Origin of the sequence: Pectobacterium sp. HCp5_1 (assembly GCF_032905925.1) — a bacterium.
Classification (GTDB): domain Bacteria; phylum Pseudomonadota; class Gammaproteobacteria; order Enterobacterales; family Enterobacteriaceae; genus Pectobacterium; species Pectobacterium brasiliense_A.
Genome location: NZ_JAUMIO010000027.1, coordinates 1 through 51489 on the forward strand (window position 1 = coordinate 1; position 51489 = coordinate 51489).

Sequence of the window (51489 nt, forward strand, 5' to 3'; positions counted from 1 at the left end):
TATTTCATTGATATAATTAAAGATAGTCATTGTCTTTCACTGAGTGTTAGTGGAGATAAAGCTCAGATCAATAAAATCGAAATAAGTTCTCTATTTCAATAAGTAAAGTGAGATCCCACCCTGCATCGCATAATTTTCTCAGGAGAACGTTTACTATAGGGCTATTATTTATCGTCTGTTATTCCAGCGTGGAATAGTTGCGATACGAAAGGAAAATAATAATAGCGCCAACGATATTGGCGCTGTTGTGCATCAGGTAATTATCGTGTCGTGACTTCCTGCTGCCTGGATTATTTAGTCGTTACTATTATGTTAAAGATGAACCAAAGGAGTCGTTATGTCAGTTTCAGCAAGAAATCAGCTTTCGGGTGTTGTGTCTTCCATTGTTGAGGGTGCGGTAAACAATGAAGTCGCATTGACCCTGGAAAGTGGGGATAAGTTAACGACGGTGATTACACGAGCCAGCTGTCAGTCTATGGACCTTTCCGTTGGCAAGCTGGCCATTGCGTTGGTGAAAGCCCCTTGGGTCATTCTGGCATCCGCCGAATGTGGTTTGAATTTTTCTGCCCGCAATCAGTTTCACGGTAAGGTGAGTTCTGTTACGAAAGGTGCCGTCAACTCGACGGTGCAACTGGTGACTGCGGGTGGGTTGACGCTGACCTCAACCGTGACCAATGAAAGTCTGGAAGAGATGAATATTGATGTGGGCAGCGAATTAATCGCGCTGGTTAAAGCGTCCAGTATTATTCTGGCTACCCGGAAATAATTGCCGATTTCTTTAGCGAATTATACCGCCCCAGCCGATAAACAACCGACCTATAAGGGTTTATCGGCTTATTTTTTATCGAAAATGCTTTTTTTGTCGTAAATGTTTTCTCCCTTCGATGTGTCCCCGCGTAAAACATATCTTATTTTTCAGCTCAAATGACCCACATCAACTATCGCCGGAAATGTGATCTGGATGATTCTTCATTCATCCGAATGACTTATTTAAGTAAGCTCATTGGTATGAAATGAGAGATGCTCTGTCCCTCACCGAAGGCCAGCCGTGGGGTACGCATTATTTGACACGAGAACATTTTACTCCGAGCGCCAATAGGGAGTGAACATGACGGTTTTTCAGAGTGAAAACGCGGAAAAGGAGCCGAACGGTTTAATGATTGTCACTTTTGCGTCATTAGTTGTCACCTTCGGATGAGCGTGCTCATGGCTCTCTGGATAACACTGGGGTTCCATTAAAAGGAGCCCGATCATGTTGAATAACCCTTCATCGAAATACAAAGCGTATCCACCGATTGGTCTAAAAGATCGGCAATGGCCTGACAAGACATTAACTCAGCCCCCACGTTGGCTTTCCACCGATTTACGGGACGGTAATCAGGCGCTTGCTGAGCCGATGAATGAAATGCGTAAACTGAAATTTTGGGATCTGCTGATTGCCTGCGGATTCAGAGAGATTGAGGTCGCTTTTCCGTCTGCTTCCCAAACTGATTTTAATTTTGTTCGCTTATTGATCGAAGAAAAGCGTATTCCGCAGAATGTGACGATTCAGGTGTTAACGCAGGCGCGAGAAGATTTGATTGCGCGTACCTTTGAATCGCTGAGCGGTGTACATCGCGCCACCGTTCATTTATACAACGCGACTGCACCGGTTTTCAGGGAGGTGGTGTTCCGTCAGACACGTGATGAAATTATTCAGCTTGCGGTCAATGCGACGAAGCAGATCCGTCAGCTATGTGCTGAGGCGCAAGAGACTGACTGGACCTTTCAATATTCACCGGAAACGTTCTGCTTTACCGAGCCAGATTTCGCGCTTCAGATTTGCGAGGCTGTCGCCGATGTCTGGGAGCCTGATGCGTGCCGCCCCATGATCATCAACCTTCCCGCGACCGTTGAGGTCAACACGCCCAATGTGTATGCCGATCAGATAGAATATTTTTGCCGACATTTTTCCCGTAGAGATAAGGTCTGTATCAGTGTGCATCCGCATAATGACCGCGGTACAGGCATTGCCTGCGCGGAACTTGCTTTACTGGCTGGCGCTGAAAGAGTTGAGGGCTGCCTGTTTGGTAATGGAGAGCGTACCGGTAATGTCGACTTAGTGACGCTGGCGCTTAATCTTTACACGCAGGGAGTCTCCCCTGAACTCGATTTCAGCCACATGAAGAAGGTGGTGGAAGTGGTTGAGGAGTGTAATCAACTCCCCGTCGCACCACGTCATCCTTATGCCGGAGAACTCGCTTTTACGGCTTTTTCCGGTTCGCATCAAGATGCGATTAAAAAAGGGTTTGCAGCACGACAGCGTTCGGCCTCGCCATTATGGGAAATTCCCTATCTTCCGCTCGATCCGGAAGACATCGGTTGCAATTATGAAGCCGTTATCCGCGTAAACAGCCAGTCAGGAAAAAGCGGTGCTGCCTGGCTGCTTGAGCAAAACCATGGCCTCATCTTGCCTCGTCAACTTCAGAAGGCATTCAGTCTGCTGGTACAGAAAGCGTCTGAATCTGAGGGGAAAGAGATGTCGCAGATGGCTGTCTGGATGCTATTTCGTGAGGCTTATGGTTTAGTCGAATTACCGCTGATTCGGTTAACTAAATATACCTGCGATAATCAGCTTGGGCAGAACACAACGCTGTCAGCTGACATCATTTTCCGTGAGAAAAGACTGAGTTTGAAGGGTGCAGGAAACGGTTTTCTCTCTGCGGGCATGACGGCTCTCTGCCGAGAGGTGAAAGCAGACCTTAATATTGTGAGCTATCAGGAACACACGTTAGGTCAGCGTAGTGACAGCCGTTCTGTGGCTTATGTGTGCTGTCAGAACCATGCGGGTGAATGTGCATGGGGTGTCAGCATTGACAGCGATGTGACCCGAGCCTCTTTGCAAGCGATGTTGAATGCCGCAGGGCGTTTGATTATGGGTTGAAGTAATTGCCGGGTGTCACGCCCATGACTCTGCGAAACATGGCAGTGAAAGCTCCCGGGTTGGCATAGCCTAAATCCAGCGCCACTCGGGTGACTTGTTCGCCCTGTGCCAGACGCGTTAGCGCAATCAGCAAACGTGCACGACGAACCCACTCACTGAATTGCATACCTGTTTGCTGATAAAAATGTCGGCTGAGCGTTCTTACGCTGACATTGGCTTGCCCGGCAGCGTTGGCCACAGTCCAGGCCTCATAGGGGGCCTGACGGACGGCATTGCATAATAATTTCAGGCGCTCAGAAATCGGCTCAGGAAGACAAAAAGGAAGCGTATTCATCAAACGTATTTCATCAAGGATCAGTTCATAAATACGTTCGGTCCGACTTCCTGGCTCATAATTAGCGGGAAGTTTCAGGACATCGACGATGAGTTCTCGTAATAAAGGTGTGATCCCCACGACCTGACAGATAACAGGGAGATCTGCTCTGGCAAGCGGTTCGACAAAAAGTACTCTGGCCTTAACTTCACCCACAATATGTAAGGCATGTGGAATATCTGCGGGTATCCATACCCCACGCGAGGGTGGAACCACCCAGATTCCCTGTTGGGTTTCAACCCGAATAACCCCGCTAAGCGTATGAATCAACTGAGCGCAACTGTGAGTGTGCCAGCTTTCATAATCTCCGTGATTATAGTTGTGTGCGTACGGAATTAATGGTCTGCACGAGAAATCAAAATCGGATTGTCTTGTCACTCTGCAACCACCATCTCATCCTAAAAAAGACGATGTATCCTACCTCGTTTGCTTGTGCTAGTCAGCGCTTGCGAACGGCATGACGACTCGGAGGCATAAATAACAAAGGCCAGCATAAGCTGGCCTTTTGACTCGATTGCGCAGTGTTTACTGCAAGCCGAGTTTCTTCTCCAGATAGTGGATGTTGGTGCCACCTCTCTGGAAGTTTTCGTCGCTCATGATCTTCATCTGAAGTTCGATGTTGGTTTTGATGCCATCGATGATCAGTTCAGCCAGCGCGTTCTTCATACGAGAAATCGCAATTTCGCGCGTTTCGCCGTAGGTGATCAGCTTGCCGATCATGGAATCGTAATACGGCGGTACGGTATAACCGGCGTAAATATGCGATTCCCAACGGACACCAAAGCCGCCCGGCGCGTGGAAACGCGTGATTTTACCCGGGCTTGGCAGGAACGTGTTCGGATCTTCCGCGTTGATACGGCATTCCACCGCATGACCGCGAACCTTGACGTCTTTCTGCTTGATGGACAGTGGCAGACCGGCAGCGATGCGCAACTGCTCTTTGATCAGATCCACGCCGGTAATCATTTCGGTTACCGGATGCTCCACCTGAATACGGGTGTTCATTTCAATGAAGTAGAACTCACCGTTTTCGTACAGGAACTCAAACGTACCCGCACCACGATAGTTGATATCGACACAGGCTTTGGCGCAGCGATCGCCGATATTGCGGCGCAGCTCGTCCGTAATGCCCGGTGCTGGCGCTTCTTCCACCACTTTCTGGTGGCGGCGCTGCATGGAACAGTCACGCTCGGCCAGATAGACGGCGTGGCCCTGACCATCAGCCAGAATCTGAATTTCCACGTGACGTGGGTTTTCCAGATATTTTTCCATGTAAACCATGTCGTTGTTGAAAGCCGCTTTGGCTTCCGCACGGGTCATGTTGATGGATTGTTCCAGCTCTTTGTCGCTGCGCACTACACGCATACCACGACCACCGCCGCCGCCAGAGGCTTTGATGATGACCGGATAGCCGATGCGTTTTGCATGAACACGGTTAGCGTCCATGTCGTCGGTCAGAGGGCCATCAGAACCGGGTACGGTTGGAACACCCGCTTTTTTCATGGCGGTGATGGCTGACACCTTGTCGCCCATCAGACGAATGGTTTCTGCGCGTGGGCCGATGAAGATAAAGCCAGAGCGTTCAACCTGCTCGGCAAAATCCGCATTTTCGGACAGGAAACCGTAGCCAGGGTGAATCGCGACGGCACCCGTGATTTCCGCAGCGGAAATAATCGCTGGGATATTCAGATAGCTTTTTGTCGACGGCGCCGGGCCGATACACACGGTTTCGTCCGCCAGCAATACGTGTTTCAAATCGCGATCCGCACTGGAGTGAACGGCGACGGTTTTGATGCCCAGTTCTTTACAGGCACGCAAAATACGCAGCGCAATCTCTCCGCGGTTAGCGATAACGATTTTATCTAGCATGATAAGCCTCGTTATTCGATGACAACCAGTGGCTCGTCAAATTCAACCGGCTGACCGCTTTCGACCAGGATGGCTTTAACCACGCCTGATTTGTCGGCTTCGATCTGGTTCATCATTTTCATGGCTTCGACGATGCACAGGGTATCGCCAACATTGACGTGCTGACCCACTTCCACGAAGGCTTTAGCATCCGGGCTTGGGGTGCGATAGAAGGTTCCAACCATTGGAGAACGAACGATGTGTCCACTGATGGCAGCCGGTGCTGCTGCAGCTTCCACTGGCGCTGGTGCAACGGCGGCTGCCAGTGCAGGCTGTGGCTGCATCATCGGCGTAGCGTAAGCCTGTTGCATCATCGGGTAGTTAACCGCTGCTGGGGCACGACTGATACGTACTGATTCTTCACCTTCAGAAATTTCCAGTTCGGCGATGCCGGACTCTTCAACCAGTTCGATCAGTTTTTTGATTTTACGAATATCCATGGATGTGGTTCCGTACTCTTTTGTTTAATTGGAAGTTGACAGGCGTTTTACCGCCGTCTGTAAAGCATACTGATAACCATCTGCCCCCAGGCCACATATCACGCCTACCGCAACATCAGAAAGGTAGGAATGATGACGAAAAGGCTCACGTGCGTGCACGTTGGACAGATGAATTTCGATAAACGGAATCGCGACAGCCAGCAAGGCATCACGCAGCGCAACGCTGGTGTGGGTAAATGCCGCCGGGTTAATCAGAATGAAGTCGGTGTTTCCTCTGGCCTGATGGATGGTATCGATCAGGACATGTTCCGCATTGGATTGCAGATGGGAAAACTCCACGTTCAATGCCTGCGCCTGTGTTTCCAGTTCGCTGACAATGTCTGCTAACGTCGTCTTACCGTATTTGTCGGGCTCTCGGGTTCCTAGCAGATTCAGGTTTGGACCGTTCAAGAGCAAAATGTGAAACTTTTCTGCCATTGTGCTGCTATCTCCCGCGATTGACTTGGTGTCGCACAAAATAGCGCGAAGCTATTCGTTTGTCACCTTTCGTGACGCAAATTGTCCGGCCCGAGAAATTAAAGTCGTGCATTATAACCATATCGTGGCAATTCGCAGCTAAATACTGGTCTTATCTGCGGAGATATTCCTGCGCCAGACCGTGAGAAGGCGTGAATCTCACTGCGGTCCGTCACCGGCTTTTCCCGTGTCGCTGCGGCGTTTAGCGCCACCATTGGCGAAATTTCTTATAACGAAACAGCAGCAATATCAGCGCCGCGAGCGCATACAAAATAGGCTGCGGTGAGAGCGTTTTAACTGACCAAAGATAGTGGATAGGCGCAAGGATGGCGACTAAATAGACGAAATTATGCAGTTTTTGCCATTGCGATCCCAACTTGCGCATCATTATCTGTGGTGACGTCACCGCCAGCGCCAGCAAAATCAACCAGCTTATGATTCCCAACGTTAAATACGGTCGGGATATCAGCTCTTTGCCCAGCAGCGCCAAATGATCCAGACCCAGTTCCAGTAGCGCATAGCTCACCAGATGTAACGTCGCCCAGAAAAAGCACCACAGCCCGAGGAGGCGTCGGCAGCGAATAAGCAGCGGCTGTTTGCCGTAGCGCGCTAGTGGTGTAACCAGTAGCGTCGCCAGCAGCAATTTCAGCGCCATTCTTCCGGTAAAGTGCTGGATATCTTTGGCCGGGTCGGCACTGAACCACCCTTGGTCAACGGACAATATCAGCCACAGCAGCGGCAGAAAACCAGCCAGATGGAGTAGCACTTTTAACCGGGTAATGTGTTGTAACGTCAGTCTCATGCTGATGTGGATTCCTATCCTGACAAGGTGTTATTGGCGAGACGTTTTGTGTTGTTAACTAAAAATTATCGCGCAGATTCAGACCGCGATACAGCGAGGCGACCTCATCGGCATAACCGTTGAACAACAGCGTGGGTTGACGCTCAACGTTAAGGAGCCCGCCGGAACCGATGACGCGTTCTGTCGCTTGCGACCAGCGCGGGTGATCCACATGCGGGTTAACGTTGGCATAGAAGCCATATTCATCCGGTGCCGCCAGATTCCATGTGCACGGGGGCTGCTCGCGAGTCAACCGGATATGTACGATAGATTTGATGTTCTTGAAGCCATATTTCCACGGTGTGACTAACCGGATGGGCGCACCATTCTGTGGCGGTAACGTTTTGCCGTAAACGCCGACGGCCAGCAGCGCCAACGGGTTCATGGCTTCATCCAGCCGCAGCCCTTCTACATAGGGGTAATCCAGCCCGCCGCCCATGAAGCGATCTTTTTGTCCCGGCATCTGTTCCGGGTCGTAAAGCGTCTGAAACGCTACGTAGCGGGCATTGCTGGTGGGTTCGGCGTATTTAATCAGCTTGGCTAACTCAAACCCGACCCACGGAATCACCATTGACCACGCTTCGACGCAGCGGAAACGGTAGATCCGTTCTTCCAGCGGAAAGCGTTTGAGCAAATCGTCGATATCCAGCGTGAGGGGTTTGGTGACATCGCCGTCTATTTTGACGGTCCAGCCTTCGGTTTTTAGCCCGCCCGCATTGGCTGCCGGATCGGCTTTATCCAACCCGAACTCATAGAAGTTGTTATAACCTGTGACCTTATCTTCCGGCGTGAGCGGCAGATCGAGTTTCCAGTCGGCAGGCTGGCTAAATGTGAGCGGTTTACCCGGCGGCGCTTTCGGTTTATCACCGCCTTTAAACCAGGCCAACAGGTCAGCCTGTGCAGAAAACGGCAGTGAGAGCGCCGCAGCGGAAATACCCAGCGCTTTTAAGACGCGCCGACGCTGATAGAAGAGGGATTCCGGGGTAACGTCGGCTTCCGTGAACTTGCGATGTTTTTGCATGTGAACTCCCGCCGGTCATTATTATTGTTGACGAAAAATGGCGTTGTTAATGCTTACCGTTCAATTAGTTACATACTCTAAATAATTCGAGTTGCAGGAAGGCGGCAAGCGAGGGAATCCCGATGAGCTTACTTAAGTAAGTGATTCGGGTGAGTGAACGCAGCCAACGCATATGCAGCTTGAAGTATGACGAGTATAGATGAATTGCGGTAGAAACCGCGGTAGGAGAGATGAAATACTTTTTTGCAGGGTGTAACAGCGCTCGAGATTACTGATAATGCGTTGAGCGATGATAATGGATAGATCGTAAAGACGCTGTAAATACATCCATGTACGCTCGAGCCGCGCAGATATGAATCTCATCCCTGAGATTCACCCTTTCAGGGCCGTCGCAAGCGACGCTCAAAGGCGTTCCTGACACCTTTGTCCCTGTCGCGGACGCTTTACTCTTCTATTCCATTATCATCGTTTTCGTTCCGTAAATTGGTGCATCAACGAAATACGTTAGCTGATTTTCACCAGCGTGCGGCCAGTGACTTTGTTTTCCAGCAGTGCGGCAGCGACAGCAGGGACCTCTTCCAACCCGATTTCCTGCGTCACCTGCTGATAGAACGACTCAGGCAGAATGGTAGCCAGACGCTCCCATGCTTGCTGACGACGATCCAGCGGTGCCATCACGGAATCCACGCCTTGCAGGCGAACATTGCGTAAAATAAATGGCATCACGGTAGTCGGCAGCGCAACACCGCCAGCCAGACCGCACGCGGCGACCGTTGCGTTGTAATCCATCTGCGCTAGCAGCGTCGCCAGTACGTTATCGCCGACAGTATCCACCGCGCCAGCCCAACGTTGTTTCTCCAGCGGACGAGGGCTTCCGCTGAATTCGCTGCGATCCAACACCTGTTTGGCGCCCAGTTTCTTCAGGTAATCGGTGTTGTCAGCACGGCCGCTGACGGCAGTGACCTGATAACCTAGCTCTGCAAGCAGGGCAACTGCTGTGCTGCCGACGCCGCCGCTGGCACCCGTCACAATAATGTCGCCGCTTTCCGGCGTGATGCCACCGTCTTCCAGCGCCATCACGCACAGCATCGCGGTAAAGCCTGCTGTGCCAAGAATCATGGCCTTACGCGCATCCAGCGATGCGGGCAGTGGCACCAGCCAATCGCTCTTCACGCGTGCCTGTTGCGCCAATCCGCCCCAGTGGTTTTCACCCACGCCCCAACCAGTCAGGATAACAGGCTGGCCGACGCTAAACCGATCGCTGTCGCTGTGGCGTACGGTTCCGGCGAAGTCGATTCCAGGAACCATTGGGAAGTTACGGATAATTTTACCTTTGCCGGTAATGGCAAGCGCATCTTTATAGTTAATGCCGGACCAGTTGATATCGACAGTTACATCCCCGGTGGGAAGCTGCTCGGCGTCAATCTCGCGAATCTGAGCGTGGGTCAGTCCGTCTGACTGTTCAAGAACTAAAGCCTGCATGGGCTATCTCCTGTGGCAGGATTAAAATGGGGAAGTCATTAACGACTATATACCCGTCATTCTTCAAGCCGCATGTGCGTTGGCGTCGCTTAGTTACCCGAATCACTTACTTGAGTAAGCTCATCGGGATGCCCTCGCTCGCCGCCTTCCTGCAACTCGAATTATTTAGGGTATAGTTATTACAGGTACTCTTTGTTAATAAGGTACTGTTTGTTAAAAAAGGTACTATGTTGCTGGCCTATGCGAACTGATAAAAAACAACAAACTCGCAGAAATAACAATTATTTGGAATAGGACGCAGGGATGGGATTTACGACCAGGTTCTCGATACTCATAGTATTGCTGACGGTTCTCGCCATTTTTCTTATGCTTTTCAGTAGCATATTTAGCCTCTGTTATTATAGCCAGTTGCGAACCGAGCAGCAGCTACGCGAGGTCACGGCCAGTATCGATCAGGCGCTATTAGTGCAATCGCCCGAAAATATTCAATATTGGCTGCCGGGAATGATGAAAACGGCAGGCATTGTGGCGTTGGATATTCAGGATAACGATTCGACCCTCTATTCAATACAGCTGCCCGAGGCCGGCTGGGAACGCACGCATCTCTATCATGAGGTCGAGTTTCCGCTGATGCATCATTTGAACATGACGATCGCCTTAAAATATGTCGACCCGCTGATTGGTTTACCGCGTTTCGTGGTGTCGACGCTATCGGTGTTGCTGGCCGCAGGCCTGATGCTCCTCATGCTGTACTTTTCCATTCGCTGGCTGCGTCGGCAGGCTGCCGGACAGGAAGAGTTGGAAAAACGCGCACAGCGTATTCTCAAGGGCGAGCGAGAATCGGTTATGCAGGGCTCGGTACGTGAATGGCCAGTTAAGACCAGCGGGGCGCTCGATCAACTGCTGTCTGATTTAGTGGAAGCGCGTGAGGAACGCGGGCGGGTTGATACGTTAATTCGTGCTTTCGCCGCGCAGGATGCTGAAACCGGGCTGAGTAATCGTCTTTTTTTTGATAATCAATTGACCACACAGCTGGAAGATGGCGAAGAAGTGGGGACGCACGGCGTCGTCATGATGATTCGCGTGCCTGATTTTGAAACTTTGCAAGAAACGCATGGCTATACCAGCGCGCTTCAGGATTACCGGTTCACGCTGGTCAACCTGCTATCGACGTTTGTCATGCGCTATCCCTCTGCGCTGCTGGCGCGTTATTTCAGCAGCGATTTCACCGTATTGCTCCCCCACAGCACGCTAAAGGAAGCCACTGCGATTGCCACGCAACTGGTGAAGTCTATCGATATTCTCCCCGCCTGTCCGTTGATCGATCGCGAGGACGTTCTCCACATTGGTATTTGTGCCTATCGCGGCGGGCAAAGCGCCGAGCAGGTGATGGAAAGTGTGGAAGACGCGACGCGCAATGCGGTGTTGCAGGGCGGTAATAGTTGGTGCGTGTTTGACAGGCAGGTGCCTGACAAAGGGCGCGGCAGTGTGAAATGGCGGACCTTGCTGGAACAGACGCTAGCGCGCGGTGGCCCACGGCTGTATCAGAAACCTGCGGTGACAAAAGAGGGCGTGGTACATCATCGCGAAATGATGAGTCGGATTTATGACGGGGAACAGGAACTGCTCGCGGCGGAGTATATGCCGCTGGTTCAACAACTGGGACTGGCAGCCAGCTATGATCGTCAGCTGGTAGCACGAATTATTGATCTGTCAGCGAGCTGGCCGGGAGAAACACTGGCTTTACCGGTAAGTGTGGACTCACTTTTGCAAAAGCCTTTCCTGCGCTGGCTAAAAGAAATGTTGCTGCAATGTCCGAAAACGCAGCGTCAGCGCATTTTATTTGAACTTGCAGAGGCAGATGTCTGTCAATATATCGGCCGCCTGCGCCCGGTTCTCAATTTGATCCTGGGATTAGGCTGTCGCCTGGCGGTGACGCAAGCGGGGTTGACGCTGGTGAGTACGACGTATATCAAGTCACTCCCCGTGGAGATCATCAAGCTTCATCCTGGTTTGGTCCGCAGTCTTGAGCGCCGTCCGGAAAATCAGCTGTTTGTACAAAGCCTGACCGAGGCCTGTAAAGGGACGCAAACGCGGGTGTTTGCCGCTGGCGTGCGAACCAAAGAGGAGTGGCGGATGCTGTTGGGCAAGGGAGTTTATGGTGGGCAAGGCGATTTTTTTGCCGCATCAGTCCCTGTAACGGATGAGCTGAAAAAATATTCACCGCGGCATCGTGTTTAATATAAACGTCCCGTTCAAATTGACGTAGAATGAGGCGGTTGTTAAATCGGTTAGTGTGTGCTTACGTTAGCGGCAATCCGATTAAATGTTAGATTTTATGTCCTGTGTTAGCGCAATTCTGTCGGGTGGACAGTGGTAAGATGCCTTGCCGCCTGAGGAGAAAGCATGTTGTGCCTTCTCCCTGACGCCGACGTGCGCAACTCAGACTTATTTTTCACCGAAGCAGAGCCTTTTCGTGCCTTGTCGCTGCTTCGTGTGGTTGGTAAAGTAGGCGGATTTATTTTTCGCCCCCAGCTTGCAGGATTATCCTTTAGTTATGTTTAAGAAATTTCGTGGCATGTTTTCCAACGACTTGTCCATCGACCTGGGTACCGCCAATACCCTGATTTATGTTAAAGGGCAGGGCATCATACTGAATGAACCCTCTGTGGTTGCGATTCGTCAGGATCGTGCCGGTTCTCAAAAGAGCGTGGCGGCAGTCGGCCATGACGCTAAGCAGATGCTGGGCAGAACGCCTGGGAATATCGTGGCGATTCGCCCGATGAAAGACGGTGTGATTGCCGATTTCCAGGTCACAGAAAAAATGTTGCAGCACTTCATCAAGCAAGTGCATAGCGACAGCTTTATGCGTCCGAGCCCGCGTGTGCTGGTATGTGTACCAGTAGGCGCAACGCAGGTTGAGCGTCGTGCCATTCGCGAATCCGCGCTGGGTGCCGGTGCCCGTGAAGTGTTCCTGATCGAAGAGCCGATGGCGGCTGCGATTGGTGCTGGCATGCCAGTATCCGAAGCGACCGGTTCCATGGTGGTGGACATCGGTGGTGGTACCACGGAAGTCGCGGTGATCTCGCTGAACGGCGTGGTGTACTCCTCTTCTGTACGTATTGGTGGTGACCGCTTTGATGAAGCGATCATCAACTACGTTCGTCGTAACTACGGTTCACTGATTGGTGAAGCAACGGCAGAACGTATCAAGCATGAAATCGGCTCCGCTTATCCGGGCGATGAAGTGCTTGAGATTGAAGTGCGCGGCCGTAACCTTGCTGAAGGTGTACCGCGTGGGTTCACGCTGAACTCCAACGAAATTCTGGAAGCGCTGCAAGAGCCGTTGACGGGTATCGTCAGCGCGGTCATGGCGGCGTTGGAACAGTGTCCACCGGAACTGGCCTCCGACATTTCCGAGCGCGGTATGGTGTTAACCGGCGGCGGTGCGCTGCTGCGTAACCTGGATCGTTTGCTGATGGAAGAAACCGGTATTCCGGTTGTGGTGGCTGAAGATCCGCTGACCTGTGTCGCCCGTGGCGGTGGCAAGGCGCTGGAAATGATCGACATGCACGGTGGCGATTTGTTCAGCGAGGAGTAATCCTGTTTGGAAAAGGGGGGACCGGATGGATGAACGCCTGCGTTTTTCATCTTTCGTGGTTACCCCTTTTTTATTTGCCTGAGCAATGAAATTCGCCCTACGGGGCACCGCTTTGTGACGTTAAAAATCGCCAGGTGCGATTTGAGGTTGCTGTCGAGGAATACGCAAATTTTATGAAGCCGCTTTTTAGCAGGGGGCCTTCCCTGCAATTACGACTTTTTCTTGCTGTCGTTACCGCGATTGTCGTGATCGTTGCGGACAGTCGGCTCGGTTCGTTCGTCAAAATCAGAACGTACATGGACACCACCGTCAGTCCATTCTATTTTCTGGCGAATGGGCCCCGTCAGGTTCTGGACAATATGTCTGCCTCACTGGCAACTCGTGAGCAATTAAGCCTTGAAAATACCGCGCTGCGTCAGGAACTGTTGATGAAAAACAGTGACCTGTTGCTGCTAGGCCAGTTCAAGCAGGAAAATGCGCGCTTACGTGAACTGCTTGGCTCGCCACTGCGCCAGGATGAGCAGAAAATGGTAACGCAGGTGATGTCCGCTGGAACCGACCCTTATAGCGATCAGGTAGTGATTGATAAAGGTCAGGCGAACGGCGTGTATGAAGGGCAACCGGTCATCAGTGATAAAGGCGTGGTGGGTCAGGTTGTGGCGGTTGGTCAGTTTACCAGCCGGGTTTTGTTGATTTGTGATGTTTCCCACGCGTTGCCGATTCAGGTGCTACGCAATGATATCCGCGTGATTGCCGCCGGCAATGGCTGCGCCGACGATCTGCAACTCGAACACTTGCCTAACAATACCGATATCCGAGTGGGTGACGTGCTGGTCACATCGGGTCTGGGCGGTCGTTTCCCCGAAGGGTATCCCGTTGGCGTTGTGTCATCGGTCAAGGCCGATACACAGCGAGCCTATACGATTATTCAGGCACGTCCGACTGCGGGGCTACAGCGTCTGCGCTATCTGCTCTTACTGTGGGGCGTGGAAAACAACTCCAATACGGCGCTGCCGCCAGCGGAAGTCCATCGGGTTGCCAATGAGCGTCTGATGCAGATGATGCCGCAGGTTTTACCGTCGCCTGACGACATGGGACCGCCGCTCCCTCCTGATACCGCGGCGCCCACCGCCGAGCCGCAAAGAGGCCGCCAATGAATCGTTATCGCAGGCATGGCAACTGGATTATCTGGCTTTCTTTTCTGATCGCTATGGTTTTGCAGATAATGCCGTGGCCGGATGAAATCTACATGTTTCGCCCCTCCTGGCTGACGCTGTTTCTCATTTACTGGGTGATGGCATTGCCACATCGGGTGAATGTCGGCACAGGATTTATATTAGGTCTGATTATGGACCTGATTCTTGGGTCTACACTGGGAGTACGGGCGCTGGCGCTGAGCATTATTGCTTATCTGGTCGCCTTTAAATTCCAGTTATTCCGAAATATGGCGCTATGGCAGCAGGCGTTAATCGTCATGTTGTTGTCGCTGCTGATGGACCTCACGGTATTCTGGGCAGAATTTTTAGTTATTAATGTCTCTTTCCGACCGGAAACATTCTGGAATAGCGTCGTTGATGGCGTACTCTGGCCGTGGCTGTTCCTGCTGATGCGTAAAATTCGTCGTCAGTTTACTGTGCAATAAGGTGATTCATGACTCAGCTTTATCTGGCCTCCGCTTCTCCTCGTCGTCGCGAACTGCTCACGCAGCTCGATATTCCTTTTTCTGTACTGAATGTCGCGGTGGAAGAACAGCGGTTACCGGAGGAGGCGGCGGACGCTTATGTCCGGCGTCTGGCGCATGAGAAAGCGGCTGCGGGTGTCGTAGCGGCACCGTCTGATTTGCCGGTTCTGGGTGCCGACACCATTGTGGTACTGAACGGTCAGGTATTGGAAAAACCACAGGATGAAGCCCATGCGGCAGAGATGCTGAGTCAGCTGTCTGGGAAACCACATCAGGTGATGACAGCCGTCGCGCTGGCAGATAAAGACGATGTATTGAGCTGTCTGGTGGTAACCGATGTCGTTTTCCGTTCGCTCTCGCAGCAGGATATCGAACGGTATATCGCCAGCGGCGAACCGATGGATAAAGCCGGGGCTTACGGTATTCAGGGCAAAGGTGGATGCTTTGTCCGGTCGCTTAACGGGAGCTATTACGCGGTGGTTGGGCTGCCGCTGGTAGAAACCCATGAGTTATTCAGTAATTTTGCTGCATTGCGGAGTGCAAGAGGAAAAAATGACTGCTGAGTTACTGGTAAACGTTACACCGTCAGAAACGCGCGTTGCCTATATCGACGGCGGCATTCTGCAAGAAATTCATATTGAGCGTGATGCGAAGCGCGGCATTGTTGGCAACATTTATAAAGGCCGCGTGAGTCGCGTCCTGCCGGGTATGCAGGCGGCGTTTGTGGATATCGGTCTGGATAAAGCGGCATTCCTGCACGCGTCCGATATCATGCCGCACACCGAATGCGTTGCCGGTGATGAACAGAAGAATTTTCACGTCCGTGATATCGCTGAACTGGTGCGCCAGGGGCAGGATCTCATGGTGCAGGTGGTCAAAGACCCGCTAGGAACCAAAGGCGCACGTCTGACGACGGATATCACGCTGCCGTCACGCTATCTGGTGTTTATGCCCGGTGCATCGCACGTCGGCGTGTCACAGCGGATTGAGAGCGAAGCGGAACGCGAGCGCTTAAAGAAAACGGTCGCCGAGTATTGTGATGATGACGGTGGTTTCATCATTCGTACCGCTGCGGAAGGCGTCGGTGAAGAAGAGCTCTCGCAGGATGCGGCGTTCCTGAAGCGTCTGTGGGGCAAGGTGATGGAGCGCAAAAAGCGCAACCAGACCAAATGTAAGCTCTATGGTGAAGTGGCTCTCGCCCAGCGAATTTTGCGTGATTTTGCGGGTGCCGCGTTGGATCGCATTCGGATTGACTCCCGACTGACGTATGAAGCGCTGCTGGAATTTACCGCCGAATACATCCCGGAGATGACCCGCAAACTTGAACACTATGCGGGTAAACAGCCGATTTTTGACCTGTTTGATGTGGAAAATGAGATTCAGCGTTCGCTGGACAGAAAGGTTGAACTGAAATCCGGTGGCTATTTGATTATCGATCAGACCGAAGCGATGACGACCGTCGACATCAACACGGGGGCATTCGTCGGCCACCGCAATCTGGATGAAACCATTTTCAATACCAACACGGAAGCGACGCAGGCGATTGCACGACAGCTGCGTCTGCGTAACCTCGGCGGCATCATCATTATCGACTTCATCGATATGAATAATGAGGATCACCGTCGGCGGGTGCTGCATTCCCTGGAGCAGGCGCTGAGTAAAGATCGGGTCAAAACCAGTATTAGCGGCTTCTCTCAACTAGGATTAGTGGAGATGACGCGCAAACGCACGCGTGAGAGTATCGAACACGTGCTGTGTCATGAATGCCCGACGTGTCATGGTCGTGGCACCGTGAAGACGGTAGAAAGCGTCTGCTATGAAATCATGCGTGAAATCGTGCGTGTCCACCACGCTTATGACACCGATCGTTTCCTGGTCTATGCTTCACCGGCAGTCGGGGAAGCGCTGAGAAGTGAAGAGTCGCACGCGTTAGCTGAGGTTGAGATTTTCGTCGGCAAACAGGTCAAAGTACAAATCGAACCCCTGTATAGCCAGGAGCAGTTTGACGTCGTCATGATGTAAATTCGTGCGCTCGTCGTCGGCGACGAAAGAAGGAGAAATTAGTGAGGCGACTGCCCGGAATACTCATCATCACGGGTGCCACTCTTGTCGTGATGGTAGCGCTGTTAGTCAGCGGCTTAAGACTGGTGCTGCCACAGCTCGATCACTTCCGGCCACAGCTGGTGGCCTGGGCGCAGTCTGCTGCCGGTGTTCCGTTAGAAATTGGCTCGATGACGGGGCGCTGGGAGTCCTTTGGCCCCACGCTGGAAATTGAAAAGCTTCGCACGTCCCTGCCGGAATCGGACTGGCAGGTTGACCGCATTACGCTGGCGCTGGATGTGTGGCAGTCGCTGCTGCACGGGCGCTGGCAGTTTCGCGATCTCACGTTTCACCAGTTAAAACTGGATATTAATAGCCAATTTACCGGGCAGCAGCAGGATAGCAAACTGATGGAGTCAGGGAAGGTCAGCGATCTTTTCCTGCGCCAGTTTGATCACTTTGACCTGCGTGATAGCCACATTACCTTTCTTACCCCTTCCGGTTCCCGCGCGGAACTGAGCATCCCGCAACTGACCTGGCTGAATTCCGAGAAGCGCCACCGGGCAGAAGGCTTGATCAGCCTGTCGAGTTTTAATGGTCAGCACGGCGTCGTGCAGATGCGTATGGACTTGCACGACGATCAGGGGCTGCTCAGCAACGGTACGTTCTACCTGCAGGCTGACAATATCGATATGAAGCCCTGGCTCAGCCGCTGGATGAAAAACACGACCGGGCTGGAAAGTGCCGATTTTAGTCTGGCAGCCTGGTTGAACGTCCGTGACGGCGACATCCACAGCGGTGATGTGTTCCTCAATCACGGAACGGCCAACTGGGGTGAAGGCAGCGATGCGCATCGCCTGAATGTGGATGACATGACGCTGCACGTCAGCCGTCAGGAAAATGGCTGGCAGGTCGATGTGCCTGAGTTGAATCTGGCAACGGATGGCGTCGCCTGGCCGAAAGGTCAGCTCTCTGCTCTCTGGCTGCCAAAGAATGAACACATGTTAGGGCCCGATCGGCAGGAAGCGCTGCGCGTTCGAGCCAGCAATCTGGCGCTGGAGCGGGTAAGTACGCTGCTTCCGTTGCTGTCAGGGACGACGCCAGAATTGAAAGCGCGCTGGGATGAACTGCAACCGACGGGCACACTGAATACCGTTGCTGTCGATATCCCTCTGCAACAGCCGGAGCGAACCCGTTTTCAGGCTAACTGGCAGGATGTGAGCTGGAAGCAGTGGAAATTACTGCCGGGGGTCGATCATTTCTCCGGTTCTGCGCGCGGTAGCGCCGAGCGTGGTCAGGTCAGCGTCGCGTTAAATCAGAGTACGCTGCCCTATGTGGATATGTTCCGTGCGCCGCTGGAAATCAAGCAGGCCAGCGGCACGATTGACTGGCGTAATGATGCACAGGGTCTGGCGCTCTGGAGTCATGGACTAGACGTGCAGGCGAAATCGCTATGGGCTAACGGCGATTTCCGCTATGAACAGCCTGCTAAGCAGGAACCGAAGCTGGATATTCTGGCGGGTATTCGGCTGACCGATGCGGCGGATGCCTGGCGCTATTATCCTGAACTGTTTATGGGCACCGAGCTGGTGGACTATCTGAGCGGTGCGCTGAAAGGTGGCCGTGTCGATAACGCCACGCTGATCTTTGCTGGTAATCCGCAGCATTTCCCGTATACGCACAACGAAGGGCAGTTTGAAGTCTGGGTGCCGGTTAAAGATGCCACCTTCGAATTTCAGCCGGGCTGGCCTGCGCTGACGCCGCTGGATATCAATCTGGACTTTGCTAACAATGGCCTGTGGATGTTTGCACCGCAAACCTGGCTGGGCAAGGTGGAAGGCAAAAACATTAGCGCGGTCATTCCCGATTATGAAAAAGAGATGCTGCTCGTCGATGGTGAACTGGATGGTCCGGGGCCGGAAGTAGGGAACTATTTTAATCAGACGCCGCTGAAATCTTCGCTGGGTGCGGCGCTGGATGAGCTGAAAATTGGCGGGCCGGTGAAAGGCACACTGCATCTGGATATTCCGCTTGCTGGTGATGATGTCCGTGCCAGCGGTGATATCGCGCTGAACAATAACAGCCTCTACATCAAGCCGCTGGATACCACGATTAAGAATCTCACCGGTAAGTTCCGCTATGAAAACGGCAACTTACGCAGTGACACGCTTCAGGCGAACTGGATGAATCAGCCGATGGCGGTCAATTTCACGACGGAAGAACAAGCGAAGGCTTTTCTGGTGAATGTTGGCTTGCAGGGCGACTGGCAGCCTGCGCTCTTGCCCGGTTTACCGGCATCGGCAAGCAAAGCCCTGTCCGGCACGGCTGGCTGGAAGAGTACGGTAGCCGTCAACCTGCCGCATTCCGGTAAAACAACGTATGATGTTGATGTACAGGCTGATCTCAATAAAGTAAGTAGTCACTTACCTAACCCGCTAAGTAAACCCGCTGGCGAGAGCCTGCCGCTGGAGGTAAAAGCCAGCGGCGACCTGAATGGTTTCGCGATGCAGGGACGGCTGGGCAAGGATAATCACTTCAATAGCCAATGGCTGCTGAAAGGCGATACCGTGACGCTGGCGCGGGCAAGCTGGCAGAACGGGGCAACGGTGGTGCCTGCATTGCCAGAAGATTCCTCGCTGGTGCTCGATCTTCCGCCGCTGGATGCTGAAAGCTGGCTGGGACTCCTGCCTTCGTTGCGTGCCTCGACATCGGCGGAAGGGAAAAAAGCGCAGAGCGCTTTCCGTTTTCCTGAAGCGGTGACGCTGCGGACGCCTGAGCTACAGCTACTGGGGCAACAGTGGCACGATCTGGAAATCACGCGTAAAAATACGCTTGCTGGCAGTGAAGTGCAGGCCAAAGGGCGCGAAATTGACGGAACGGTTGAGATACCCAATCGTGGCATGTGGCGCAGCGACATCAATTATCTCTACTACAATCCTCAGTGGAAAGGGAATGAAGCGACCAACCCGGTGGCATTAGCAGAGAAAAAATCACCGCTAAACGACCCGAGTATCAGCTTTGAAGACTGGCCGTCGCTGGCGGTTAACTGTCGCCAGTGCTGGATTATCGGGCAGAATATGGGACGTATTCAGGGAACGCTGCTGACAGAAAAGGAAAAATTAACGCTGGCAGACGGTATCATTGATACGGGCAAAGCCCGTCTGACGGTAAACGGCTCCTGGCAGGAAAATGCGGAAGGCGTGCGGACGGCGCTAAAAGGCCGCCTGACGGGGGATAGCCTGGAGCAGAACGCTAACTGGTTTGGCGTTGATTCACCGCTGAAAGCCGGTTCTTTCGATGTGGACTACGATCTGTATTGGCGCGGTACGCCTTGGGCACCGGATATTGCCAGCCTGAGCGGAATATTGCACACGCGCATTGGTAAAGGTGAAATTGCCGAAGTGGGCGCGGGTCAGGCGGGTCAATTGCTGCGTTTATTGAGCTTTGATGCGCTGATGCGTAAGCTGCGGTTCGATTTTAGCGATACGTTTGGTCGCGGATTTTACTTCGACTCGATTCGCAACACGGCATGGATTAAAGACGGCGTGTTGCATACTGATGATATGTTGGTCGACGGGCTGGAGGCTGATATCGCGATAAAAGGCGATCTCGATCTCGCTAAGCGACAGGTCAATATGGAAGCGGTTATCGCCCCGGAAATTTCCGCGACGGTGGGGGTGGCGACCGCATTTGCCGTTAACCCAGTTGTCGGGGCCGCGGTGTTTGCTGCCAGTAAAGTGCTGGCACCGCTATGGAACAAGATTTCGCTGATACGCTACCAGATTTCCGGTAGCCTCGATCAGCCAAAGATTCAGGAAGTGTTGCGTGAGCCGAACAAGAAGAAAGGCGAATAATGCCGTTGGGGCAGCGCAGCGTACTCAGCCGATTATCTGATAAAGAGTGAAAAACTATGAGCCTTTCGTTTGTCAGTGAGCAATTACTCACCGCCAATAAATTGAATCTTGACGATCTTTCTGCTGTGCTGGGGTCGCTTAATGAGCGTCGACTGGACTATGCCGATCTCTATTTCCAGTCCAGCTACCATGAGTCCTGGGTACTGGAAGATCGCATCATTAAAGACGGTTCTTACAATATCGATCAGGGCGTGGGTATCCGTGCGATTGATGGTGAAAAGACCGGGTTTGCTTATGCCGATCAGATCACGCTGAACGCATTACATCAGAGCGCGCAGGCTGCACGCAGCATTGTACGGGAACAAGGTACAGGGACTGCGCACACGTTGGGAGCAGTATCGCATCATGCGCTTTATCCAACGTTGAATCCGTTGGATAGCCTGACGCGTGAGGACAAAATTGCGTTGTTGCAGCGTGCCGACACGGTTGCACGTGCCGCAGATGCGCGCGTACAGGAAGTGTCTGCCAGTCTGACCGGCGTGTATGAGCTGGTGCTGGTGGCAGCGACGGACGGTACGCTGGCGGCGGATGTGCGCCCGCTGGTTCGTCTGTCGATCAGCGTGTTGGTCGAAGCTGAAGGCAAACGCGAACGCGGTTCCAGCGGCGGCGGCATGCGTGGCGGCTATGACTATTTCTGGGAAGTGGCTGACGGCGAAGCGCGCGTCGACGCCTGGGCGAAAGAAGCCGTACGTATGGCGCTGGTTAACCTGTCAGCGGTGGCCGCTCCTGCCGGGCCAATGCCTGTGGTGTTGGGTGCCGGCTGGCCGGGCGTGCTGCTGCATGAAGCGGTGGGTCATGGTCTGGAAGGTGATTTTAACCGTCGCGGTACATCAGTATTCAGCGGGCAGATGGGGAAACTCGTTGCGTCAGAGCTGTGTACGGTGGTGGACGACGGCACGCTGACCGGTCGTCGTGGTTCGCTCTCGATGGACGATGAAGGTGTTCCGGGGCAATACAATGTCCTGATTGAAAACGGTATTCTGAAAGGCTACATGCAGGACAAGCTGAACGCGCGTCTGATGGGTGTTGCGCCGACGGGCAATGGTCGTCGCGAATCTTATGCGCATCTGCCGATGCCGCGTATGACGAACACCTATATGCTGGCCGGGAAATCCACGCCGGAAGAGATTATCTCCAGCGTCGAATACGGCCTGTATGCGCCAAACTTTGGCGGCGGTCAGGTCGATATTACCTCTGGCAAGTTCGTCTTCTCGACATCCGAAGCCTACCTGATCGAAAAAGGTCGCATCACCACGCCAGTCAAAGGTGCCACGCTGATTGGCTCCGGTATTGAAGCGATGCAGCAGATCTCAATGGTCGGCAACGATCTGGCGCTGGATAAAGGCGTCGGCGTATGCGGTAAAGAGGGGCAAAGTCTGCCTGTCGGCGTGGGTCAGCCTACGCTGAAGCTGGAAAGCCTGACCGTCGGCGGCACCGCGTAATTTGCTCTGAGTCCTGAGTTCCCTTTAAGACCGCGCGTTATTAGCGCGGTTTTTTTTCCTCGCTATGCTCCTGCCGATAGCCCTGATAGGTCAGAGCGACGTTTTTGAAGTATTCCGTCATGTAGTTAATGCAGACTTGTACTTTCAGCGGCAGGTTGTCTTTGCGGGTGTAGAGCGCGTAGACCGGGCGCGGGTCGGAGTGGTAGCGGTTAAACAGAATCTCGATTTCACCACGGTTAATTTCATCCACGACCCACATGAGCGGCACGTACGCGATACCCGCACCGGTCTTAAGCCAACGCACCAGCGTTTGTGGGTCGTTAGTGACAAAGCGCCCTTGTGGCGTGACGCGGGTCGAAATGCCTTCCGGGGCGATCAGCTCGAATTCGCTGTCGGGCCGTACGCTGTATTCCAGCCAGGAAAAATTCACCATATCTGCCGGTTTATCCGGCGTGCCGTGCTGGGCCAGATAGCTTTTTGCGGCGCAGACCACCATTGGCATCGAGCCTAAGCGTTTCGAGAACAGGCTGGAATCCTGTAGCGCGCCGACGCGGATAACGATATCCAGCCCGTCGGCAATCAGATCCGGAGCGGGAATTCCGGTGACCAGATTGACGGACAAACCAGGATATTCCTTCAGCATAGCGGCAGTCATGGTGGACAACACATTCTGCGCCATCGTAGAAGAACTGCCGATGCGCAGCGTGCCGATCGGCGTGTTGTTGAAGGCATAAAGCTGCTCATGGACTTCATGCGCCTCATGCAGCATGCGGCGACAGCCGTGGTAGTAAATTTTCCCCGCTTCGGTCAAACCAATGCTGCGCGTACTGCGATTAAGCAGCTTAATCTGTAGCTCATCTTCAAGCTTGGTAACGGTCTGGCTGACGGCGGATACGCTCATCTGTAATTGACGGGCAGCAGCGGTAAAAGAACCAAATTCCACCACGCGGGCAAACACCGACATACTCTTTAGTCTTTCCATTATTCACTCTGGCTTAAAAGTGATTTAGATCACGCTATGTAGATAAGGTGATAATAAGCATCCATAATATAGCCTATCCGGTGGTTCTGGGCAGAACAGAGCCATTCAATGATTGTGTTTATTTACCCAATTAGAGTAATACGCTGATTTCCCATCGTTAGTCAGCCCCTGCTGATATCGCTATTCATCAGTTTAACGCTATCCCATCCGTTGGCTACTCGCCTGCGGGGTGAGGCTCTGTTGTCGGTGCTGAAAGACCGCGCCAGACGACATAATTTACCACCCGGTAGCGCATCTGCTCGTTACCGCTTTCTAATAGAAAAAGGAAAAGAGGATGAGTTCACTCCCGGTTATGGTGCTGTTCGGGCTGTCATTTCCCCCCGTATTTTTTGTCTTGCTGGTATCGCTGACTCTGTTTTTTGTCGTGAATCGCCTGCTGCAACCGACGGGGATCTATGACTTCGTCTGGCATCCTGCGCTGTTTAACAGCGCGCTGTTCTGCTGTCTGTTTTATTTACTGTTCCGTTACGGTCTGTGAGGTGTCTGTGAAAGCGTTCTTTTTACCCTTGTTTAAACAGCAGGCCGTGCTGATCAAAAAACTGAGCCGCGTCGTTATCACGTTGGTGATTGTACTGTGTGCGATCGTGGCCATTTTTCGTGTCTGGGCGTTCTATACCGAATCACCCTGGACGCGCGATGCCAAATTTACGGCGGATGTCGTGGCAATCGCGCCGGACGTCAGCGGGTTACTGAGCGATGTTCGCGTGACGGACAATCAGCTGGTGAACAAAGGTGACGTGCTGTTTGTCATCGATCAGCCGCGCTACCATCAGGCCGTGGCGCAAGCGGAAGCCGATGTTGCCTACTATCAGGCGCTGGTGACGGAAAAACGTCGGGAATCAGGGCGTCGTGCGCGACTGGGCATCAGTGCGATGTCACAGGAAAATATCGATCAGTCCAGTAATGCATTGGAAACCGCCACGCACCAGCTTGCTAAAGCGCAGGCGGTATTGTCACTGGCGCAACTGGAGCTGGAACGCACCGTGGTACGCGCCCCTGCCGACGGCTGGGTGACCAACCTGCATGTGCAGAGCGGTGAGTTCATTGAACGAGGTAACACGGCGGTAGCGCTGGTGAAGAAGGATTCGTTCTATCTGCTGGCGTACATGGAAGAAACCAAGCTTGAAGGCGTGCGTCGTGGCTACCGTGTGGAGATTACGCCGCTGGGTAGCGAAAAGATATTTTATGGCACGGTTGATAGCGTGGCGGCTGGGGTGAATAACAACAGTAACAGCGCGAACAGTAAAGGCCTGGCTAACGTCGACTCCAATCTGGAGTGGGTGCGTCTGGCGCAGCGTGTGCCGGTAAAAATTCGCCTCGATCGTCAAATGGGCGACCTCTACCCAGCTGGCACCACGGCCACCGTGGTGATCACCGGTGAGCAGGTCAACAATGATAAAACACCTTCGCCGCTCATTCGTCTCCTGTATCGTCTGCGTGAGTTCGGCTAAGTGAGGCGATGATGAAAACTCCGTCGCTAACAGGCTCTATGTTCTTTACGACGCCACAGTTTGCACGCTTGCGCTTCGCTTTCAAGCTGAGCTTCGCGATCGTGCTGTCTCTGTTTCTGGGCTTCCATCTCCAGTTGGAAACGCCGCGCTGGTCGGTGCTGACTGCGGCGATTGTCGCCGCTGGCCCGGCGTTTGCTGCGGGCGGTGAGCCATTTTCTGGCGCCATTCGCCATCGTGGCATGCTGCGTGTCGTCGGCACCTTTATCGGCTGTATCGGCGCACTTGTCATCATTATCGCTACCGTTCGCGCACCGGTTGTGATGTTGATGCTGTGCTGTATTTGGGCTGGCCTCTGCACCTGGGTTTCCTCACTGGTTAAAGTCGAAAACGCCTATGTGTTCGGGCTGGCGGGCTATACCGCGCTGATTATTATTGTGTCGACGCAGGGGACACCGCTGCTGACGCCGCAGTTTGCCGTGGAACGCTGTAGCGAAATTGTGTTGGGCATCGTCTGTGCGATTCTGGCGGATTTGCTGTTCTCACCACGCTCGATCAAGCAGGATGTTGACCGCAGTATCAGTGAACTATTGGTGGATCAGTATCGGTTACTGCAACTCTGCATGAGCGGGGCAGAGAAAGATGCGATAGATGCGGCATGGCACGCACTGGTACGCAAAACAACCGCGCTAAACGGCATGCACAGCAGCCTGATGTTGGAGTCCTCGCGCTGGCAGAACAGCAATCGCCGCTTAACGTCGCTGCATACGCAATCGCTCACGATGATTACACAGGCGTGTGAAACCTACCTGATTTTGCAGGACACCCCGACTCCCGTAAAAAGCAGCCTGAAACTGGTGTTGGATCAGCCTGTTGAGTCGTTTCGCGATGTCCATTGCCGTGTGAAAGCGTTGCGCCAACTGATTGCGGCGGACAGTCGTGACGTGCCGCCGATGCTGATCAGTTGGGTCGGAGCGGCGACGCGCTACCTGCTGCTGGCGAAGGGCGTGCAGACCAACGGGCGTATCAATACGATTGAAGCCGATGTGCTGAACAGCGAAGTGGAAATTAAAGTGCCATCAGCTGAAACGCATCACGCCATGATTAATGGTTTACGCACTGGCGTGGCGACGGCGCTGGGTTGTCTGTTCTGGCTGAGCACGGGCTGGACCTCTGGCAGCGTGTGTATGGTGATGATTGCGGTGGTGACGTCGCTTGCCATGCGGTTGCCGAACCCGCAGATGATGGCGAAGGATTTTCTTTTCGGGACGATCTACGCGCTGCCGCTGGGGGCGGTGATGTTCATGTTTATCATGCCGTCAACGCAGCAAAGTATGCTGCTGCTGTGCCTGAGTCTGGGAGCAATGGCCTTCTTCCTCGGCCTTGAAGTGCAAAAACGTCGACTCGGCTCACTGGGTGCATTGGCCAGTACGATCAATATTCTGGTGTTAGATAACCCGATGACGTTCAACGTCAGTCAGTTTCTGGATAGCGCGATCGGCCAGATCATCGGCTGTTTTCTGGCGTTGATGGTGATCCTGTTGATCCGGGATAACACCAAGGCACACACGGGGAGAACGCTGCTGAACCGCTTTGTGTATGGTGCGGTCTCGGCGCTAACGACCAACACGGCGCGTCGCAAAGAAAACCACCTGCCTGCGCTGTATCAGCAGCTGTTCCTGCTGTTGAACCGCTTCCCTGACGATATTGCCAAGTATCGCCTCGCACTGTGGCTGATCATCATGCATCAGCGTCTGAGAACGCTTGATATTCCGCAAAACGCGGTGCTGTCTGCCTTCCATCGCCAGATTCGTGCAACCGCGGAGCAGGTGATTTCGGCCCGACGCGATAGCACGCGTAGTCGCTATTTCACGCAGCTGTTGGATGAACTTGAACGCTATCAGCAGATGCTGACAGAACAGCAGCTTCCCCCGAGCGTGACAGCGCCGGTGGGACGATTGACCGGGATCCTGCGTGATTATCAGCATGCGCTGAGCAACTAATGTTGGGGGGATACGGTATGCTCAGGGTTCTATCTATCTGGCGAGTTTTATTCAATGGGGAATGTTATTTATTGAATTAGAAGCCTTTTGAATAGATGAGTTCTGAAGTCCCTTCTGGTATTGATAAACAGATGAATTAGAACGATGTTGTCGTCAAATTCGTACACGACTCTTGTTTGTCTGACCAGTATGTATTTGACGTTTGTGACGCCAAGTTCTTTCAGTTCGTCAATATAGCTGCCACTTTGAGTGGTTTGCTTAATGCGCTGGATGGCTGCTTTGTATTCTGCATTGATCGTGTTCCATACAGAATCGCCAAATTTTGCTCTGACATACTGCTTAATGTCTTTGAGTTCTTCCTTGGCACTGTCAAGGATGACAATGTTTCTCATCACCATCAGTCGTCCATTTCATCCAAAAAAGATTCCGCATCGGAATATTTACCTTCCGTAAACGCTTTTCTCCCCAACGCTAACAGCTTCAGCAAAGCAAATGTTTCTTGTTGTTTTTCATATTCCGTGATGTCCATAATCACCATTTTAGCTTCACCATTTTGGGTGATAATAATGGGTTCGGGGTTGACAGCGAACTCCTTGACGATCTCCGCTGCACTGGATTTTAGGTAGGTGATAGGTTTGATTTGTTCGGCAAGGGACATGATAATTCCTTGGTTTCTTTTTGTACATAATGTGGCTTTTGGACAGAATACGAACCGAATTCTGTCCTGTCAAGAAATTACCCAATGGTGCAAGAAAGCCAAAATATCTCTCATTGCGAGTATTGATAAAGCACGGGATGAGTCATTCTGCTCATCCCACGATCGCCGTTAGTCTGTGGTTTCAGCCAGTTCGCGCAGATACTGGAAGATCTGGCGGGCGGATTTTGGCGGCTTGTTCGTCGCTTTCTCTTTCTGTGCATTACGCACCAGAGAACGTAACTGCTGACGGTCAGCGTGAGGATACAGCGCCAGAATATCGGGAACCACATCGTCACCTTCTTCAATCAGACGGTCGCGCAGCTGTTCCAGTTTATGGAATAACGCGACCTGCTGATTATGACGGTTGTTCAGTTTATCCAGCGCGGTTTGGATCGGCTCTGGATCGCGGGCGCGGAGCATTTTACCAATCAGCTGTAGCTGACGGCGGCGGCCTTCTTTCTTGATCCGCTGCGCCAGTTCCACCGCCGCACGCAGATCGTCGTCCAACGGGATCTTCTCCAGGGCGTTTTTGCCCAGATCGACCAGTTCCGCGCCGAGATCTTTCAGCGCTTCGGCATCGCGCTTTATTTCACTTTTGCTGACCCAGATAATTTCATCATCTTCGTCGTCTTCTTGGTTATCTGGGACGTCATTCAGCCAGTCTTCGTACTTTTGCTTCATGGTTGGCTCCTAAAAAGTGTCCAGGAGCAATTCGTAACGCTACGCGTAGCGGCTCCGGGATGGTGAACAGCGTGCCCACCAGAAAAAAGAGGCTGATACTAACAGGTTTGGGCTTTGTGCGAAATTGTCCGTAGATCCTGTTAGACTAGAAAGCATTATGCTACACCATTTTATGCTCCTCATACTTCACGTTACCTACGTGTTGGCTGCGTGAAGTATAGAGAGTATACGCCCCTTTTGTGCTCGTTGCGGGGATGATGATGGTGAGCTTTCTTCCACTCATTATGGCAGAACAATGACGATAACTACTCAGGTTGCAGAGCAGCGTAAAGCGCTGGAGCTCGCGGTTGCTCAGGCGCTGGAACTGGCGCGTGCCGGTTCTGATGCGGCAGAAGTCGCGGTGTCAAAAACGACGGGCATTAGCGTCAGTACCCGTTATGGTGATGTTGAAAATGTTGAATTCAACAGCGATGGCGCGTTGGGCATTACGGTTTATCACCAACAGCGTAAAGGCAGCGCATCGTCTACCGATCTCAGCCCAGATGCGATAGCCCGTACCGTACAGGCCGCGCTGGATATTGCTCGCTATACCTCTGTCGATCCGTTTGCTGGCCCGGCGGATCGGGATCTTCTGGCGTTCGACGCGCCGGATCTGGATCTGTTCCATCCAACCGAGCTGGATGCGGATCGCGGCATTGAATTAGCCGCTCGCGCAGAGCAGGCCGCATTACAGGCTGACAAGCGCATCACCAACACCGAAGGCGGCAGTTTTAACAGCCACTACGGCGTTAAGGTGTTCGGCAATAGCCACGGCCTGCTGAAAAGTTACTGCTCTAGCCGTCATTCTATGTCCAGCTGTGTGATTGCCGAAGTGAATGGCGATATGGAGCGCGATTATGCCTACACCGTTGGCCGTGCGCTGGATGACTTGCGCAGCCCGGAATGGGTGGGCGAAGAGTGCGCACGCCGCACGTTATCCCGACTGTCACCGCGTAAGCTGCCTACCATGCAGGCACCGGTGATGTTTTCTGCGGAAGTGGCGACGGGCCTGTTTGGCCATTTGGTTGGCGCTATCAGCGGCGGCAGCGTTTATCGTAAATCCACTTTCCTGCTGGATAAGCTGGGTCAGCAGATTCTGCCGGAGTGGCTGACGATTGAGGAACAGCCGCATCTGCTGAGAGGGCTGGCCTCTACGCCGTTCGACAGCGAAGGCGTGCGGACGCAGGCGCGTGACATTGTGAAGGCGGGCGTGTTGCAGACCTGGCTCATGACAAGCTACTCCGCGCGTAAGTTGGGAATGCAGAGCACCGGCCATGCGGGTGGCATTCATAACTGGCGGATTGCCGGACAGGGGCTGGATTTCAACGGTATGTTGAAACAGATGGGCAAAGGCCTGCTGGTGACCGAACTGATGGGGCAGGGTGTGAGCGGTGTGACGGGGGATTATTCCCGTGGAGCATCCGGCTTCTGGGTCGAAAACGGTGAAATTCAGTATCCGGTCAGCGAGATTACTATCGCGGGTAACCTGAAAGACATGCTGCGCAATATTGTGACGGTGGGGAATGATATCGAAACCCGAAGCAATATCCAGTGTGGTTCCGTGTTGCTGCCAGAGATGAAGATCGCAGGGGAATAAGCCTGCTCTTTGTGAGTAACCGTCGCCGTCGGCAGTGTCCGACGGCTGTTACTCTATGCCTTATTAGCACGCATTTATAGCAGAGTCGCACCTTGCTGGTTTAGCGGTGGTACTCGCCTGCGGCTTCAGGCTGATAGAGTAGTTCTAGTACTTCAATTCGCGTTTCTTCACCGTTTGGCAACTGCCAGGTGATCGAATTTCCCACATGCATTCCCAATAGTGCCGCGCCCAGCGGAGCCATCACCGACAGCGGTTCTTGACTGTCCTTCACCGCGGCCGGATAAACCAGCGTGCGGATGTGCTCTTCGTTGGTATTCAGATCGCGGAAACGCACCCGACTATTCATGGTGACGACATGTGAGGGAATTGATGCCGAAGGCAGAATGTCTGCCCGATCCAGCTCCTCATTCAACGCCTGTGCGATATCGCTGTCCGCAAAGGCGGGCTGCTCCAATAACATATCCAGACGTTCTGCATCCAATTCACTGATTGTCAGGTTAGGTTTCGTCATACTCCTCTCCAGTTGGTATTTTCAGATGATATAAAAATAACCCCCCGCGCCCAAAGGAGCAGGGGGTATAAGAAAATATTATGATTTATAGAGGTAGATAGTAGGAGGTTCGGAAGGGAAAGTGAAGCGCTCCTTGCTACGAAGGCTGGCAGATAGCCTGCTAAGGAAATGCTAGTCCTCGTCGAACCCAGCTTCGAACAGCCCGATGACGGCGGCAAGCGCCTGCTCTTCATCCGGGCCTGTCGCTTCTACCTCGATGAGCCGCCCTTTGGCCGAGTCCAGCATTAGCATGGCAATCACGCTGCTGGCTTCGGCTTCGGTGCCGCTGTCATTACGCAGTATCACTTCAGCATCAAAGCTCTGCACCAGCTCGAACAGCTTCATGGCTGGGCGAGCGTGCATGCCCAGCTTGTTTTTGATTTCAACCGTTTGCCGGACTGTCATAGGTTACCTGGTTGGTCTGGTTTGCCGACTCTTACGAGGGTTTACGTTTTTCCAGCGTACGGTGGCGAGACTGTACGTTCTTACCGCGTGAACGGAAGTAGTCTGCCAGCTGTTCGGCGACGTAGACGGAACGGTGTTTACCGCCGGTACAGCCAATGGCGACAGTCAGGTAGCTGCGGTTATTGGTTTCCAGCATCGGCAGCCACAGTTCCAGATAGCTGCGAGTCTGGTAGATGAAGTTGTGAACTTCGGTGTGCCTGTCGAGGAAGGACGCAACGGGCTTATCCAGACCGGTCATCGGGCGCAGTTTCGGATCCCAATGTGGATTCGGCAGGAAGCGCACGTCAAAGACGTAATCCGCATCGATAGGGATACCGTGCTTGAAGCCGAACGATTCGAACACCATCGTGAGCTCGCGTTCTCGCTTGCCGAGCAATCGGGTACGCAGCATCTCGGCCAGTTCATGTACCGACATCTCTGAGGTGTCGATAATCAAGTCGGCGCGTGAGCGCAGCGGCTCCAGCAGGTCACTTTCTTCATCAATCGCGCTTTCCAGTGACAGATTCTTGCTGGAGAGCGGGTGAAGGCGACGGGTGTCGCTGTAGCGACGGATCAGCGTATTGCGATCGGCATCCAGAAACAGCAGTTGAGGCGAGAAGCTTGGCGGCAGTTGCTCCATGGCATGCTCGAAGATCTCGGGTGATTCCGGCATATTGCGCACGTCAATGCTGACTGCTGCGGAAATGTTACGTGCCGCAAGCGTATTAGCCAGTTCTGGCAGTAGAACCACTGGCAGGTTATCTACGCAGTAGAACCCCATATCTTCCAGTGCGCGCAGGGCGACAGATTTCCCTGAACCTGAGCGACCACTGACAATCATCAGCACCATCTGACGACTCCCCTCTGGCAACGTGATGGCGAATTTACATTGCCACTGTTTTTATAAAGTGATGTATAGCTAAAAAAATGACGGCTTAGCGCAGGGATTGCAAGCATTCTCTGAATCCACGGCGAATCGCCCGTCATCGTGAACATGACAACCATCCGGCTTAACCGGCTTCCGTCATAATCTGGTACAGCTCTTCATCGCTTTGCGCCGCACGCAGGCGTCGGCAAACCGTTTTATCCGCCAGCCGCTTGGCAACAAGCGACAGGGTATGCAAATGGGTTTTACATTGTTCCGCTGGAACCAGCAAGGCAAAAAGCAGATCAACGGCCTGATTATCAATGGCATCGAAAGCGATCGGTTGCTCTAACTGGATGAAAACACCGATGGCACCCAGCGCATTATCGTCTTCCAGCTTACCGTGAGGAATGGCAATTCCGCCGCCGATTCCCGTACTACCCATCCGCTCCCGGGTCAGGATGGCATCAAAGATAATCTGCGAAGGAATGTTAAGCTGCCTGGCGGCCAGCTCACTGATAATTTCCAATGCCCGTTTCTTACTCTGGCAGTGGACGGTGCTTCGGGTGCACTCAGGACGTAATACGGTGCTGAGCTGCAATACGGGATCGTGGTTCATTTTATTTTCACTTAACGACGCTTTCACTTCTGGTGATCCCGACCCACCCGATGGATGGGCCGAGTTTGTCCTTTGCCAAATGGCAAAGAAGAAAATTAGTGCTGCTTGAGTTTATCTTTATGCTTATTGAGCTGTCTCGCCAGCTTATCAATCAATAAATCTATCGCGGCGTACATATCTGCCGCCTCTGAGGTTGCATGCAGCTCGCCGCCATTCACGTGGAGCGTGGCCTCGGCAATTTGCTGAACTTTTTCCACTCTCAATACCACATTGACCTGATTAATCCGGTCAAAATACTGCTCTAATTTGGCAAACTTGCCATTCACAAAATCACGCAGTGGTTCAGTGATATCGATGTGGTGTCCGGTAATGTTGAGCTGCATAGTGTCTTCCTTCTCTGTTGAGATCAAACCAGTTGTTTACGCTGATTCGATGGTGGGATAGATAAAGACTCTCGGTATTTTGCAACGGTTCGACGCGCCACGATGATGCCCTGATCGGAGAGCAGTGCCGTAAGCTTGCTATCGCTCAGTGGCTTCACGGGGTTTTCCGCTGCAATAAGCTTCTTCACCAACGCGCGGATTGCCGTTGACGAGGCTTCTCCGCCGCTATCGGTATTAACGTGGCTGGAGAAGAAATATTTTAGCTCAAAAATGCCGCGCGGGCTGTGCAGGAACTTCTGTGTCGTCACGCGTGAGATGGTCGATTCATGCATATCCACCGCTTGAGCGATGTCTGCCAGTACCATGGGCTTCATGAATTCTTCACCCTGCTCGAAGAAATCCTGCTGCTGTTCGACGATGCAGCGGGTGACCTTCAGCAGCGTGTCATTGCGACTTTCCAGGCTTTTGATGAGCCAACGCGCTTCTTGCAGATTGCTGCGGATAAACTGCCCGTCGCTGTCGTTGCGCGCGCTGTTACCCAGCGCAGCATACTGCTGGTTAATCTGCAGCCGGGGAACGCTGTCGGTGTTCAGTTCGACGGCCCAGATCCCCTGAACTTTACGTACCAGCACATCAGGAATCACGTATTCGGATTCACCGGTGTTGATCGATTGTCCCGGACGGGGATCGAGCGATTGGATTAGCGCCAGCGCTTCTTTCAGCACCTCTTCTTTCAGACGAGTAACGCGGATCAGGCTGCGGAAATCATGGTTGGCTAACAGATCGAGATGATCGCTGACGATCAGACGCGCTTCGTTCAGGCGTGGCGTGTCGTCGGCGAATTGGGAAAGCTGCACCAGCAGACAATCACGCAGATCGCGAGCGGCGACGCCAACGGGATCGAAGCGCTGCACGCGTTTTAGCACGGCTTCAACCTCTTCCAGCGTCACGTCGTCGTCACCGATGCTGTCAAGAATGTCCTGCAACGGTACGGTCAGGTAACCCGTGTTGTCGACTGCATCGACGATAGAGGTTGCGATAGCCGCGTCGGTGTCTGAAAACGGGGTTAGCTCAACCTGCCACATCAGGTAATCCTGAAGCGTTTGCGTGGTTTCGCCTTGATAAATTGGCAGTTCTTCATCGCGATAGTCGGTGCCAGTGCCCGACGGCGTGCCTGCGGAGTAGATTTCATCCCAGGTAGCATCGAGCGGCAATTCTTCCGGCATGTCTCTTTGTTCAAGGGCTTCACCGGTATCCAGTGAATCGCTGTCTGCCTTTTCAAATGACTCGATTTCGTCGTGCTGATCCGTTTGTTCGAGCAACGGATTACTTTCTAACGCCAGTTGAATCTCCTGTTGCAATTCAAGCGTGGACAGTTGCAACAGGCGGATCGCCTGTTGGAGCTGTGGAGTCATGGCCAGTTGCTGGCTAAGCCTGAGTTGCAAACCTTGCTTCATAAATCGCGCTAACGTCCCATAAGTACTGCAAAGAGAAGATATTACCCTATCAGAGTCGGAAGCCTTCGCCCAGATAGACGCGTTTCACCTGTTCATCGGCCAGAATATCAGTCGGTGAACCGTGGGCGATCAGGTTGCCCTGACTCACGATATAGGCTCGTTCACAGACATCAAGCGTTTCGCGGACGTTATGATCGGTAATCAACACGCCAAGCCCGCTGTCACGCAGATGCTCAATGATTTTTTTAATATCCAGTACGGAGATCGGGTCTACGCCCGCAAACGGTTCATCCAGCAGGATGAACTTCGGATTCGCTGCCAGCGCACGCGCAATTTCTACGCGGCGTCTTTCTCCACCGGACAGCGATTGTCCCAGACTATCGCGCAAATGAATAATATGGAATTCTTCCATTAGCTCATTGGCACGATCTTCTTGCTGTTCGGTCGTCAGATCTTTACGGATCTGTAACACCGCCATCAGATTGTCATACACGCTTAAGCGACGGAAGATCGAGGCTTCCTGCGGCAGATAGCCGATGCCGCGCAGCGCGCGTTCGTGCAAAGGAAGCAGGCTGATGTCGTCGTCATCAATGACGATACGTCCTTCATCACGCGGGACGATGCCTACGACCATGTAGAACGTTGTCGTTTTGCCAGCACCGTTCGGCCCGAGCAGGCCGACGATTTCGCCGGAATTCACGGTGAGACTGACGTTTTCCACGACCTTACGGCCTTTGTAAGCCTTGGCGAGATTTTCTGCGGTTAATGTTGCCATAACTTATTCAGTGACCCGTGGTTGCGGTTGCTGAGAACGAGAAGGCTGGCTCTTGTTCTCTTTCTCCTGAAGCTGGGAAGGAACCAACACTGTCGTCACGCGTTTTCCTTTGTCGCTGGTCGCTTCCATCTGCTGCTGTTTCACCAGATAAGTGATGCGATCGCCTTTGACATTGCTGTCCTGCTGTTCCAGATAGGCATTGCCCGTCAGTACCAAAAAGTCTTTGGCCAGCTCGTAGCGGATTTTCTGCGCGTGACCTTTTACCGGTTTGCCGTTGTCCTGCATCTGGTAGAACGTCACGGGGTTGCCGTAACCTTCCACCACTTCACTGCCTTGCGCGCCCTGTGGACGCGTCACGACGACCTTGTCGGCTTTTACTTCAATCGTGCCTTGCTTCACGACAACATTGCCAGTGAACGTCACCGTGTTGCCCTGCATGTCCAGAGATTGCTGTGCTGAATCAATGTGAATAGGTTGATTGCTATCGCCGGTCACGGCAAAGGCGGAAACGCTGACGGCGAACAGCGAGCTGGCGATCAGGGTGTTACGCATCAGATTATTGGTTTTGGATTTCATAAGAGGTTTTTACCTTTTCGATCAACTCGGCCGTTTTGTTACGCAGATTCCCGCGCATTTTCATTCCGCTTGACGTGAAGCTGGCGCCGTACAGGGTGACTTCATCATCTGAAGAGACGTCCTGCGTGACCAGATTCACCTGGGCATTATTCGTTGTGATGCGCTGAAGCTGTGCGTCTTTCGTCAGGCTATTCACCTCAACGTTGCCGTACAGATAGAGCATCTTGTCTTTTGTCAGCTTGGCGCGATCGGCGCGTACTGACCAGGTTGCGGTGCCTTGTTCATTGAACAGCGTGGCGACAGGCTTGGTAAACCAGCTCAACTGCTCGTCGTTGAAATACTCCGCTTTTTCCGAAACCAGTCTGTAGCTCAGCTTACCCGCAGGACTGTATACCTGCGTATTCGTCTTTTCGCTGGTATAAACCGGCACGGCGGGGTCGTTTGCACCCGGTGCTGCTACCGTGTCGTCATCTGCAATATTCCAGCCGATGAGGATAAGCACCAACAGGGCCAGAAAAGCGGTGAGCCAACGCTTGGTTTTACTCATATTGACAACCCTTTGGCATGCTCCAGCTTGTCCTGCGAGAACAGAATCAAATCACACAGCTCACGTACTGCGCCACGGCCTCCCGCAATGCGGGTGACATAATCTGCGCGTGGTAACAGCAGCGGATGGGCGTCTGCCACGGCAACGCTCAGCCCGACCTGCGCCATCACTGGCCAGTCGATCATATCGTCGCCGATATATGCCACCTGATTTGCCGTTACTGACAGTTTATCCAACAGATCGTTGAAGGCCAAAACCTTATCCGATTGCCCCTGATAGAGATGGTTAATGCCCAGCGTCTTACACCGATCTTCCAGCAATTTTGCTGAACGCCCGGTAATGATGGCAACCTCAATATCAGACGTCAGCAAGCAGCGAATGCCATAGCCGTCGCGGACGTTAAAGGCTTTCAGCTCTTCGCCGTGATTACCCATATAAATCAGACCATCGGACATCACGCCGTCAACGTCGCAAATTAACAGGCGAACCTCACGGGCTTTATCCAGTACCTGTTGATCGACAGGCCCATAGCAGGTATCGGTTTGCGCCCTGACTTCACTCATTCACTATTATCCTTTCTTTTTAAACCACGCCAGCCCGCAGCATATCGTGCATGTGGACGATCCCGACCAGACGATCGTTTTCTGCCACTAGCACGGAGGTGATGTGGCGCGACTGCATCAGGTTAAGTGCATCCACCGCCAGCGTTTGCGGTGTGACCCGGATGCCGCCCGCGGTCATCACATCAGCAATGCGCGCGCTGTTCAAGTCAATATTCATGTCGAAGATGCGGCGCAGGTCACCATCGGTAAAGATGCCCTGAATTTTCATATCCGCCTCGCAGATTACCGTCATACCCAGATTTTTGCGCGTAATTTCCACCAGCGCATCACGCAGCGAGGCATCGTGTGGGACATGGGGAATCTCATCACCCGAATGCATGATATCGCTGACGCGCAGTAAAAGTTTGCGGCCAAGTGCGCCACCGGGGTGAGAAAGGGCGAAATCTTCGGCAGTAAAGCCGCGCGCCTGTAACAACGCGACAGCCAGCGCGTCGCCCATGACCAGCGTTGCGGTGGTGCTGGTGGTGGGCGCCAGACCGAGTGGGCAGGCTTCCTGCGGGACGTGAACGCACAGGTGAATATCCGCCGCCTTGCCCATCGTACTTTCTGGTGCGCTGGTCATGCAGATCAGGAACACTTTCTGGCGTTTCAAAACCGGAATCAGCGACAGAATTTCATGGGACTCGCCAGAGTTGGAAATAGCAATCACGATATCGTGCGGCGTCACCATGCCGAGGTCACCGTGGCTGGCTTCGCCCGGATGAACAAAAAAAGCAGGTGTACCGGTGCTGGCGAAGGTCGCGGCAATCTTGCAGCCGATGTGGCCGGATTTGCCCATTCCCATCACCACCACTTTGCCCTGGCAATCGAATATCTTTTTGCAGGCGAGGGTAAAGTTGTCATCAATGTACTGGTCTAATTGCGCAAGCCCATCGCGCTCAATACTCAGTACTTGCTTGCCTGCTTGCTGGAAATCGAAATCTGCTGGTAGTTCATGAGCCTTTTGTAACCTATGGCCGGTTTGTGAGCCATGATCGGATAGTGCACGGTCAGACTGCTGTTTTAGATGAGCATCTTGTTCAAACTGTGACATACCAATAGTCCTGATTATGATGAAAAACAGAGCGTCTTATGAAAAACAGGTTCTTATGAAAAAAAGAACAGGGTCGTCAGATAGGCGATAAAGGCGCAGCATAATAATGCGCCTGCGCCCTGTCCTATACGGCGTTTTTTGCTGAGGCACAGTGCGGTTAACAGCACGCTCGCCGCCAGCATGACCCAATAGTCGCGCTGAAAAGCCTGAGGGTTCAGTGCGCCCGGCGAGAGCAGAGCAGGTACGCCCAGAACAATCGCAATATTAAAAATGTTCGAGCCAATCAGGTTGCCCAGCGCAATATCATCTTCTTTCTTCAGCGTCCCGACGATGGCGGTAGCCAGCTCAGGCAAACTGGTGCCAATCGCCAAGATGGTCAGCCCGATAGTCAACTCACTGATATCGAAGTAGCGTGCAATGACGGTAGCGTTATCCACCACCATACGAGCGGCCATGGGTAAAATAATCATGCCGAGAATCAACCACAGCACGGCGACCATCTGGCTGCTGTCATCCTGCGGGAGTTCCGCCAGTTGTTCGCGCGTCAGGCTATCGCCGCCTTCCCGCTGCGCCTGTTGTGCCATGCGAAGTATCAACACCAGACACAGAATAGCGGCAAAGAGCAGCATGATGCCGTCGGTGCGGCTCAGGTAGCTATCATGCAGTAAAACGCCACACAATAAAGTGACGGACAACATGAGCGGCAATTCTCGGCGCAGGATGGCCGAATGTACCGTTAGCGGGCGAATGAGTGCCGCGCTGCCGAGAATGAGTAAAATATTGGTGATATTGGAACCCAGAACATTACCGACGGCCATGTCGTTCTGATCGTTCAACGCTGCGGTAACCGAAACGATCAGCTCGGGTAGCGAGGTGCCGAAGCCGACAATGGTGATGCCGATAACGAAAGGCGGTAAGCCAAGAGAACGCGCAAGCACGGCGGCACCATAGACAAGACGATCGGCACCGTAAACCAGTAATAGCAAACCAACGAACAAGAGTAGTGTTGCAAAAAGCATGCAGCGTCCTTTAATAGGATATAATCACCGGCCTGTTGTCGAATAAGTCAGTATTTCTGGACGATTTTCGCACAAAAAGCATTTTCTGTGATGAGTGCTAATTCTGACGGTGCTTGGCGAAAAAGTAAAACCTGTCGCGATAAGTAAAACCCAGTAACGGTTTGTGCCGCCATTTTGGACAAGAACTTACGGTAAGTTTTTGTAAAACTCGCACCTTGATGAAAGCCAGCCGTTAGGCTGGAGTAAAAGACCTCTGTATGAGCGTACTGATGGGTAAGGAATGGAAATAATGAACCATGAGGCAACTAATCTGGTCGAGATCCGTGGTCTTAGCTTTCGGCGCGGAGAGCGAGAGATTTTTACGGACATCACGCTGAATGTGCCTAAAGGCAAGGTCACCGCGATTATGGGGCCTTCCGGTATCGGTAAAACCACGCTGTTGCGCCTGATTGGCGGGCAGCTACCGCCGGACAGCGGTGAAATCTGGTTTGATGGTGAGAATATCCCGACGTTGTCGCGCAGTGAGTTGTACAACGCGCGCAAGAAAATGAGCATGTTGTTTCAGTCCGGTGCGTTATTCACCGATTTGAACGTGTTTGATAATGTCGCCTGGCCGCTGCGTGAACATACCAAACTGCCGGAAGAACTGTTGCGTAGCATCGTCATGATGAAGCTGGAGGCGGTGGGGCTACGCGGTGCGGCGAAACTGATGCCAGCGGAGCTTTCCGGCGGCATGGCGCGGCGCGCGGCGTTGGCGAGAGCCATCGCGCTCGACCCGCAACTGATTATGTTTGATGAGCCTTTTGTCGGGCAAGACCCGATTACGCTCGGGACACTGGTGAAGCTCATCGACGAGTTGAATCATGCATTGGGCGTGACCTGCATTGTGGTTTCTCACGATGTGCCGGAGGTGATGAGCATTGCCGATTACGCGTACATCGTGGCCGATAAGCGGGTGATCGGGGAAGGGACAGCGGACCAACTGAGGGCAAACAATGACCCGCAGGTTCGTCAGTTCCTGGATGGTATCGCCGACGGGCCCGTGCCTTTCCGTTTTCCGGCGGGTGACTATAAAACGTCGCTGCTTGGTTCAGGGGGTTAACGCAGTCATGTTATTACGGACGTTGGCGTCGTTGGGGCGTCAGGGAATCTCCACCAGTGCCTCGTTTGGGCGTGCCGGGCTGATGTTGTTTAATGCGCTGGTGGGTAAACCCGAATTCAGAAAACAGTGGCCGCTGTTGGTGAAACAGCTTTACAGCGTGGGCGTGCAATCGCTGCTTATCATCATGGTTTCCGGCCTGTTTATCGGCATGGTGCTGGGGTTACAGGGCTATATCATCCTGACGACTTACAGCGCAGAGGCCAGCCTGGGCATGATGGTGGCACTGTCGCTGCTGCGTGAACTCGGTCCGGTGGTGACGGCATTGCTGTTCGCGGGCCGTGCGGGCTCCGCACTGACGGCAGAAATTGGCCTGATGAAGGCGACAGAGCAGCTCTCCAGCATGGAGATGATGGCGGTCGATCCGCTGCGCCGCGTTGTCGCGCCGCGCTTCTGGGCAGGGTTAATCAGCATGCCGCTGCTGGCGGTGATTTTTGTCGCGGTGGGCATTTGGGGCGGCGCGCTGGTCGGTGTGGACTGGAAAGGCATCGACAGTGGGTTCTTCTGGTCTGCCATGCAGGGCGCGGTTGACTGGCGTCAGGATGTCTTGAACTGCGTGATTAAAAGTATCGTATTTGCGATTACCGTGACCTGGATTGCACTGTTTAACGGCTATGACGCGATCCCGACGTCTGAAGGGATCAGCCGTGCAACGACCCGAACTGTCGTGCACTCGTCGTTAGCGGTACTGGGATTGGATTTTGTGCTGACAGCACTGATGTTTGGGAACTGAGTCGATGCAAACAAAGAAAACTGAAGTCTGGGTTGGTGTGTTTATGTTGATCGCGCTGGCTGCCATCCTCTTTTTATGCCTGAAAGTCGCCGATCTTAAATCGATTGGTAGCGAGCCGACGTATCGTCTGTATGCGACGTTTGACAACATTGGCGGGCTGAAAGCGCGTTCTCCGATCAGAATTGGCGGCGTAGTGGTTGGCCGCGTAGCGGATATTTCGCTGGACGAGAAAACGTACCTGCCACGCGTAGCGATGGATATTCAGCAGCGCTACGATCATATTCCTGATACCAGCTCTCTGGCTATTCGTACCTCCGGCTTGCTGGGAGAACAGTATCTGGCGCTGAACATTGGGTTTGAAGATGAAGAAATGGGCACCGCGATCCTGAAAGACGGAGGTGTGATTCAGGATACCAAGTCAGCGATGGTGCTTGAAGATCTCATCGGTCAATTCCTATATAAGAGCGGCAGCAATAGCGAAGATAATGCCGGTCAATCAGGTACGGAACCGGGTGCCAATCCTGCGGCAACCCCTGAACACAACAACGAACCTGTTCCTTCACATCCATAAGAGGATATCTGCATGTTTAAACGTTTACTGATGGTGGCTTTACTGGTGGTCGCGCCATTAGCCAACGCGGCGGATCAAACGAACCCTTATCGTTTAATGAATGAAGCGGCGGAAAAAACTTTTGATCGTTTAAAGAACGAACAGCCAAAGATCAAACAAAACCCTGATTATTTGCGTACCGTCGTACGTGAAGAGCTGCTGCCGTATGTTCAGGTGAGATACGCCGGTGCGCTGGTTCTGGGTCGTTACTACAAAGATGCGACACCGGCACAGCGTGATGCCTATTTCAAAGCGTTTGAAGCCTATCTGGAGCAGGCTTACGGCCAGGCGCTAGCAATGTATAACGGGCAGACCTATGAGATTGTCCCTGAGAAACCGCTGGGCGATGCCGATATCGTTTCTATTCGCGTCACCATCATTGATAACGGCGGCCGTCCTCCGGTTCGTCTGGATTTCCAATGGCGTAAGAACAGTAAAACCGGTAACTGGCAGGCGTACGACATGATTGCCGAAGGTGTCAGTATGATCACCACCAAGCAGAACGAGTGGGCGGCAATATTGCGTCAGAACGGCGTGGATGGCCTGACTAAACAGCTGGAATCCTCGGCGAAGCAGACCATCACGTTGGATCAGAAAAAGTAATTTGGGTACAAACATGGCGAACGCATTGAACTGGCAGACACAGGAATCAACGCTGGCGTTAACGGGCGATCTGGATCGTGAAACGCTGTTACCGTTCTGGCAGCAGCGTGAATCGTTGCTGGCGGGTAAAACGACGCTGGATGTGTCTGGATTAAACCGCGTTGATTCTGCCGGGTTAGCATTGCTGATGCACGTTTATCAGCAGTCGTCTTCAGGCGGAGAGATAACGATTGTCGGTGCCAGCGATCGGCTAAAAACGCTCATTGCGCTCTATAACCTGAATGAAATCATCCCTGTGTCTTAAACGGTAACGCGGGTTACCGGATACGCCCCTTTAGGCATCGTCTGAAGGGGCGTATTCTTTGTTTAAGATAGCGTCATATTCATCTAAGATACCTCCCTGTAAATCATCTCCCCCTGACATAGAAATCGAGAGCGATGGAAAATAACGAAATTAAAGACGTGCTGATGAACGCATTGGCACTGGAAGAAGCCCATGTTTCTGGTGATGGCAGCCATTTTCAGGTCATCGTAGTGGGCGGACTTTTTGCTGGAATGAGCCGAGTCAAAAAACAGCAGGCCGTTTATGCGCCGCTGATGGAGTACATCGCGGATAACCGTATTCATGCGTTGTCGATCAAGGCTTATACGCCGGAAGAGTGGCAACGCGACCGTAAACTGAACGGCTTCTAAGTATTATTCTCCGTGCGAGTGGGAATAAACGGCCGGTATCAGTGTGACGACATATTGAATTAAGACATTGAGATACAAAGACTATGGATAAATTTCGTGTTCAGGGCCCAACCCGCTTAGCGGGGGAAGTGACCATTTCTGGCGCCAAGAATGCTGCGTTGCCCATCCTGTTCGCTGCGCTACTCGCAGAAGAGCCGGTAGAAATTCAGAACGTACCGAAACTGCGCGATATTGATACCACCATGAAGCTGCTTGGTCAGCTGGGTGCGCGCGTTGAGCGTAACGGTTCCGTCCATGTGGATGCCAGCGATGTAAACGTGTTCTGTGCGCCGTACGATCTGGTGAAAACCATGCGCGCCTCTATTTGGGCTTTAGGGCCGCTGGTGGCGCGTTTTGGTCAAGGTCAGGTCTCGCTGCCCGGCGGCTGTGCGATTGGCGCGCGTCCGGTAGATTTGCACATTTATGGCCTGGAGCAGCTCGGTGCGCAGATCGTACTGGAAGAAGGCTATGTCAAAGCAACGGTTGATGGCCGCCTGAAAGGTGCGCACATCGTGATGGATAAAGTGAGCGTGGGTGCCACGGTCACCATCATGAGTGCGGCGACGCTGGCGGAAGGCACCACGATTATTGAGAACGCCGCGCGTGAGCCAGAGATTGTCGATACGGCGAACTTCCTGAATACGCTGGGTGCGAAAATCAGCGGTGCAGGCACGGATAAAATTACCATTGAAGGTGTTGCGCGTCTGGGCGGCGGTGTTTACCGCGTGGTGCCTGACCGTATTGAGACCGGGACATTCCTGGTCGCGGCTGCGGTATCTCGTGGTCAGATTATGTGTCGCAATACCCGTCCTGATACGCTGGATGCGGTGTTGGCGAAGCTGCGCGAAGCGGGCGCGGAGATCGAAGTTGGCGAAGACTGGATCAGTCTGGATATGCACGGTAAGCGTCCAAAAGCCGTTACCGTTCGCACGTCGCCGCATCCGGGGTTCCCGACCGATATGCAGGCGCAGTTCAGCCTGCTGAATCTGGTTGCGGAAGGGACGGGCGTGATTACCGAAACCATCTTCGAAAACCGCTTCATGCACGTGCCTGAACTTATCCGTATGGGCGCACAGGCGGAAATTGAGAGCAACACGGTAATTTGCCACGGCGTTGATAAGCTGTCTGGTGCGCAGGTGATGGCGACCGACTTACGTGCGTCAGCCAGTCTGGTATTAGCCGGTTGTATCGCGGAAGGTGTGACGATAGTCGATCGTATTTATCACATCGATCGTGGCTATGACCGCATCGAAGATAAGCTGCGTGCGTTAGGTGCGAATATCGAGCGCGTTAAAGAGCACGAGTAAGCGTTTTAGCTGGTTTATCTTCGCAATCAGGTTTGTCAGCCGGGTGGGTTCCCACCCGGTTTCTTGTTTAGCTGCCGATGTGACTTTATCAACGGCCTGACTGCCGTTATTGGGTAGGGAATTCCTGAATCGTCATTTGCAGCGTGATTTGATTTTTATCACGCACAATCGTGACCGGAATGACAGTGCCGGGGCGTATTTCCGAAACCTGTTCCATGGTTTCAATAATCGAGCGTGCAGGCTTATTGTTCACGCTAACAATGACGTCTTCGACGCGAATACCCGCTTTATCCGCTGGTCCACCTGGATCGATAGTCTGAACGAGAATCCCGCTTAATCTATCCTGCGCATCACGATTGCTGGTCGACGTACTGTTCTCAATATTCTCGATCTGTACGCCGTTAACGCCAATATAGCCACGCACCACGCGGCCATCGCGGATGAGTTTTCCCATCACCTTGGTCGCCAGCGCGACGGGAATGGCGAAGCTAATGCCTTCCGGTGTTTCACCGTTGCTACTTTTATCAAACGAGAGGGTGTTAATACCGACCAGTTCACCAAGCGTATTGACCAGCGCACCGCCGGAATTTCCGTGGTTAATTGAGGCATCGGTTTGCAGCAAGTTTTGGCGTCCTACCTGACTTCTTTGCTGACCGTATGTACTAAGACTGACACGGCCAGTGGCGCTGATGACGCCCTGCGTGACGGTTTGCCCCAGATTATAAGGGTTGCCGATCGCCATCACGACATCGCCGACGTGCGGTATGCGGTCTGGATTTATCGGAATAACGGGCAGGTTGACGCCATCAATTTGCAACACAGCCAAGTCCGTCAGGCTATCGGAGCCGATCACGCGGGCTTCGTACAGCCTGCCGTCTGACAGCTCTATCTGGATTTGCTGCACGTTATTGATCACATGCTTGTTGGTTAAAATATACCCTTTTTCATTCATGATGACGCCGGATCCGAGAGGATGAATGGCGACTTCGCTGGGTTTTCCCTCTTTAGCAACCCGGTTATAAACGTTCACCACAGCAGGCGCCGCATGGCTGACGCCCTGATGGTAGCTTATGGGCGAGCCATCACGATTTTTGTCATTGCCTTTCAGAAACGACGTGCCAGACCCGACAAAGGGCAGTACGGCCAGAATAATACCGGCGACGAGGGCACCAAAGAGCGCTGAACGTAATAACTTAGCAAGCATGGCCGTGATTTACTGTGGAAAAAGGGAGATAGGAGGAGGATATCACGAGAAGTTCGGACACCGCATGGCTCGGTGTCCGATTTTTTAACATTAGCGATGTTCTGGCCAGTTAAGCTGCCGAAAAAGACGGCAGGCGATTAACGTAGCAGCAGATAAATCGTTTCTTCGCCCCGGACGATATTCAAGGCCAGAACGGAAGGCTTCGCTTCCAGCAGTTTGCGCAGTTGCGTGATGTTTTCAATACGCTCGCGGTTCACGCCGATGATGACATCGCCTTTTTGCAGACCGACCTGTGCCGCAGGGGTGTCCTTAGCAACGTTATCGATCTGTACGCCTTTGCTGCCGTCTTTCAATTGGCCATTAGTCAGAGAAGCCCCCTGCAATGACGGTGAAAGCGTTTCAGCGCTGGTTGATGCCGATGAGCTGTTATCCAACACAACGGAAACTTCCTGCGGTTTCCCATCACGCAGCAGGCCGATTTTCACGGTCTTGCCCGGCGCGGTGGTGCCAACTTTGGCCCGCAGTTCTGCAAAGCTGCTGATGGGTTTACCATCCAGCGTCGTCAACACGTCGCCCGCCTTGATACCGGCTTTGGCTGCGGCAGATTTCGGTAAGACTTCGCTGACGAAGGCCCCGCGCTGCGCGTCGACGTTGAAGGCTTTCGCCATTTCCGACGTCATCTCGCTGCCTTTAATACCCAGCAGACCGCGTTTCACTTCGCCAAATTCAACCAGCTGTTGCGCCAGATTCTGGGCCATGTTGCTAGGGATCGCGAAGCCGATACCGATGTTTCCGCCGCCTGGCGCCAGGATCGCGGTGTTGATACCGATCAGTTCGCCGTTAAGGTTAACCAGCGCACCGCCGGAGTTACCGCGGTTGATAGACGCATCGGTCTGGATGAAGTTTTCTAACCCTTCAAGATTCAGGCCGCTACGTCCCAGCGCGGAGATAATACCGGACGTCGCAGTCTGGCCAAGGCCGAACGGGTTACCCACGGCAACGGCAAAATCACCGACGCGCAGTTGATCGGAATCGGCCATTTTTACAGAGACCAGATTCTTGGCGTCATTCAGCTGTAGCAGGGCGATATCGGTCTGCTCATCACGCCCAATCAATTTCGCCTCATACTCACGTCCGTCATTAAGCTGGACGCGGATCTTATCGGCGTTATTGATCACGTGATTGTTGGTGAGCACGTAACCTTTTGCAGCATCAATAATGACACCAGAGCCCAGTCCTTCAAACGGGCGAGAATTTTGTTTGTCCGTCGGGAAGTTAGGGCCAAAGAAGAACTTGAATTCTTCCGGTACGCGCTGACGCTGTACCTGTGTACCTTCAACATGCACGCTGACGACGGCTGGCAAGACTTTCTCCAGCATCGGGGCCAGACTTGGCGTTTGTTGGCCTTGAACCACGGCAGGCAGCGCAGCATTTGCAGCGGGAAGCGTGGACAGGGTCAAACCTATACTCATTGCCAGTGCACTAAATAGTAATGATGTTTTTTTCATTGTTATTAACTCTCTCACGGCCTGCGGATGAATAAAACGATGATATATAAACTTAAAGACACGGTGAAGAGTCAGACTGGCGATCAATGTGTAAAGTTCACTGCTGTTTCGTCAGCAGATTGTAACTATCGCGTTTTTAATGCGTGATCGGACGATGGCAGCCTGCGGTACGCGTCTTAAACGTACAAGCGTTTTAAGCGTAGAACAAGAGAGGGGAAAGCGTGAGACAGAAAGCCCCACGCTTAAGGTAATTGAATGAATTACTTGCGAATCGGGCGTTCGCCCCGCAGCAGGCCTGATGCACCGTCGGAATAATCGCGCGGCGGCATGTTCACCGGAGCCTGATCGTTATCCGCTTCTGATTCGGTCAGACGATATTTAAACGGATTATCCTGACCGGGAACGTTAGGTAACAGGTTATTGGAGCTTTTCGCCATGTGTTGATAAAGCTGACGATAATCATCCGCCATGTTATCCAACAGCTCCGCACTGCGGGCGAAGTGACCCACCAATTCCTGACGATAATCTTCCAGTTCGGTTTTGCTTTTCTCCAGCTCATTCTGCAATACCTGCTGTTGCCGCAGCTTACGGTTACCAAAGCGCATGGCTACAGCACCAATAATAATACCGACAACTAAACCTATCAGCGCATACTCCCAAGTCATAATAGCTCCTATTTTGACGTCGTTGTCCCGTAGGGTTTTTCACTTAATAATAGTCACTATAACCGTTAACCTTGCCTGAGTGGAATCCTGATACTCGATGACAGAAAGGAATGTTGACCTACCGCAGACATCAAGGTTGTTAACTGCGACGATTACGGCTTAAATCGACGACAACACACAGCAAAACACGACTAACTTTTTTCTCAGGGATTGCGATGGCTATGGTTATTCCACAGACAACACAACAGCAAACAACACCCTTGGCGCTTTATCAGCAGGCGCTTTCCGCTGGTGAATATCAGCCGGACGAGGTGCAACGGCAAACCGTTGTGCGCCTGGAAGCGATACATCAGGCGTTATGTGAACGCGCTGCTGATGGCGATGCGGGGGCATCCGACCGCGTGGGGAAATGGCGTAGCTGGCTGGGGCGACGTAATAAACGTGAATCTGCGCCGGTTCAAGGGCTGTACATGTGGGGCGGCGTCGGGCGCGGTAAAACCTGGCTGATGGATATGTTTTTCCACAGCTTGCCCGCCGAACGCAAGATGCGCCTGCATTTTCATCGTTTTATGCTGCGTGTGCATGAAGAACTGAACCAGTTTCAGGGGCAGGAAAATCCGCTGGAGAAAGTGGCCGACGGTTTTAAAGCCGAAACGGATGTGCTGTGTTTCGATGAATTTTTCGTCTCTGACATTACCGATGCGATGCTGCTGGCTGAGCTGTTGCGAGCGCTGTTTGCTCGTGGTATTGCGCTGGTGGCGACGTCGAATATTCCGCCAGACGACCTCTACCGTAATGGACTGCAACGCGCGCGTTTTTTGCCTGCGATTGAGCTGATTAAGCAGTATTGCGAAGTGCGTAATGTTGATGCGGGTATCGATTATCGTCTGCGTACGCTGACGCAGGCACACCTTTATCTCTCGCCGCTGAATGAAGAGACGGATGCTGCGATGCAGCAGATGTTTACCCGCCTGACCGGGAAACCTTGGCAGACGCCGGGGCCAGTGCTGGAGATCAATCATCGTCCGTTATCGACACTTGGCGCGAGTGACGGCGTGCTGGCGGTTGATTTCCACACGCTGTGCACCGAAGCGCGTAGCCAGAATGATTACATCGCACTGTCGCGCCTCTATCACACGATGCTGTTGTACAATGTGACGGTGATGGAAACGAAGGAAGAGAACACCGCTCGCCGTTTTCTGGCACTGGTGGACGAGTGCTACGATCGCCGTATCAAATTGATTATTTCTGCGCAGGCATCGATGTTTGAGATCTATCAGGGAGATCACCTGAAATTTGAATACCAGCGCTGTTTATCCCGTTTGCAGGAAATGCAAAGCGAAGAGTACTTACGGCAGCCGCATTTGGCGTAACGCAGGCTGCGGTTTTTTAGTCATTTGCGTGTGAAAAAAGGTCGATCTTTGAGAATGACTTCTCTATAATCTTGCGACCCCACGTTACAACAAAGTTTTTTTCCCAAAAACTTTATAGTGCCGGCAATGGCTATTCGAAGGGGTAGGTTTGCTGGACTTGATGGTCGTGTGAGCCTCAACTGTTTTCGAGCGTTTGGGTGTTCACCAACGTGTAACTAATTATTGGGTAAGCTTTTAATGAAAACTTTTACAGCTAAACCAGAGACCGTAAAACGCGACTGGTACGTTGTTGATGCGAACGGTAAAACTTTAGGCCGTCTCGCTACTGAACTGGCTCGTCGTCTGCGCGGCAAGCATAAAGCGGAATATACTCCGCACGTTGATACGGGTGATTACATCATCGTTCTGAACGCTGACAAAGTTGCTGTAACTGGCAACAAGCGTACTGACAAGATTTATTATCATCACACCGGTCACATCGGTGGTATTAAACAAGCGACCTTTGAAGAGATGATTGCCCGCCGTCCTGAGCGTGTGATTGAAATCGCGGTTAAAGGCATGCTGCCGAAGGGCCCGTTGGGTCGTGCTATGTTCCGTAAACTGAAAGTTTACGCGGGCACCGAGCACAATCACGCGGCACAGCAACCGCAAGTTCTGGACATTTAATCGGGATTATAGGCAATGGCTGAAAATCAATACTACGGCACTGGTCGCCGCAAAAGCTCCGCCGCTCGCGTGTTCATCAAACCGGGCAACGGTAACATCGTTATCAACCAGCGTAGTCTGGAACAGTACTTCGGTCGCGAAACTGCCCGCATGGTAGTTCGTCAGCCGCTTGAACTGGTCGACATGGTTGGTAAATTTGATCTGTACATCACCGTTAAAGGTGGTGGTATCTCTGGTCAGGCTGGTGCGATCCGTCACGGTATCACCCGCGCTCTGATGGAGTATGATGAGTCTCTGCGTAGCGAACTGCGTAAAGCTGGTTTCGTTACTCGTGATGCTCGTCAGGTTGAACGTAAGAAAGTCGGTCTGCGTAAAGCACGTCGTCGTCCTCAGTTCTCCAAGCGTTAATTTCTGGCTGCTTTGCAGCGAAATCAATGCAAAAAACCCGGTGCTGGTCACCGGGTTTTTTTATGTCTAGCGTTTACCTTTACTGCTATTCCGTTGCGTTTTTTACATCATGCAGATCGCGATCTTTGACTTCTGGCATCAAAAGGGCGGATAGCAAGCCAATGCAGGAGTAGCAAATTAGCATCACCGCGATGGGATACCATGACCCTGTTATTTGGCAAAAAATACCCGCTAGCAAAGGACCGAGCCCCGTAGCGAATAACCCACCGATTTCTTTGGAAATTGCCATTTGGGAGAAGCGATTTTTCGAACCGAACATCTCTGCCATCGTGATTCCTTCGATAGCGGCTTGCCCCAGCACCGCGATGTTATGAATCAGGATTAAGCATACTGTTATCGTGGCAACTGCCTGCTCTTTATTCACGATGATTGAAATCATCGGATAAGCGAGAAGAATAGAACCCAGCGTCAGGATAATATAAGGAATGCGGCGCCCGATTCTATCTGATAGCCACCCCATCAATGGGATTGTCAGAAAGCCGATGACTGAACTAATCATGATGGCATCGGTTGGAACGGCCTTGCTAAATAGTAGCGTTTGTACCATGTAGCCAGCCAGGAAAGTCTGGATAATGCCCGAGTTCCCCGCCTGTCCGAAGCGAAGGCCTGTTGCAATCCAAAACGCTTTCCCTTTTAACAAAGACCAAAAAGGCGTGTGCTGGTGGGCGATTTCTTCTGTTTCTTGTACCCCTTCAAATACCGGGCTTTCTTTCAGATTCAGACGTAACCAGATAGCAAACCCCATCACCACGAAACTCGCAAGGAAGGGAAGACGCCAGGCCCAATCAATGATCTCTTCATTGCTAAAGAGGTAAAACATCGCAGCCCAAATGGCCGTCGCGCTCAATGTTCCGCAGTTGGTTCCCATTGCAACCAGTGAGGCAATAATGCCTTTTTTACCCTTAGGTGCATATTCTGCCAGCATGGTACTGGCACCAGAGATCTCTGCACCGGCACCCAGTCCCTGAATAACTCTAAGCACCACTAATAGAATCGGTGCCAGAATGCCAACCTGCTGGTAAGTTGGGAGTGCGCCTATTAATGTGGTACAAACACCCATTAATGCGATGGTAATAAACAGGACCTTCTTCCTGCCTACTCTATCTCCCATTTTCCCGAAGAAGACTGCACCGACAATACGGGCAATGTATCCTGCACCGTAGGTTCCCATCGCGAGGATTAATGCCATCGCAGCCGATTGTTCAGGGAAGAAAATTTCATGGAAGACCAACGCGGCACCAAGAGAATAGAGCTGGAAATCCATGAATTCTAGTGTGGTACCGAGCCAGCCAGAAACGGATGCCCTGGCAAGATCGGAGGTGCTTCTTTTAACCTTAACTGGAGATGAGTTCATAGTGTCACCATATGATTATTAGATTTAATTCAATATGCGGTGAGGTATAAATACCTGGTGGCACACACGAAAAATCATTTCCAGACAATATGTGGAAATAATTAATCGGTAGAATAATAAGAAAAACACCACATCTTGACTTTTGGTCAATAGCGTATTGCCAGCATTCCTTTGCCGTATTACTCCGATTTAAAATTAAAGGTGATATCTTTATTAAAATTTAACGAGTACTTTTGAAGAAATATTTTTATCACTTGCCGCAATTAATGCATTTTCAACATCGTGATAAGAATATTCAGCGGAGATAATGGGCTGTGGATTTATAATGCCTTTCTCCAGCCATTTAACCGCAGTAGCAAATTCATTAATGAATCGGAATGATCCTTTCCACGAGAGTTCTTTTACTGGTCACGTATTCAATATGTAGATCAGGTCATTGCAGATAATGTTCACGTTCGATGAATGTGCCGATTATCTTGTCATGCATTTCCACTGATTTTGAGTACCCGATAGTTTTACGATTCAGT

The 51489-nt window shown here is 52.5% G+C and carries 53 protein-coding genes and 1 pseudogene; 25 read left to right on the forward strand and 29 right to left on the reverse strand.

Features of this window, described 5'->3' with window-relative positions:
* Nucleotides 1–337: 337 nt before the first annotated feature.
* Nucleotides 338–766, forward strand: coding sequence for a molybdopterin-binding protein (locus tag Q3A88_RS16610; protein ID WP_317178314.1), 429 nt, complete (start codon nucleotides 338–340; stop codon nucleotides 764–766).
* A 486-nt stretch (nucleotides 767–1252) separates the two neighbouring features.
* The gene (gene leuA, locus Q3A88_RS16615) at nucleotides 1253–2923 is read left to right on the forward strand and encodes a 2-isopropylmalate synthase (RefSeq protein WP_317178315.1); all 1671 of its coding nucleotides are present in this window, start codon (nucleotides 1253–1255) and stop codon (nucleotides 2921–2923) included.
* Here leuA and Q3A88_RS16620 read toward each other — a convergent pair.
* From Q3A88_RS16620 to Q3A88_RS16650, 7 genes are all read right to left on the reverse strand, one after another.
* The gene (locus Q3A88_RS16620; RefSeq protein WP_039524180.1) at nucleotides 2913–3674 is read right to left on the reverse strand and encodes an AraC family transcriptional regulator; all 762 of its coding nucleotides are present in this window, start codon (nucleotides 3672–3674) and stop codon (nucleotides 2913–2915) included. The genes leuA and Q3A88_RS16620 overlap by 11 nt on opposite strands.
* Nucleotides 3675–3821: 147 nt before the next feature.
* The gene (gene accC / locus Q3A88_RS16625; RefSeq protein ID WP_039557841.1) at nucleotides 3822–5165 is read right to left on the reverse strand and encodes an acetyl-CoA carboxylase biotin carboxylase subunit; all 1344 of its coding nucleotides are present in this window, start codon (nucleotides 5163–5165) and stop codon (nucleotides 3822–3824) included.
* Nucleotides 5166–5176: 11 nt separating this feature from the next.
* Nucleotides 5177–5644 (reverse strand): acetyl-CoA carboxylase biotin carboxyl carrier protein, encoded by a 468-nt coding sequence (accB, locus tag Q3A88_RS16630; RefSeq protein WP_010681551.1) that lies wholly within the window; start codon nucleotides 5642–5644, stop codon nucleotides 5177–5179.
* 24 nt (nucleotides 5645–5668) lie between these two features.
* Nucleotides 5669–6121: a type II 3-dehydroquinate dehydratase gene (gene aroQ / locus Q3A88_RS16635; protein WP_010681552.1), complete on the reverse strand. Its 453-nt coding sequence runs from the start codon at nucleotides 6119–6121 to the stop codon at nucleotides 5669–5671.
* 241 nt (nucleotides 6122–6362) lie between these two features.
* Nucleotides 6363–6962, reverse strand: coding sequence for a protein-methionine-sulfoxide reductase heme-binding subunit MsrQ (gene msrQ, locus Q3A88_RS16640; RefSeq protein ID WP_014913834.1), 600 nt, complete (start codon nucleotides 6960–6962; stop codon nucleotides 6363–6365).
* A 58-nt stretch (nucleotides 6963–7020) separates the two neighbouring features.
* Entirely contained in the window at nucleotides 7021–8022 is a 1002-nt protein-coding gene (gene msrP / locus Q3A88_RS16645; protein WP_317178316.1) for a protein-methionine-sulfoxide reductase catalytic subunit MsrP, read from the reverse strand.
* A 504-nt stretch (nucleotides 8023–8526) separates the two neighbouring features.
* Nucleotides 8527–9504 carry an MDR family oxidoreductase gene (locus Q3A88_RS16650; RefSeq protein WP_317178317.1) on the reverse strand — a complete coding sequence of 326 codons (978 nt, stop codon included), beginning with the start codon at nucleotides 9502–9504 and terminating at the stop codon, nucleotides 8527–8529.
* Nucleotides 9505–9807: 303 nt separating this feature from the next.
* Between Q3A88_RS16650 and csrD the strand changes: the two genes are divergently transcribed.
* From csrD to tldD, 9 genes are all read left to right on the forward strand, one after another.
* On the forward strand, nucleotides 9808–11745 hold the full coding sequence (gene csrD, locus Q3A88_RS16655) for an RNase E specificity factor CsrD (protein ID WP_317178318.1): 1938 nt from the start codon (nucleotides 9808–9810) through the stop codon (nucleotides 11743–11745).
* A gap of 165 nt (nucleotides 11746–11910) precedes the next feature.
* On the forward strand, nucleotides 11911–12069 hold the full coding sequence (locus tag Q3A88_RS16660; RefSeq protein ID WP_155121814.1) for a hypothetical protein: 159 nt from the start codon (nucleotides 11911–11913) through the stop codon (nucleotides 12067–12069).
* Nucleotides 12062–13105: a rod shape-determining protein MreB gene (mreB, locus tag Q3A88_RS16665; protein WP_010300322.1), complete on the forward strand. Its 1044-nt coding sequence runs from the start codon at nucleotides 12062–12064 to the stop codon at nucleotides 13103–13105. The genes Q3A88_RS16660 and mreB overlap by 8 nt, the downstream gene beginning before the upstream one ends.
* A gap of 173 nt (nucleotides 13106–13278) precedes the next feature.
* Complete coding sequence (gene mreC, locus Q3A88_RS16670; protein ID WP_014913839.1) at nucleotides 13279–14262, forward strand: rod shape-determining protein MreC; 984 nt, start codon at nucleotides 13279–13281, stop codon at nucleotides 14260–14262.
* Nucleotides 14259–14747 carry a rod shape-determining protein MreD gene (gene mreD / locus Q3A88_RS16675; RefSeq protein ID WP_012772977.1) on the forward strand — a complete coding sequence of 163 codons (489 nt, stop codon included), beginning with the start codon at nucleotides 14259–14261 and terminating at the stop codon, nucleotides 14745–14747. Before mreC ends, mreD begins: the two co-directional genes overlap by 4 nt.
* Nucleotides 14748–14755: 8 nt before the next feature.
* Nucleotides 14756–15349, forward strand: coding sequence for a Maf family protein (locus Q3A88_RS16680; protein WP_233990857.1), 594 nt, complete (start codon nucleotides 14756–14758; stop codon nucleotides 15347–15349).
* A complete protein-coding gene (gene rng / locus Q3A88_RS16685; protein WP_010300332.1) occupies nucleotides 15339–16808 on the forward strand; it encodes a ribonuclease G in 1470 nt (489 codons plus the stop codon). Before Q3A88_RS16680 ends, rng begins: the two co-directional genes overlap by 11 nt.
* 41 nt (nucleotides 16809–16849) lie before the next feature.
* On the forward strand, nucleotides 16850–20680 hold the full coding sequence (yhdP, locus tag Q3A88_RS16690) for an AsmA2 domain-containing protein YhdP (protein WP_317178319.1): 3831 nt from the start codon (nucleotides 16850–16852) through the stop codon (nucleotides 20678–20680).
* A 56-nt stretch (nucleotides 20681–20736) separates the two neighbouring features.
* The gene (gene tldD, locus Q3A88_RS16695) at nucleotides 20737–22182 is read left to right on the forward strand and encodes a metalloprotease TldD (protein ID WP_014913843.1); all 1446 of its coding nucleotides are present in this window, start codon (nucleotides 20737–20739) and stop codon (nucleotides 22180–22182) included.
* A gap of 40 nt (nucleotides 22183–22222) precedes the next feature.
* Here tldD and aaeR read toward each other — a convergent pair whose 3' ends face one another.
* On the reverse strand, nucleotides 22223–23164 hold the full coding sequence (aaeR, locus tag Q3A88_RS16700) for an HTH-type transcriptional activator AaeR (protein ID WP_110162844.1): 942 nt from the start codon (nucleotides 23162–23164) through the stop codon (nucleotides 22223–22225).
* A gap of 334 nt (nucleotides 23165–23498) precedes the next feature.
* On the opposite strand from aaeR, the gene aaeX reads away from it, so the two are divergent.
* Genes aaeX through aaeB form a run of 3 tightly spaced genes read left to right on the forward strand, consistent with a single transcriptional unit; the run spans nucleotide 23499 to nucleotide 26675 of the window.
* Entirely contained in the window at nucleotides 23499–23702 is a 204-nt protein-coding gene (gene aaeX / locus Q3A88_RS16705; RefSeq protein WP_005975424.1) for a p-hydroxybenzoic acid efflux pump operon protein AaeX, read from the forward strand.
* 7 nt (nucleotides 23703–23709) lie between these two features.
* On the forward strand, nucleotides 23710–24675 hold the full coding sequence (gene aaeA / locus Q3A88_RS16710; protein WP_039504263.1) for a p-hydroxybenzoic acid efflux pump subunit AaeA: 966 nt from the start codon (nucleotides 23710–23712) through the stop codon (nucleotides 24673–24675).
* An 11-nt stretch (nucleotides 24676–24686) separates the two neighbouring features.
* Nucleotides 24687–26675: a p-hydroxybenzoic acid efflux pump subunit AaeB gene (gene aaeB, locus Q3A88_RS16715; RefSeq protein WP_110162843.1), complete on the forward strand. Its 1989-nt coding sequence runs from the start codon at nucleotides 24687–24689 to the stop codon at nucleotides 26673–26675.
* Between the two features lie 68 nt (nucleotides 26676–26743).
* Here aaeB and Q3A88_RS16720 read toward each other — a convergent pair whose 3' ends face one another.
* The 3 genes from Q3A88_RS16720 to yjgA form a co-directional block, all read right to left on the reverse strand.
* On the reverse strand, nucleotides 26744–27067 hold the full coding sequence (locus Q3A88_RS16720; protein ID WP_317178320.1) for a type II toxin-antitoxin system RelE/ParE family toxin: 324 nt from the start codon (nucleotides 27065–27067) through the stop codon (nucleotides 26744–26746).
* Between the two features lie 5 nt (nucleotides 27068–27072).
* A complete protein-coding gene (locus Q3A88_RS16725) occupies nucleotides 27073–27333 on the reverse strand; it encodes a type II toxin-antitoxin system Phd/YefM family antitoxin (RefSeq protein WP_233990859.1) in 261 nt (86 codons plus the stop codon).
* Between the two features lie 168 nt (nucleotides 27334–27501).
* Nucleotides 27502–28053, reverse strand: a complete 552-nt coding sequence (yjgA, locus tag Q3A88_RS16730; RefSeq protein WP_010681569.1) for a ribosome biogenesis factor YjgA — start codon at nucleotides 28051–28053, stop codon at nucleotides 27502–27504.
* A gap of 295 nt (nucleotides 28054–28348) precedes the next feature.
* Here yjgA and pmbA point away from each other — a divergent pair, with 295 nt between their 5' ends.
* On the forward strand, nucleotides 28349–29689 hold the full coding sequence (gene pmbA, locus Q3A88_RS16735; RefSeq protein WP_010681570.1) for a metalloprotease PmbA: 1341 nt from the start codon (nucleotides 28349–28351) through the stop codon (nucleotides 29687–29689).
* Between the two features lie 100 nt (nucleotides 29690–29789).
* On the opposite strand, the gene rnk is transcribed toward pmbA, so the two are convergent.
* From rnk to Q3A88_RS16795, 12 genes are all read right to left on the reverse strand, one after another.
* A complete protein-coding gene (rnk, locus tag Q3A88_RS16740) occupies nucleotides 29790–30200 on the reverse strand; it encodes a nucleoside diphosphate kinase regulator (protein ID WP_014913850.1) in 411 nt (136 codons plus the stop codon).
* Between the two features lie 171 nt (nucleotides 30201–30371).
* The gene (npr, locus tag Q3A88_RS16745; protein WP_010296626.1) at nucleotides 30372–30644 is read right to left on the reverse strand and encodes a PTS phosphocarrier protein NPr; all 273 of its coding nucleotides are present in this window, start codon (nucleotides 30642–30644) and stop codon (nucleotides 30372–30374) included.
* A gap of 31 nt (nucleotides 30645–30675) precedes the next feature.
* Nucleotides 30676–31533, reverse strand: a complete 858-nt coding sequence (rapZ, locus tag Q3A88_RS16750; protein ID WP_010296630.1) for an RNase adapter RapZ — start codon at nucleotides 31531–31533, stop codon at nucleotides 30676–30678.
* Nucleotides 31534–31693: 160 nt separating this feature from the next.
* Entirely contained in the window at nucleotides 31694–32167 is a 474-nt protein-coding gene (ptsN, locus tag Q3A88_RS16755) for a PTS IIA-like nitrogen regulatory protein PtsN (RefSeq protein WP_039279069.1), read from the reverse strand.
* Between the two features lie 95 nt (nucleotides 32168–32262).
* Complete coding sequence (gene hpf / locus Q3A88_RS16760; RefSeq protein WP_010296634.1) at nucleotides 32263–32550, reverse strand: ribosome hibernation promoting factor; 288 nt, start codon at nucleotides 32548–32550, stop codon at nucleotides 32263–32265.
* Nucleotides 32551–32573: 23 nt separating this feature from the next.
* On the reverse strand, nucleotides 32574–34007 hold the full coding sequence (gene rpoN, locus Q3A88_RS16765; protein ID WP_317178321.1) for an RNA polymerase factor sigma-54: 1434 nt from the start codon (nucleotides 34005–34007) through the stop codon (nucleotides 32574–32576).
* A 49-nt stretch (nucleotides 34008–34056) separates the two neighbouring features.
* On the reverse strand, nucleotides 34057–34782 hold the full coding sequence (gene lptB / locus Q3A88_RS16770) for an LPS export ABC transporter ATP-binding protein (RefSeq protein WP_010296638.1): 726 nt from the start codon (nucleotides 34780–34782) through the stop codon (nucleotides 34057–34059).
* Between the two features lie 3 nt (nucleotides 34783–34785).
* Nucleotides 34786–35358 carry a lipopolysaccharide ABC transporter substrate-binding protein LptA gene (lptA, locus tag Q3A88_RS16775; protein WP_039279074.1) on the reverse strand — a complete coding sequence of 191 codons (573 nt, stop codon included), beginning with the start codon at nucleotides 35356–35358 and terminating at the stop codon, nucleotides 34786–34788.
* Complete coding sequence (lptC, locus tag Q3A88_RS16780; protein WP_039522224.1) at nucleotides 35339–35905, reverse strand: LPS export ABC transporter periplasmic protein LptC; 567 nt, start codon at nucleotides 35903–35905, stop codon at nucleotides 35339–35341. Before lptC ends, lptA begins: the two co-directional genes overlap by 20 nt.
* Nucleotides 35902–36468, reverse strand: coding sequence for a 3-deoxy-manno-octulosonate-8-phosphatase KdsC (gene kdsC, locus Q3A88_RS16785; protein ID WP_010296644.1), 567 nt, complete (start codon nucleotides 36466–36468; stop codon nucleotides 35902–35904). Before kdsC ends, lptC begins: the two co-directional genes overlap by 4 nt.
* A gap of 19 nt (nucleotides 36469–36487) precedes the next feature.
* A complete protein-coding gene (kdsD, locus tag Q3A88_RS16790; RefSeq protein ID WP_039547830.1) occupies nucleotides 36488–37561 on the reverse strand; it encodes an arabinose-5-phosphate isomerase KdsD in 1074 nt (357 codons plus the stop codon).
* A 53-nt stretch (nucleotides 37562–37614) separates the two neighbouring features.
* On the reverse strand, nucleotides 37615–38580 hold the full coding sequence (locus Q3A88_RS16795; protein WP_317178322.1) for a calcium/sodium antiporter: 966 nt from the start codon (nucleotides 38578–38580) through the stop codon (nucleotides 37615–37617).
* 289 nt (nucleotides 38581–38869) lie between these two features.
* Here Q3A88_RS16795 and mlaF point away from each other — a divergent pair, with 289 nt between their 5' ends.
* The 7 genes from mlaF (at nucleotide 38870) to murA (ending at nucleotide 43724) form a co-directional block, all read left to right on the forward strand.
* Nucleotides 38870–39682: a phospholipid ABC transporter ATP-binding protein MlaF gene (gene mlaF, locus Q3A88_RS16800; RefSeq protein ID WP_039279090.1), complete on the forward strand. Its 813-nt coding sequence runs from the start codon at nucleotides 38870–38872 to the stop codon at nucleotides 39680–39682.
* 7 nt (nucleotides 39683–39689) lie between these two features.
* The gene (gene mlaE / locus Q3A88_RS16805) at nucleotides 39690–40472 is read left to right on the forward strand and encodes a lipid asymmetry maintenance ABC transporter permease subunit MlaE (RefSeq protein ID WP_010280162.1); all 783 of its coding nucleotides are present in this window, start codon (nucleotides 39690–39692) and stop codon (nucleotides 40470–40472) included.
* 4 nt (nucleotides 40473–40476) lie between these two features.
* On the forward strand, nucleotides 40477–41043 hold the full coding sequence (mlaD, locus tag Q3A88_RS16810) for an outer membrane lipid asymmetry maintenance protein MlaD (protein ID WP_014913859.1): 567 nt from the start codon (nucleotides 40477–40479) through the stop codon (nucleotides 41041–41043).
* A gap of 12 nt (nucleotides 41044–41055) precedes the next feature.
* Complete coding sequence (mlaC, locus tag Q3A88_RS16815; protein ID WP_014913860.1) at nucleotides 41056–41685, forward strand: phospholipid-binding protein MlaC; 630 nt, start codon at nucleotides 41056–41058, stop codon at nucleotides 41683–41685.
* A 13-nt stretch (nucleotides 41686–41698) separates the two neighbouring features.
* Nucleotides 41699–41989 carry a lipid asymmetry maintenance protein MlaB gene (gene mlaB / locus Q3A88_RS16820; RefSeq protein WP_317178323.1) on the forward strand — a complete coding sequence of 97 codons (291 nt, stop codon included), beginning with the start codon at nucleotides 41699–41701 and terminating at the stop codon, nucleotides 41987–41989.
* Nucleotides 41990–42123: 134 nt separating this feature from the next.
* Nucleotides 42124–42378 (forward strand): BolA family iron metabolism protein IbaG, encoded by a 255-nt coding sequence (gene ibaG / locus Q3A88_RS16825; protein ID WP_010280170.1) that lies wholly within the window; start codon nucleotides 42124–42126, stop codon nucleotides 42376–42378.
* Between the two features lie 83 nt (nucleotides 42379–42461).
* On the forward strand, nucleotides 42462–43724 hold the full coding sequence (gene murA / locus Q3A88_RS16830; protein ID WP_317178324.1) for a UDP-N-acetylglucosamine 1-carboxyvinyltransferase: 1263 nt from the start codon (nucleotides 42462–42464) through the stop codon (nucleotides 43722–43724).
* Nucleotides 43725–43830: 106 nt separating this feature from the next.
* Here murA and degS read toward each other — a convergent pair whose 3' ends face one another.
* From degS to zapG, 3 genes are all read right to left on the reverse strand, one after another.
* The gene (degS, locus tag Q3A88_RS16835) at nucleotides 43831–44928 is read right to left on the reverse strand and encodes an outer membrane-stress sensor serine endopeptidase DegS (protein ID WP_110162840.1); all 1098 of its coding nucleotides are present in this window, start codon (nucleotides 44926–44928) and stop codon (nucleotides 43831–43833) included.
* A gap of 137 nt (nucleotides 44929–45065) precedes the next feature.
* Entirely contained in the window at nucleotides 45066–46436 is a 1371-nt protein-coding gene (gene degQ / locus Q3A88_RS16840; protein ID WP_014913864.1) for a serine endoprotease DegQ, read from the reverse strand.
* Between the two features lie 260 nt (nucleotides 46437–46696).
* Complete coding sequence (gene zapG / locus Q3A88_RS16845) at nucleotides 46697–47101, reverse strand: Z-ring associated protein ZapG (protein ID WP_005975485.1); 405 nt, start codon at nucleotides 47099–47101, stop codon at nucleotides 46697–46699.
* A 221-nt stretch (nucleotides 47102–47322) separates the two neighbouring features.
* Between zapG and zapE the strand changes: the two genes are divergently transcribed.
* The 3 genes from zapE to rpsI all read left to right on the forward strand — a co-directional run bounded on the left by zapE (nucleotide 47323) and on the right by rpsI (nucleotide 49548).
* Nucleotides 47323–48474 (forward strand): cell division protein ZapE, encoded by a 1152-nt coding sequence (zapE, locus tag Q3A88_RS16850; RefSeq protein WP_110162860.1) that lies wholly within the window; start codon nucleotides 47323–47325, stop codon nucleotides 48472–48474.
* A gap of 237 nt (nucleotides 48475–48711) precedes the next feature.
* On the forward strand, nucleotides 48712–49140 hold the full coding sequence (gene rplM / locus Q3A88_RS16855) for a 50S ribosomal protein L13 (RefSeq protein WP_005975488.1): 429 nt from the start codon (nucleotides 48712–48714) through the stop codon (nucleotides 49138–49140).
* A 15-nt stretch (nucleotides 49141–49155) separates the two neighbouring features.
* Nucleotides 49156–49548: a 30S ribosomal protein S9 gene (rpsI, locus tag Q3A88_RS16860; RefSeq protein ID WP_010280182.1), complete on the forward strand. Its 393-nt coding sequence runs from the start codon at nucleotides 49156–49158 to the stop codon at nucleotides 49546–49548.
* An 85-nt stretch (nucleotides 49549–49633) separates the two neighbouring features.
* On the opposite strand, the gene Q3A88_RS16865 is transcribed toward rpsI, so the two are convergent.
* The 3 genes and pseudogenes from Q3A88_RS16865 to Q3A88_RS16875 form a co-directional block, all read right to left on the reverse strand.
* Nucleotides 49634–50962 (reverse strand): MFS transporter, encoded by a 1329-nt coding sequence (locus tag Q3A88_RS16865; protein WP_317178325.1) that lies wholly within the window; start codon nucleotides 50960–50962, stop codon nucleotides 49634–49636.
* A gap of 213 nt (nucleotides 50963–51175) precedes the next feature.
* Nucleotides 51176–51367 (reverse strand): annotated as a pseudogene (locus Q3A88_RS16870) (L-idonate 5-dehydrogenase); the annotation flags it as partial.
* Nucleotides 51368–51395: 28 nt separating this feature from the next.
* On the reverse strand, nucleotides 51396–51489 hold a 94-nt coding region (locus Q3A88_RS16875), incomplete at its 5' end, for an IS1 family transposase (RefSeq protein WP_317177888.1).

Excerpts from the sequence above, each read along its gene's own strand:
- Q3A88_RS16865 (WP_317178325.1), bottom strand. The coding sequence starts at position 50,962 with ATGAACTCATCTCCAGTTAAGGTTAAAAGAAGCACCTCCGATCTTGCC.
- mreD (WP_012772977.1), top strand. The coding sequence starts at position 14,259 with ATGAATCGTTATCGCAGGCATGGCAACTGGATTATCTGGCTTTCTTTT.
- Q3A88_RS16680 (WP_233990857.1), top strand. The coding sequence starts at position 14,756 with ATGACTCAGCTTTATCTGGCCTCCGCTTCTCCTCGTCGTCGCGAACTG.
- mlaB (WP_317178323.1), top strand. The coding sequence starts at position 41,699 with ATGGCGAACGCATTGAACTGGCAGACACAGGAATCAACGCTGGCGTTA.
- kdsC (WP_010296644.1), bottom strand. The coding sequence starts at position 36,468 with ATGAGTGAAGTCAGGGCGCAAACCGATACCTGCTATGGGCCTGTCGAT.
- npr (WP_010296626.1), bottom strand. The coding sequence starts at position 30,644 with ATGACAGTCCGGCAAACGGTTGAAATCAAAAACAAGCTGGGCATGCAC.
- Q3A88_RS16725 (WP_233990859.1), bottom strand. The coding sequence starts at position 27,333 with ATGTCCCTTGCCGAACAAATCAAACCTATCACCTACCTAAAATCCAGT.
- accC (WP_039557841.1), bottom strand. The coding sequence starts at position 5,165 with ATGCTAGATAAAATCGTTATCGCTAACCGCGGAGAGATTGCGCTGCGT.
- Q3A88_RS16650 (WP_317178317.1), bottom strand. The coding sequence starts at position 9,504 with ATGCAGGCTTTAGTTCTTGAACAGTCAGACGGACTGACCCACGCTCAG.
- aaeB (WP_110162843.1), top strand. The coding sequence starts at position 24,687 with ATGAAAACTCCGTCGCTAACAGGCTCTATGTTCTTTACGACGCCACAG.
- degS (WP_110162840.1), bottom strand. The coding sequence starts at position 44,928 with ATGCTTGCTAAGTTATTACGTTCAGCGCTCTTTGGTGCCCTCGTCGCC.
- mreB (WP_010300322.1), top strand. The coding sequence starts at position 12,062 with ATGTTTAAGAAATTTCGTGGCATGTTTTCCAACGACTTGTCCATCGAC.
- mlaC (WP_014913860.1), top strand. The coding sequence starts at position 41,056 with ATGTTTAAACGTTTACTGATGGTGGCTTTACTGGTGGTCGCGCCATTA.
- hpf (WP_010296634.1), bottom strand. The coding sequence starts at position 32,550 with ATGCAGCTCAACATTACCGGACACCACATCGATATCACTGAACCACTG.
- rpoN (WP_317178321.1), bottom strand. The coding sequence starts at position 34,007 with ATGAAGCAAGGTTTGCAACTCAGGCTTAGCCAGCAACTGGCCATGACT.
- kdsD (WP_039547830.1), bottom strand. The coding sequence starts at position 37,561 with ATGTCACAGTTTGAACAAGATGCTCATCTAAAACAGCAGTCTGACCGT.
- rng (WP_010300332.1), top strand. The coding sequence starts at position 15,339 with ATGACTGCTGAGTTACTGGTAAACGTTACACCGTCAGAAACGCGCGTT.
- tldD (WP_014913843.1), top strand. The coding sequence starts at position 20,737 with ATGAGCCTTTCGTTTGTCAGTGAGCAATTACTCACCGCCAATAAATTG.
- zapE (WP_110162860.1), top strand. The coding sequence starts at position 47,323 with ATGGTTATTCCACAGACAACACAACAGCAAACAACACCCTTGGCGCTT.
- rpsI (WP_010280182.1), top strand. The coding sequence starts at position 49,156 with ATGGCTGAAAATCAATACTACGGCACTGGTCGCCGCAAAAGCTCCGCC.
- mlaD (WP_014913859.1), top strand. The coding sequence starts at position 40,477 with ATGCAAACAAAGAAAACTGAAGTCTGGGTTGGTGTGTTTATGTTGATC.
- degQ (WP_014913864.1), bottom strand. The coding sequence starts at position 46,436 with ATGAAAAAAACATCATTACTATTTAGTGCACTGGCAATGAGTATAGGT.
- Q3A88_RS16610 (WP_317178314.1), top strand. The coding sequence starts at position 338 with ATGTCAGTTTCAGCAAGAAATCAGCTTTCGGGTGTTGTGTCTTCCATT.
- yjgA (WP_010681569.1), bottom strand. The coding sequence starts at position 28,053 with ATGAAGCAAAAGTACGAAGACTGGCTGAATGACGTCCCAGATAACCAA.
- mreC (WP_014913839.1), top strand. The coding sequence starts at position 13,279 with ATGAAGCCGCTTTTTAGCAGGGGGCCTTCCCTGCAATTACGACTTTTT.
- csrD (WP_317178318.1), top strand. The coding sequence starts at position 9,808 with ATGGGATTTACGACCAGGTTCTCGATACTCATAGTATTGCTGACGGTT.
- zapG (WP_005975485.1), bottom strand. The coding sequence starts at position 47,101 with ATGACTTGGGAGTATGCGCTGATAGGTTTAGTTGTCGGTATTATTATT.
- rapZ (WP_010296630.1), bottom strand. The coding sequence starts at position 31,533 with ATGGTGCTGATGATTGTCAGTGGTCGCTCAGGTTCAGGGAAATCTGTC.
- lptB (WP_010296638.1), bottom strand. The coding sequence starts at position 34,782 with ATGGCAACATTAACCGCAGAAAATCTCGCCAAGGCTTACAAAGGCCGT.
- leuA (WP_317178315.1), top strand. The coding sequence starts at position 1,253 with ATGTTGAATAACCCTTCATCGAAATACAAAGCGTATCCACCGATTGGT.
- rplM (WP_005975488.1), top strand. The coding sequence starts at position 48,712 with ATGAAAACTTTTACAGCTAAACCAGAGACCGTAAAACGCGACTGGTAC.
- Q3A88_RS16660 (WP_155121814.1), top strand. The coding sequence starts at position 11,911 with ATGTTGTGCCTTCTCCCTGACGCCGACGTGCGCAACTCAGACTTATTT.
- msrQ (WP_014913834.1), bottom strand. The coding sequence starts at position 6,962 with ATGAGACTGACGTTACAACACATTACCCGGTTAAAAGTGCTACTCCAT.
- msrP (WP_317178316.1), bottom strand. The coding sequence starts at position 8,022 with ATGCAAAAACATCGCAAGTTCACGGAAGCCGACGTTACCCCGGAATCC.
- mlaE (WP_010280162.1), top strand. The coding sequence starts at position 39,690 with ATGTTATTACGGACGTTGGCGTCGTTGGGGCGTCAGGGAATCTCCACC.
- aroQ (WP_010681552.1), bottom strand. The coding sequence starts at position 6,121 with ATGGCAGAAAAGTTTCACATTTTGCTCTTGAACGGTCCAAACCTGAAT.
- lptA (WP_039279074.1), bottom strand. The coding sequence starts at position 35,358 with ATGAAATCCAAAACCAATAATCTGATGCGTAACACCCTGATCGCCAGC.
- accB (WP_010681551.1), bottom strand. The coding sequence starts at position 5,644 with ATGGATATTCGTAAAATCAAAAAACTGATCGAACTGGTTGAAGAGTCC.
- murA (WP_317178324.1), top strand. The coding sequence starts at position 42,462 with ATGGATAAATTTCGTGTTCAGGGCCCAACCCGCTTAGCGGGGGAAGTG.
- lptC (WP_039522224.1), bottom strand. The coding sequence starts at position 35,905 with ATGAGTAAAACCAAGCGTTGGCTCACCGCTTTTCTGGCCCTGTTGGTG.
- aaeR (WP_110162844.1), bottom strand. The coding sequence starts at position 23,164 with ATGGAAAGACTAAAGAGTATGTCGGTGTTTGCCCGCGTGGTGGAATTT.
- Q3A88_RS16720 (WP_317178320.1), bottom strand. The coding sequence starts at position 27,067 with ATGAGAAACATTGTCATCCTTGACAGTGCCAAGGAAGAACTCAAAGAC.
- Q3A88_RS16795 (WP_317178322.1), bottom strand. The coding sequence starts at position 38,580 with ATGCTTTTTGCAACACTACTCTTGTTCGTTGGTTTGCTATTACTGGTT.
- aaeX (WP_005975424.1), top strand. The coding sequence starts at position 23,499 with ATGAGTTCACTCCCGGTTATGGTGCTGTTCGGGCTGTCATTTCCCCCC.
- mlaF (WP_039279090.1), top strand. The coding sequence starts at position 38,870 with ATGAACCATGAGGCAACTAATCTGGTCGAGATCCGTGGTCTTAGCTTT.
- ptsN (WP_039279069.1), bottom strand. The coding sequence starts at position 32,167 with ATGAACCACGATCCCGTATTGCAGCTCAGCACCGTATTACGTCCTGAG.
- pmbA (WP_010681570.1), top strand. The coding sequence starts at position 28,349 with ATGACGATAACTACTCAGGTTGCAGAGCAGCGTAAAGCGCTGGAGCTC.
- ibaG (WP_010280170.1), top strand. The coding sequence starts at position 42,124 with ATGGAAAATAACGAAATTAAAGACGTGCTGATGAACGCATTGGCACTG.
- rnk (WP_014913850.1), bottom strand. The coding sequence starts at position 30,200 with ATGACGAAACCTAACCTGACAATCAGTGAATTGGATGCAGAACGTCTG.